47 protein-coding genes, 1 tRNA gene and 1 pseudogene are annotated in these 55,881 nt (G+C 66.4%); 31 read left to right on the forward strand and 18 right to left on the reverse strand.

What is annotated here, in order from left to right:
- Positions 1-236: 236 nt before the first annotated feature.
- From LQD00_RS10840 to LQD00_RS10855, 4 genes are all read right to left on the reverse strand, one after another.
- A complete protein-coding gene (locus tag LQD00_RS10840) occupies positions 237-839 on the reverse strand; it encodes a TetR/AcrR family transcriptional regulator (RefSeq protein WP_232717145.1) in 603 nt (200 codons plus the stop codon).
- Entirely contained in the window at positions 836-1,156 is a 321-nt protein-coding gene (locus LQD00_RS10845) for a rubredoxin reductase (protein ID WP_232717148.1), read from the reverse strand. Before LQD00_RS10845 ends, LQD00_RS10840 begins: the two co-directional genes overlap by 4 nt.
- Before the next feature lie 167 nt (positions 1,157-1,323).
- The gene (locus LQD00_RS10850) at positions 1,324-1,923 is read right to left on the reverse strand and encodes a hypothetical protein (RefSeq protein ID WP_232717150.1); all 600 of its coding nucleotides are present in this window, start codon (positions 1,921-1,923) and stop codon (positions 1,324-1,326) included.
- A 232-nt stretch (positions 1,924-2,155) separates the two neighbouring features.
- On the reverse strand, positions 2,156-2,710 hold the full coding sequence (locus LQD00_RS10855) for a TetR/AcrR family transcriptional regulator (RefSeq protein ID WP_232717151.1): 555 nt from the start codon (positions 2,708-2,710) through the stop codon (positions 2,156-2,158).
- Positions 2,711-2,835: 125 nt separating this feature from the next.
- On the opposite strand from LQD00_RS10855, the gene LQD00_RS10860 reads away from it, so the two are divergent.
- Together LQD00_RS10860 and LQD00_RS10865 are read left to right on the forward strand one after the other, a co-directional pair.
- Positions 2,836-3,888 (forward strand): ABC transporter permease, encoded by a 1,053-nt coding sequence (locus LQD00_RS10860; protein ID WP_232717153.1) that lies wholly within the window; start codon positions 2,836-2,838, stop codon positions 3,886-3,888.
- A gap of 61 nt (positions 3,889-3,949) precedes the next feature.
- A complete protein-coding gene (locus LQD00_RS10865; RefSeq protein WP_232717155.1) occupies positions 3,950-4,906 on the forward strand; it encodes a DUF1214 domain-containing protein in 957 nt (318 codons plus the stop codon).
- Positions 4,907-5,165: 259 nt separating this feature from the next.
- Here the strand turns inward: LQD00_RS10865 and LQD00_RS10870 are convergent, their stop codons facing one another.
- The gene (locus tag LQD00_RS10870) at positions 5,166-6,758 is read right to left on the reverse strand and encodes an HNH endonuclease signature motif containing protein (RefSeq protein ID WP_232717157.1); all 1,593 of its coding nucleotides are present in this window, start codon (positions 6,756-6,758) and stop codon (positions 5,166-5,168) included.
- Between the two features lie 225 nt (positions 6,759-6,983).
- Between LQD00_RS10870 and LQD00_RS10875 the strand changes: the two genes are divergently transcribed.
- Positions 6,984-7,961, forward strand: coding sequence for a glycoside hydrolase family 43 protein (locus LQD00_RS10875; protein ID WP_232717158.1), 978 nt, complete (start codon positions 6,984-6,986; stop codon positions 7,959-7,961).
- A gap of 32 nt (positions 7,962-7,993) precedes the next feature.
- Here the strand turns inward: LQD00_RS10875 and LQD00_RS10880 are convergent, their stop codons facing one another.
- Genes LQD00_RS10880 through LQD00_RS10890 form a run of 3 tightly spaced genes read right to left on the reverse strand, consistent with a single transcriptional unit; the run spans position 7,994 to position 11,526 of the window.
- Positions 7,994-9,547 (reverse strand): AMP-binding protein, encoded by a 1,554-nt coding sequence (locus LQD00_RS10880; protein WP_232717160.1) that lies wholly within the window; start codon positions 9,545-9,547, stop codon positions 7,994-7,996.
- A 15-nt stretch (positions 9,548-9,562) separates the two neighbouring features.
- Positions 9,563-10,690: a DUF5938 domain-containing protein gene (locus LQD00_RS10885; protein ID WP_232717162.1), complete on the reverse strand. Its 1,128-nt coding sequence runs from the start codon at positions 10,688-10,690 to the stop codon at positions 9,563-9,565.
- Positions 10,691-10,734: 44 nt separating this feature from the next.
- A complete protein-coding gene (locus LQD00_RS10890; protein WP_232717164.1) occupies positions 10,735-11,526 on the reverse strand; it encodes an SDR family NAD(P)-dependent oxidoreductase in 792 nt (263 codons plus the stop codon).
- Positions 11,527-11,700: 174 nt separating this feature from the next.
- Here LQD00_RS10890 and LQD00_RS10895 point away from each other — a divergent pair, with 174 nt between their 5' ends.
- The 8 genes from LQD00_RS10895 (at position 11,701) to LQD00_RS10930 (ending at position 19,902) form a co-directional block, all read left to right on the forward strand.
- Entirely contained in the window at positions 11,701-12,354 is a 654-nt protein-coding gene (locus LQD00_RS10895; RefSeq protein ID WP_232717166.1) for a TetR/AcrR family transcriptional regulator, read from the forward strand.
- Positions 12,355-12,467: 113 nt separating this feature from the next.
- Positions 12,468-12,761, forward strand: a complete 294-nt coding sequence (locus LQD00_RS10900; RefSeq protein WP_232717168.1) for a hypothetical protein — start codon at positions 12,468-12,470, stop codon at positions 12,759-12,761.
- A complete protein-coding gene (locus LQD00_RS10905; protein ID WP_232717170.1) occupies positions 12,758-13,582 on the forward strand; it encodes a hypothetical protein in 825 nt (274 codons plus the stop codon). The genes LQD00_RS10900 and LQD00_RS10905 overlap by 4 nt, the downstream gene beginning before the upstream one ends.
- 58 nt (positions 13,583-13,640) lie before the next feature.
- Entirely contained in the window at positions 13,641-15,584 is a 1,944-nt protein-coding gene (locus LQD00_RS10910; protein WP_232717171.1) for a fumarate reductase/succinate dehydrogenase flavoprotein subunit, read from the forward strand.
- A 1-nt stretch (position 15,585) separates the two neighbouring features.
- Complete coding sequence (locus LQD00_RS10915) at positions 15,586-16,332, forward strand: succinate dehydrogenase/fumarate reductase iron-sulfur subunit (protein WP_232717173.1); 747 nt, start codon at positions 15,586-15,588, stop codon at positions 16,330-16,332.
- Positions 16,333-16,577: 245 nt separating this feature from the next.
- Complete coding sequence (locus LQD00_RS10920) at positions 16,578-17,522, forward strand: WcbI family polysaccharide biosynthesis putative acetyltransferase (protein ID WP_232717175.1); 945 nt, start codon at positions 16,578-16,580, stop codon at positions 17,520-17,522.
- Positions 17,519-18,529, forward strand: coding sequence for a glycosyltransferase family protein (locus LQD00_RS10925; protein WP_308195957.1), 1,011 nt, complete (start codon positions 17,519-17,521; stop codon positions 18,527-18,529). The genes LQD00_RS10920 and LQD00_RS10925 overlap by 4 nt, the downstream gene beginning before the upstream one ends.
- Positions 18,526-19,902, forward strand: coding sequence for a glycosyltransferase (locus LQD00_RS10930; RefSeq protein WP_232717178.1), 1,377 nt, complete (start codon positions 18,526-18,528; stop codon positions 19,900-19,902). Before LQD00_RS10925 ends, LQD00_RS10930 begins: the two co-directional genes overlap by 4 nt.
- Before the next feature lie 123 nt (positions 19,903-20,025).
- On the opposite strand, the gene LQD00_RS10935 is transcribed toward LQD00_RS10930, so the two are convergent.
- A tRNA-Leu gene (locus tag LQD00_RS10935) sits at positions 20,026-20,102 on the reverse strand.
- 100 nt (positions 20,103-20,202) lie between these two features.
- On the opposite strand from LQD00_RS10935, the gene LQD00_RS10940 reads away from it, so the two are divergent.
- Positions 20,203-20,826: an ANTAR domain-containing response regulator gene (locus LQD00_RS10940; protein ID WP_232717180.1), complete on the forward strand. Its 624-nt coding sequence runs from the start codon at positions 20,203-20,205 to the stop codon at positions 20,824-20,826.
- Positions 20,827-20,993: 167 nt separating this feature from the next.
- Positions 20,994-22,358: an ABC transporter substrate-binding protein gene (locus LQD00_RS10945; protein ID WP_232717182.1), complete on the forward strand. Its 1,365-nt coding sequence runs from the start codon at positions 20,994-20,996 to the stop codon at positions 22,356-22,358.
- 120 nt (positions 22,359-22,478) lie between these two features.
- On the opposite strand, the gene LQD00_RS10950 is transcribed toward LQD00_RS10945, so the two are convergent.
- From LQD00_RS10950 to LQD00_RS10965, 4 genes are read right to left on the reverse strand one after another with little or no spacing between them, the layout of a single operon-like run.
- Positions 22,479-23,294, reverse strand: a complete 816-nt coding sequence (locus LQD00_RS10950; RefSeq protein WP_232717183.1) for an ABC transporter ATP-binding protein — start codon at positions 23,292-23,294, stop codon at positions 22,479-22,481.
- The gene (locus LQD00_RS10955) at positions 23,294-24,454 is read right to left on the reverse strand and encodes an ABC transporter ATP-binding protein (RefSeq protein ID WP_232717184.1); all 1,161 of its coding nucleotides are present in this window, start codon (positions 24,452-24,454) and stop codon (positions 23,294-23,296) included. Before LQD00_RS10955 ends, LQD00_RS10950 begins: the two co-directional genes overlap by 1 nt.
- On the reverse strand, positions 24,447-25,436 hold the full coding sequence (locus tag LQD00_RS10960) for a branched-chain amino acid ABC transporter permease (RefSeq protein WP_154884419.1): 990 nt from the start codon (positions 25,434-25,436) through the stop codon (positions 24,447-24,449). Before LQD00_RS10960 ends, LQD00_RS10955 begins: the two co-directional genes overlap by 8 nt.
- Before the next feature lie 3 nt (positions 25,437-25,439).
- A complete protein-coding gene (locus LQD00_RS10965) occupies positions 25,440-26,855 on the reverse strand; it encodes an ABC transporter permease subunit (RefSeq protein ID WP_232717185.1) in 1,416 nt (471 codons plus the stop codon).
- A 222-nt stretch (positions 26,856-27,077) separates the two neighbouring features.
- Between LQD00_RS10965 and LQD00_RS10970 the strand changes: the two genes are divergently transcribed.
- From LQD00_RS10970 to LQD00_RS10995, 6 genes are all read left to right on the forward strand, one after another.
- Complete coding sequence (locus LQD00_RS10970; RefSeq protein ID WP_232717186.1) at positions 27,078-27,647, forward strand: GNAT family N-acetyltransferase; 570 nt, start codon at positions 27,078-27,080, stop codon at positions 27,645-27,647.
- Positions 27,648-27,737: 90 nt separating this feature from the next.
- Positions 27,738-30,485 carry a DNA polymerase I gene (polA, locus tag LQD00_RS10975; RefSeq protein ID WP_232717187.1) on the forward strand — a complete coding sequence of 916 codons (2,748 nt, stop codon included), beginning with the start codon at positions 27,738-27,740 and terminating at the stop codon, positions 30,483-30,485.
- A complete protein-coding gene (locus LQD00_RS10980; protein ID WP_232717188.1) occupies positions 30,485-31,573 on the forward strand; it encodes an isocitrate/isopropylmalate dehydrogenase family protein in 1,089 nt (362 codons plus the stop codon). The genes polA and LQD00_RS10980 overlap by 1 nt, the downstream gene beginning before the upstream one ends.
- A 108-nt stretch (positions 31,574-31,681) precedes the next feature.
- A complete protein-coding gene (locus tag LQD00_RS10985) occupies positions 31,682-32,620 on the forward strand; it encodes an ABC transporter substrate-binding protein (RefSeq protein ID WP_232717189.1) in 939 nt (312 codons plus the stop codon).
- Between the two features lies 1 nt (position 32,621).
- Positions 32,622-33,599 (forward strand): amino acid ABC transporter permease, encoded by a 978-nt coding sequence (locus LQD00_RS10990; RefSeq protein WP_232717191.1) that lies wholly within the window; start codon positions 32,622-32,624, stop codon positions 33,597-33,599.
- Positions 33,596-34,369 carry an amino acid ABC transporter ATP-binding protein gene (locus tag LQD00_RS10995; RefSeq protein ID WP_269784897.1) on the forward strand — a complete coding sequence of 258 codons (774 nt, stop codon included), beginning with the start codon at positions 33,596-33,598 and terminating at the stop codon, positions 34,367-34,369. The genes LQD00_RS10990 and LQD00_RS10995 overlap by 4 nt, the downstream gene beginning before the upstream one ends.
- A 14-nt stretch (positions 34,370-34,383) precedes the next feature.
- Here LQD00_RS10995 and LQD00_RS11000 read toward each other — a convergent pair whose 3' ends face one another.
- The 3 genes from LQD00_RS11000 to LQD00_RS11010 all read right to left on the reverse strand — a co-directional run bounded on the left by LQD00_RS11000 (position 34,384) and on the right by LQD00_RS11010 (position 37,244).
- Complete coding sequence (locus LQD00_RS11000) at positions 34,384-35,265, reverse strand: class I SAM-dependent methyltransferase (protein WP_232717192.1); 882 nt, start codon at positions 35,263-35,265, stop codon at positions 34,384-34,386.
- A 182-nt stretch (positions 35,266-35,447) separates the two neighbouring features.
- Positions 35,448-36,596 (reverse strand): class I SAM-dependent methyltransferase, encoded by a 1,149-nt coding sequence (locus tag LQD00_RS11005; RefSeq protein WP_232717194.1) that lies wholly within the window; start codon positions 36,594-36,596, stop codon positions 35,448-35,450.
- Positions 36,597-36,668: 72 nt separating this feature from the next.
- Positions 36,669-37,244: a 2'-5' RNA ligase family protein gene (locus tag LQD00_RS11010; RefSeq protein ID WP_232717196.1), complete on the reverse strand. Its 576-nt coding sequence runs from the start codon at positions 37,242-37,244 to the stop codon at positions 36,669-36,671.
- A 251-nt stretch (positions 37,245-37,495) separates the two neighbouring features.
- On the opposite strand from LQD00_RS11010, the gene LQD00_RS11015 reads away from it, so the two are divergent.
- From LQD00_RS11015 to LQD00_RS11050, 8 genes are all read left to right on the forward strand, one after another.
- Positions 37,496-38,398, forward strand: a complete 903-nt coding sequence (locus tag LQD00_RS11015; RefSeq protein ID WP_406567002.1) for a polyphosphate polymerase domain-containing protein — start codon at positions 37,496-37,498, stop codon at positions 38,396-38,398.
- Between the two features lie 19 nt (positions 38,399-38,417).
- Positions 38,418-39,095, forward strand: a complete 678-nt coding sequence (locus tag LQD00_RS11020; protein WP_006867711.1) for a DUF4956 domain-containing protein — start codon at positions 38,418-38,420, stop codon at positions 39,093-39,095.
- A 5-nt stretch (positions 39,096-39,100) separates the two neighbouring features.
- The gene (locus LQD00_RS11025; protein WP_232717197.1) at positions 39,101-40,759 is read left to right on the forward strand and encodes a CotH kinase family protein; all 1,659 of its coding nucleotides are present in this window, start codon (positions 39,101-39,103) and stop codon (positions 40,757-40,759) included.
- Positions 40,760-41,069: 310 nt separating this feature from the next.
- Positions 41,070-42,536: a 30S ribosomal protein S1 gene (gene rpsA / locus LQD00_RS11030; protein WP_005201078.1), complete on the forward strand. Its 1,467-nt coding sequence runs from the start codon at positions 41,070-41,072 to the stop codon at positions 42,534-42,536.
- A gap of 145 nt (positions 42,537-42,681) precedes the next feature.
- Positions 42,682-43,431, forward strand: coding sequence for a TetR/AcrR family transcriptional regulator (locus LQD00_RS11035; RefSeq protein WP_232717198.1), 750 nt, complete (start codon positions 42,682-42,684; stop codon positions 43,429-43,431).
- A 67-nt stretch (positions 43,432-43,498) separates the two neighbouring features.
- Entirely contained in the window at positions 43,499-44,728 is a 1,230-nt protein-coding gene (aztD, locus tag LQD00_RS11040) for a zinc metallochaperone AztD (protein ID WP_232717199.1), read from the forward strand.
- 63 nt (positions 44,729-44,791) lie between these two features.
- On the forward strand, positions 44,792-45,688 hold the full coding sequence (gene coaE, locus LQD00_RS11045) for a dephospho-CoA kinase (protein ID WP_232717200.1): 897 nt from the start codon (positions 44,792-44,794) through the stop codon (positions 45,686-45,688).
- Positions 45,689-45,815: 127 nt separating this feature from the next.
- The gene (locus tag LQD00_RS11050; RefSeq protein ID WP_232717201.1) at positions 45,816-46,286 is read left to right on the forward strand and encodes a hypothetical protein; all 471 of its coding nucleotides are present in this window, start codon (positions 45,816-45,818) and stop codon (positions 46,284-46,286) included.
- 47 nt (positions 46,287-46,333) lie between these two features.
- On the opposite strand, the gene LQD00_RS11055 is transcribed toward LQD00_RS11050, so the two are convergent.
- On the reverse strand, positions 46,334-46,918 hold the full coding sequence (locus LQD00_RS11055; protein WP_232717202.1) for a DUF402 domain-containing protein: 585 nt from the start codon (positions 46,916-46,918) through the stop codon (positions 46,334-46,336).
- A gap of 94 nt (positions 46,919-47,012) precedes the next feature.
- On the opposite strand from LQD00_RS11055, the gene LQD00_RS11060 reads away from it, so the two are divergent.
- From LQD00_RS11060 to LQD00_RS11070, 3 genes are all read left to right on the forward strand, one after another.
- Entirely contained in the window at positions 47,013-47,708 is a 696-nt protein-coding gene (locus LQD00_RS11060) for a hypothetical protein (protein WP_232717203.1), read from the forward strand.
- Positions 47,709-47,728: 20 nt separating this feature from the next.
- On the forward strand, positions 47,729-49,885 hold the full coding sequence (gene uvrB / locus LQD00_RS11065) for an excinuclease ABC subunit UvrB (protein WP_040536675.1): 2,157 nt from the start codon (positions 47,729-47,731) through the stop codon (positions 49,883-49,885).
- Positions 49,886-50,062: 177 nt separating this feature from the next.
- Positions 50,063-50,509 (forward strand): universal stress protein, encoded by a 447-nt coding sequence (locus LQD00_RS11070; RefSeq protein ID WP_006358695.1) that lies wholly within the window; start codon positions 50,063-50,065, stop codon positions 50,507-50,509.
- A 34-nt stretch (positions 50,510-50,543) separates the two neighbouring features.
- Here the strand turns inward: LQD00_RS11070 and LQD00_RS11075 are convergent, their stop codons facing one another.
- Positions 50,544-51,446 carry a hydroxymethylglutaryl-CoA lyase gene (locus tag LQD00_RS11075; protein ID WP_232717204.1) on the reverse strand — a complete coding sequence of 301 codons (903 nt, stop codon included), beginning with the start codon at positions 51,444-51,446 and terminating at the stop codon, positions 50,544-50,546.
- A gap of 333 nt (positions 51,447-51,779) precedes the next feature.
- Between LQD00_RS11075 and LQD00_RS11080 the strand changes: the two are divergent.
- A pseudogene (locus LQD00_RS11080) lies at positions 51,780-55,691 on the forward strand (amino acid adenylation domain-containing protein); the annotation flags it as partial.
- Positions 55,692-55,881: the final 190 nt, after the last annotated feature.

Below are 55,881 nucleotides of genomic sequence, written 5' to 3' on the forward strand. Positions count from 1 at the left end.
CGATGACGAGGCCTCGATCATCGCCGAGAACGAGCTCGTCGACCCGGAGGACGCGAGCACCCCGCKGGTCGAACGGGTCTACCGCAGTGTGCTCCGGCGGGGATCCGGAAAACGTCTGGCGCGCTTGACTTCCACGCGCTGAAATCCGCGCCAGCGACCGGTCACCACCGCTCCCTGAGGTGTGAGGAGCGCCAGCGACGAGCCACGAAGGGCTGGTGACGCGTTGCAGGCCCAGCTCAGTCCCGGATTCGCGCAGCTTCGATGGCCGGGGCGATGATCTCGGCGAGGTCGGCCGCGACGTCGCGATCGCCCTCCGGAGGCATCGCGACGAAGCTCAGCGCCATGCGGGTGATCGCGTGCGAGATGCGCTCGATGTCGGATTCCGGCATCGACAACCAGGTCGCCTCGCGGAACGCCTGCGACAAGCGGTCGCTCGCGGTGGCGATGATCGGCGCCACGTCGGTCGTGATGAGCTTCAACAGATCCGGTTTGGCCTCGCCGGACAGCAGCGAAGCAATCAGGGGATCAGTGGCCACGCCGGTGAAGTACTCGGTGAAAGCGGTGCGCAGCGCGCCGGTGACATCGCCGGCGTGGTCGGCGAGAGACTCGGCGACATGACCCGCGAAGCGGTTCGCCAACCGGACCGCATATCCCTGTGCCAGGCCATATCTCGACCCGAACTCGTTGTAGACGGTCTGCCGACTGACGCCGGTGGCGGCGGCGACGTCCGACATGCGGATCGCCGACCAGTCTCGCTCGGTCAGGAGGTCGTGCAACCCGTCGAGCAACGAGTTGCGCAGCAGCGACTCGCTGTCCTGCGCGTGATTGCGTGTCGTCATCCTGCCGCGCCGACCGGCTCCAGCGCGTTCGAGATCTCGGCGCGCAGCGGACGTCCGGTACCGCCGCCCACGTCGCTCCTGGTGTCGACGTCCACGTCGAAGTGCGCGGCCATCGCCGGCTGCCCGTCCATCCGGGTGTTGCGGTTGTACTGCATCGACCACGCGAGCGAGACGCGCGGGAGTGGGGTCGCGGGAGCGAGTCCGAGGTCGGTGGCGATGGTCATGGCCACCAGTTTGCCGTGCTCGATGGAGGTGAGCCACCGCCCGGCACCTATCGGCTCACCGGGACTTTCGTCGCCGCGCCGGACCCCGATCACGACAATGGACGTTGTCTATACAAAAGTTCCTGTTTGTAAAGTACTCTTCTGCAAAGAAGATCCCTCGCGCGTTTCTGTCGGGGGAGGGCGCGAGGGATCTTCCTGGGGGAACTCCGGGGCGGCGGGGGAAAGGGCCGCGTCCGGAATCGAGGGGAGCTACCCCTCTGTCATGGGGTGTTGATCCAGTTCAGGATCGACTGTGCGGTGGCGGGATCGCCGTTGCTGATGCCGATCGCCGCGCCGATGGCGGCGCCGACTCCGGCGCCCCAGATGCAACCGACGATGACAAGGCAGCCGATGATCAGGCCGGCGAGCGCACCGATCGCGGTGGTCACGTTGCCGCCGCGATTCCAACCGTTGTTGATGTGCCAGATCATCTGCTGATACGCGCGATCCTTTTTCGCCGACGCGGGACGGACGCCCGCCGCGATCGCGGCGCGGGCCTCCGGCGTGAGGATCGGGGTGAAGGTCGCCTGGGTGCGATCGGCGCTGACCTGCGTGCGCAGCGGCACCGTCGCCCCGTTGAGGGGCAGGGTCAGGGCGACGCGCTCGAGAGTCCGGCCGTTCAGGTCGACGACCTGCAGCTCGCTCCCGGCGGATACGAAGGTCGCGTTCCGCAGGGTCGACGTAATGGAGGTGCCGTCCGCGGAGGCGATCGACAGGTGTGAGGGCGCAGCTGGTGCCGGCGCTCCATGGGCAGTGCCGAACGAGATCGTGAGCACGGCAATGGCCAGCGCGGTGATGCCGAGCAGGCGGAAACGCTTCATCGGTCGCTCTCCACTTCGTCGTCTGCGTGTGGTCGGTGCCGTCGCCGCGATGACCACACCCGGCCGCCTGGCGACGTCCGAGCGCTATGTCGGGTTCGAGCGGTGTGATTCTCGCACCGTCGCGAGCGACCGTGGGTCGTGTCCGGATTCATTGGTATGAACGGATGACGCCAGGCTGTGGGCAGTGTCTGTGCGTGAGAAGCGTCGCGGGACGGCCTCAGCGCAAGGCGGGTCAGTCGTCGGCCGACGGACGCATACCCGCCAACATGATGGACACGAGGCGCGGTACGAGGTTCGGGGTCGCTGCCGCGACGGCGTCGGGCTGAGGGCGCGTGATGAGGCCGATGCCGACGATCAGCTCGAGTGCGTCGAGGTCGTCGCGGACCAATCCTGCGTTCTTGGCCGAACTGAGCAGTTCGTCGACGCGGGCCAAGGTCTGGGCCTGGGTGGTGCGAACCGCAGCGGTCACGTACTCGGCCAGCGCCGCCGACAGGGCGCCGAGATCCAGATCGACGAGCCGGTTCACGAACGTCGTCCACGCTGTGTCGGGTGTGGTGGTGATGTCGGTGAGACCCTCGTCGGCGGCGCGCCCGATGTCGTTCAGGATTGCGAGCGCCACTTCGTCTGCGAGCGCATGCCGGGACTCGAAGTTCCGGTAGAGGGTGGCGATTCCCACCCCGGCACCCTCCGCGACGGTCTCGAGTGCGACACCGCCGCCCAGTGCCGCGAACAGTCGACGGGCCTCTTTGACGATCGCCTGACGACGCCGTGCTGCATCCGCTCGCATGCCCACGTCCTCTCGAGCCGTTGACTCGTCCATCACATCGGTGTTGACAGCCCCAGTTTAACCGGAGGATTATCATCCACTATAAACGGAGGAAAAGCATCCGGTTTAGATCTGGAGGACGTGCGATGACATCCACGGAGTTGGGAACCACGGCGAATGAGGAGAAGGCGGCGTCGGGAAAGAAGACGCCGCCGCCCGTGGTGATGCTGGCGGGTCTGACCGCCGGCTTGGGCGCCATCCTCATCCTGCTGCTGATGGTGTTCATCCTGCCGTCACTGAAGAGTGGTGCCCACGATCTGCGGGTCGGCGTGGTCGGTTCGCCGGCTGCGGTCGGTTCGTTCGAGCGGAGCCTGGCCACGGCTGCTCCCGATGCGTACGAGCCCCAGCGCTACGACTCGGAGGCCGCGCTGCGGGACGCGATCGAACACCGTGAGGTGGTCGGCGGCTTCGTGATCGACGAGGCGGGTGTCCACACCCTGGTTGCCGGCGCAGGCTCGGCGTCGATCAGTGGGAGCCTCACCGGTACCGCGCAGGCGGTCGGGCAGGCGACAGGGGAGAAGGTGACGGTCGAAGACGTGGTCCCGCTGCCCGAGGCCGACCCGACCGGCATCGGCATCGGTGGTCTCGCGTTCCCGCTCGTCTTCGGCGGCATCGTGCCGGTCGTCGCGTTCCGGAAGATCTTCCCGCGTGGCAACGGCTGGTACCTGACCGGTCTGATCACCTTCTCGGTCGTCGGTGGCGTCATCGTCGCGTCCATGCTCACCTTCGGGTTCGGCAGCATCGACACGGGACTGTGGTCGACGGAGTTCTGGGCGGTCGCCGGTTCCATCGCGCTCGGTGTCGCCGCCCTGGCCATCCCGCTGGCGGGCCTGCAGAACGCGTTCGGCGCCAAGGGTTTCACCATCGGTGCGATGGTCATGATGTTCCTCGGCAATCCGCTGGCCGGTATCGCCGGCTCGGCCGCGTGGCTGCCGTCCGGGCTGGGCACCGTCGGACAGATCCTGCCCCCGGGTGCTGCCGGAACCCTGGTCCGTTCGGCCGCCTACTTCGGCGGTGCAGGCGGTCTCACCGCGGGACTGACACTGGCCACGTGGATCGTCGTCGGTCTGGTGCTGTTCGTCACGGGTGCGCGACGTGCCGCCGTGTCGGCAGCCGAGGCCGTCGAGATCGGCAGCTAGGCTTCGAATCCATATCGGGGCGTCGAGTATCGAGCGCCCAACTGATCGAGGGAGACAGAGCATGTCGGGCCATGTCAACGTGGACAATTTCGTTCGGGCGGAGACGCACCGGATGTTTGCCGACATCCAACTGGCCGCCGGCGGGGTGGGGAAGTTCCGCCACAACCGGGAACCCGCCTCGATCGACGAGCAGACGGTGATCCGGCTCAACCGCGACACCCTCTACAGCTTCGCCGTCGTCGACCTCGCCGAACCGGCCGCCCTCACACTGCCCGACGCAGGCGAACGATATGTGTCCGCGATGGTCGTGAACGAGGACCACTACGTCGGCGGCGTTCTGCACGCCGTGGGTGAGCACACGCTGACGCAGGAACAGTACGGATCGAGGTATGTCCTCGTCGCGGTGCGGATTCTGGTCGATCCGACGAATGCTGCCGACGTCGCCGCGGTCGGTGAGTTGCAGGATCGGACGACGATCGCCTCGGCGTCGTCGGAACCGTTCGTTTCTCCCGACTACGACACCGCGAGCCTCGACGCGACCCGCAACGCGCTGTTGGAGTTGGCCAAGGGACTCGACTCGTTCGACCGAACCTTCGGCGCCCGCGATGACGTCGACCCGGTCCGACACCTGATCGGGTGCGCCGCGGGTTGGGGTGGTCTCCCTACCTCGGAGGCGACCTATGTCGGCGTCGACCCGGCCACCGGCCCAGGACATTACGAACTGGTCTTCGCCGACGTCCCGGTCGATGCCTTCTGGTCGGTGTCGGTCTACAACGCGGCCGGGTTCTTCGAGCCCAACGAGGAGAATCTGTACACGGTCAACAGCGTCACCGGCGTTCGCAACGACGATGGTTCGATCACCGTCCGGTTCATCCCGGACACCTCGGGCGACGTCCCGCCGAACGCGATCGTGACTCCGGAGGGCTGGAACTACCTCATCCGCTTCTATCGCCCCCGCCCCGAGATCCTCGACGGCACGTGGACTCCGCCGGTGTTGAAGGCGGTTGCTCAGTCCTGAGGTCGACTGCAGATTCGTATGACGTTGTGCCCGGATTCCGGGCACAACGTCATACGATCCTAAGAGTGGTTGCGCGCGTAGCCCTCTCGCCCGCTGAGGTGCAAGGAGTGATAGCGACGGGCCGTCCTCGCTACCTGAGGTGCAGGGAGTGATAGCGACGGGCCGTCCTCGCTACCTGAGGTGCAGGGAGTGATAGCGACGGGCCGTCCTCGCTCCCTGAGGTGCGAGCGCAGCGAGCCTCGAAGGGCCGGCGACGCTCCTATCCTGAGTGCCCGTACGCGTGGTCGAGAAGTGCTGAGGCGACTACGAGTTCGACGGGTGTGGCGTCACGGAGGTCGATGACTTCACGCAGGTGGAGGCGTGGGGTATCGCCGGACTCTTCTGGTCCGTGAATTTCGGTGCGCACTTGTTGGAGGTGTTCGGTGAATCGGCGGGGTATGTCGGGTCGCCGGTTGATGCGTTCGGGGTTGGGTGGTGCGCCGGGTTCGGCGTTGAGTCGCCATGCGCAGCGGCCTTCGTCGGGTCCTTCGCGCACCATGCGGGTGGTGTAGTCGCCGGGTTGGTTACTGACCATGCGGTTGTGTTTTGGGCAAGCGGGTGCGAGGTCGGTGATGTCGGTGAGTCCACCTGCTGCCCAATCGAGTTGGGCGTGATGCATCTCGACGTGTGCGGCGGCAAGGCCGCAGCCGGGGGTGGAGCAGTTCTCGCCGTCGGGTCGGGCGAAGGAGGCGAGGCGTTGTTCGCGGGTGGCGAGGCGTTTGCCGCGGCCGAAGTAGAGCGGGACGGCGGTGGCGTCTTTGAACACCGCCAACCAAGGCTGAGCATTGGCGGCCATGTTGATGAGCTCGGGGATGGGGATCAGGGTGCCGGTGGCGGTGGTGGCGAGCCCGGCTTCGCGTTGGAGGTCGGTGAGGTCGGCTTTGATGATCAGCTGGGTCGGCAACCCGCGGTGACTCTTACCCAGGAGGCCGTCGTCGAAGACGGCTTTGAGGAGTGCGTTGACGGCGTCGTGGTTGAGCTGGGCGGGGGTGCGGTCGTCGCGTTCGGCCGCAGCAGCCACCGCGTCGGGGTCGGCGTCTTCGATCGATCCGTGTGGGGAGTCGGGGTCGTCGGGGTTGTTCATGCCGGGTTTGGCCCAGACGGCGAGCAGCATCGTGACCCGGGCAAGGAGTTCGGGGGTGAGGTTGGCGGTCATTCTGGCGGTGCCGTCGACACGTTGGCGGTGAACCGACAGATTCCGTCGGCGTGTGCGGTCGGTGTCGTCGGCGAGTGTGCCGTCGGGATCGAGGTGAGCCAGCAGGCGTGCACCGAGGGCGGTGATGTCGGCGGGGGTGTGGTCGATGGCGATTTCGGCCATTTGTCGTTCGGCGGCGACTTTGATGTCGTGGTCGACGGCGTGGGGGATCTGGTCGAGGACGTCGAGAACGGCGTGCACGTGGGCGGTTCCGACGCGACCGTCGGCGAACGCCTCGGCCAGGGCCGGATGTGTGGGTTCGAGAGCTTGGCCGGTGGTGAAGTCGGGGTAGGTCGCGGTGGCCCGGGTTTGTTTGAGCCGCTTACCCGGGTAGGCCATGCGCAGTCGGAACTTCATGTAGTCGATCACGCTGCGGTAGCCGAACTTACGCGGCAGGTCGCGTTGGTCGGCTTCCACGATCTGTTGGTTGCCGGTGTAGGTGAGTCGGGCGACGGCTCGTTCGATATGAACACCGGCATCGTCGACCTCGGCATCGGACAGTCCGGTGAAACCTGCATTCTGCAGCTTGTCCACGATCGTGTCGAGTTCGTCGAGTAGTGCGGGCATCCGGGCAGGGGAGGTCTCGTCGACATCGCCGCTCGATTCGATATTGGTCATGACGGTCACCCCCCCCGGATCTCGCTGTACGAATATACGTTCGAATGTACACCCAATACTGCTGCCACGCAGAAGTTTTCGGCACCGCTGTGGAGGCCGAGGATTGTCGGTGGCGTCGTGTAATGGGCCGCTTTCGACGATGGGTGCCCGGTGGGAAAAGAGCATCGGCGTCGGTTATCGGGCATTTGCATGCGTGCAGCAGTGTCTTTCGCGGATACTGCTCCAATGTTGTTGCCCCGGCGAATCCTCGCTACCCGGACCAGGATAGGCACCCTCGCTGTCGCGGTTCTCGCGTTGTCGGCGTTACTGGTCGCGACTCCGGGTACTGCCGACGCGGCGAGCTGGCGTTACACGATGGTCGGGTTCTCCAACACCAGCGCCCGCCATATGGACGTGTACCAGTCCTCGGACGCGACCCGGTTCAAAGCCCTCCGATTCGGGGCGTATCGACCACCGTCCGGCCTGGTGCGTGATCCGAGCATCTACCGCAGCGCCGACGGCTGGTACTACGTCACCTACACCACCGGTTCGACGACGATCGGCTTTGCGCGGAGTCGCGACCGCGTCAACTGGAACTTCATGCACAACTACCCGGTGCCGCTGTGCTGCGCTTTCCTGCCCGGCACCGGCGACGGTTCGGGCTCGTCGGCCGGTTCACTGAGCTTCGGATCGGCCGGTTCCAGTGACGGGCCGTCGTTGTCGCCGTTCACCACCAAGGCCTGGGCCCCGGAATGGTTCGTCGAGGGCGGTCGGGTGCACGTGATCCTGTCGATGTCGACCGGTGGCGGGTTCGTGCCGTACCTGATGACCGCGCTCGAGCCGGGGCTCCGGCTGTGGAGTCCGCCCGTGCCGATTCTCGGTCTCCGTGCCGACCGCATCGACACCACGATCGTCAAGGTGGGCGGGACCTACCACGCCTTCACCAAGAACGAGACCAAGAAGGTCATCGAGCATGCGGTATCCGGGTCGCTGCTGGGGCCGTACCGATTCGTCCGGCCGGGGCCGTGGGGCCGCCTGGTCGAGGGCTCGGCCGTGGTGAAACTGCCGAATGGGAACTGGCGTCTCTACCTCGACGCCTACCGGGACCGGCGGTACTTCTACTCCGACAGCCGGGACGGCCTCTGGTCGTGGACGCCGTTGAAGGAGCTACCCGGACTGTCCGGGTCCGTGCGGCACTTCGGCGTTATCCGTGAGCCGGTCTAGGGCTGTCGAGCAGCTCTCGGTCCGGCCGGTGGTCAGGCGCCTTCCGACAACTGCGACTTCACCTCGGGTTTGAGCACCTTCCCGACCTTCGACCGCGGGAGATCCGGCCAGACGTGCACCACCTTGGGTGTCTTGACGCTGCCGATGCGGGCCTTGACGAAGGCGATCACTTCCTGAGGGTCGACGGCCTGCCCGGCGCGAGCTTGGACGACTGCCTCGACCCGCTCTCCCCACTTCTCGTCCGGGCGGCCGATGACCGCGCAGTCCTGGATGTCGGGGTGCGCCAGCAGCGCCTGTTCGACCTCTACCGAATACACGTTGAAGCCGCCGGTGATGATCATGTCCTTGGCGCGGTCGACGATGAACAGGAAGCCGTCGTCGTCGAGGTAGCCGATGTCGCCGGTGTGGTGCCAGCCGAACTTCGACGCCTCGGCTGTGGCCTCCGCGTTCTGGTAGTAGCCAGGCGTGACCAGCGACGACCGGATGACGATCTCGCCTCGTTCGCCGCGGGGCAGGTGGTTGCCGTTGGTGTCCATGATGGCGAGGGTGACCAGGGGTGTCGGTCGTCCCGCCGACGAGAGTCGTTCGGTCGCAACCGAACCGTCCTGGCGGAAGTGATCGGCCGGGGACATCGTGGACACCATCATCGGTGCCTCGGTCTGCCCGAAGAGTTGCGCCATCACCGGTCCGATGCGGGTCAGGGCCTCCTCCAGCCGTGCCGGTGACATCGGCGCGGCGCCGTACCAGAAACATTGCAGCGCAGAGCAGTCCGTGTGCTCGAGCGACGGGGAGGCGAGCACCATGTACAGCAGGGTGGGTGGCAGGAAGGTGTGTGTCACCCGGTGTCGCTCCAGAAGTGACAAGAAATCCTCGACATCGGGCTTTCGCATGATGACGATCTCGCCGCCCAGGCACAGGATCGGGAAACACAGGACGCCGGCCGCGTGGGTGAGGGGAGCCAACGCCAGATAGACGGGACGACCGTCGAACGGATAGCTCATCAACGTCAGCGACGTCATCGTCTCCAGGTTGACCCCGGTGAGCATCACGCCTTTCGGAGTGCCGGTGGTGCCTCCGGTGCCCGCGATCATCGCCAGGTCGTCGACCGCGGCCACCGGGACACCGCCCCCGGAAACGGGTTCGCCTGCGGTGTCGATGAATTCCGTCCACGACAACGTGTCCGACGCCGGAGCGTCGTCGTCGAAGCACACCCACGTGTGGATTCGAGGCAGCGTGTCGCGGATGGACTCCACGAGCGGCTCGAACGACTTCTGATAAAGCAGGGCCACGCAGTCGAATCTGTCGAGCAGCGTGCGGTTCTCGGCCGCCTCGTTGCGCGGGTTGATCGGACACCAGACCGCACCCGCACGGCTGATGCCGAACACCGAACCGAACGCCGTCGGATCGTTCGCGGACAGGACGGCGACCTTGTCGCCGGGGCCGACGCCGCGTCGTGCCAGGGCGGACGCGACCAGCCGCGACAGATCGACCACCTCCGCGTATGTCAACGACACCCCGTCGGTGGTGAAGCAGGGCGCCGACGGGTCGAGCGACGCGCCCTTGTCGAGGAAGTCTGCGATCTGCATGCCGACCCCGCGTGCCTACGCGTTGATGGTGGTGATCGGATCCTGCACGAAGCCGAAAGCCTTGAGTACGCCGAACAGTTCGCGGTGACCGAAGGCCTGGCATCCGGAAGCCAATCCGGTGGCCAGCGGAGCCTTCTGGATCAGCGAATACGCCGCATACGCCTGCAGGAGTCCCGTCTGCTTGTAGTTGCAGTTGCCGTAGATGACCGTGTGCGCCCGCCCGAGCGGACCGGTCGCGTGCACCGAATCCACCGACCGGTTGATGCGCGTGTACTCGCGGGGCGGCATCTCGCTCATGACCGATGCCGCGACCTCCTGCAGTGCGACCAGGCGTTCGTCGGGCGCCATGTCCTTGGTGGCTTCCAGGGCGCCCGCGACGATCTGCGGGACGCCCTCCATCAACGGCTTGTTGAAGACGCCGCCGAGTGCGCGGACATTGGCCACGCGCGGATCGCGTCTGAACCACACCGGGTGCGACGTTCCGCCCCACGGAAGGGCAAGTGCGAGTTCGTGTTGCCCCGGGATCGCGAGGGTGTAGAGGCCCGCTTCCGGATCCCATTCGACGTAGTTGTTCTGTTCGAGGTAGTACGCCTTCGCCATCGCCGCGTTGACGAGGATGGTCTGCGTCGACGCGATCGTCGGGCTTCCACCCCAGAACACCGCGATGTCGAGGGTGTCCAGACCCGGTGTCTCCAAGCAGATCTGAGCGGCAATCTCGCCGGTCGTGTACATCTGGGCCAACCCGGGACACAGAAGCAGGCCGGCCGCGGCGAAGTCCGCGCCGTACTTCTCGTCCAGACTGATGAGCCAGTCCTGCTCGCCGGTTGTGTCCAGGTAGTGGACGCCGGCGGCAAGACAAGCCTGCACGACCACATGGCCGTAGGTCGAGAACGGTCCGACGGTGTTGCAGACCACCGAGGCGCCCCGGAACAGCTCGGTGAGAGCCTCCACGGTGTGCTCCACCTCGGCGATCTCGAAATCGGCGGTCTCGATACCCGGCACGTGCGCGGCCATCGCGTCGTCGAGTTTGGTCTTGCTACGCCCGGCGGCGAGGAACGGGACGTTGTATTCGCGCAGGTACTCACAGATGAGGCGGCCGGTGTATCCGGAGGCGCCGTAGACGATGGCGGGCTTGGCGGGCATGGGCGAGACCTTTCTGGGGGAGTGGATGGTTGGCCGGAAACGGACTACATGCCCATCCCGCCGTCCACCGGGAGTCCGGCTCCGGTGATGAACTTCGCGGCGTCGGAGGCGAGGAAGACGACCGCATCGGCCATGTCGTCGACCTGTCCGAGGCGTCCGCCCGGGGTGAGTTCGACGACCCCTGCCACTGCGGCCTCGGGGGATTCGAACAGACCGAGCTCGGCGACATCGTTGGCCAACCCTGCGCCCATCGCGGTCGGGACGAGTCCCGGGTAGATGCAGTTCACGCGCACGCCGTAGCCGAGCTTGCCCGACTCCATCGCGGCGACGCGGGTGAGTCGGTCGACGGCGGACTTGGTCGCCGAATAGACCGCAATGCCCGGGAAGGCGATGGTCGCGGCGACCGATGCGACGTTGATGATGGCGCCACCCTGACCGGCCGAACCGTCGGGGCGCATCGCCCGCAGCCCGTGTTTGATCCCGAGGGTGGTGCCGAGAATGTTGACGTCGAGCATCTTCCTGATCGCGTCGGGCTCGACGTCGACGAGCAGGCTGGTGATCTCGATGCCGGCGTTGTTCACGAGGATGTCCAGGCCGCCGATGGATGAGACGGTCGCGTCGATCGCCGACGCCCAGTTGGCGTCGTCGGTGACATCGAGTCGGGTGAACCCATGGTCTGCACCGAGTGATGCAGCGACGTCTTTCCCGGCGTCGGAGACGTCGGCGATCATCACCGTCGCACCCGCCGCCGCCAGCGCGCGTGCCATTCCTTCGCCGAGTCCTTGGGCACCGCCGGTGACGAGTGCCTTCCGGCCGGACAGGTCGATCGAGGTCATTCGGGCTCCTTCGCGATGGGTCTCACTACGGATGTGATGGGTATCACTCGACGGACTCAGCGTGCCGCTGCCCTTGACAGTTGTCAAGAGAAATTTGGACACTTGTCAAAACTGCGTTGGTTAAGGTCAACGGCGTGGCGTTTGCTGTGAGGCCGAGTGGAGGGGGTGTTGGGGATGACTGATCCCGCCGTCCCGGGACCGGGCGTGGTTTCGCCCAAGCGCATCAGTCATGTCGACAAGTTCGAGAAGCGTCGCGGTGAACTCGCCGACGCGACCCTCGTGACCCTCGGTGAGCTGGGGTACGCCCGCACGAGCCTGCGTGAGATAGCCCAGAAGACCGAGTTCACCCACGGTCTGCTGCACTACTACTTCGCGGACAAGGTCGAGCTCATCACCTTCGGGGTGCGTCGATACAAGGAGAAGTGCGTCCGTCGATACGACGATGCGATCGCGCCGGCGACCACGCCCGAAGAACTCGCGGAGGCATTCGCCGGGGCGATGGCGGCGACCCTCGTCGGCGAAGCCCCGATGCATCGGCTCTGGTATGACCTGCGCACACAATCGATGTTCGAGGAAGCCTTGCGCGACACCGTGATCGACCTCGACCGCCAGCTCGAGGCGATGATCTGGCGGGTTGTCCTCGCCTACTCGGAACTCGTGGGTCGCGCTCCGGTGGTCACCGAATTCGGTGCGTACACACGATTCGACGGGCTCTTCGAGAACTGTCTGGTGAGGTACTGCGCCGGCGGCGAGGCGATACCGGAGACCCTCCGGGCTCAGGCGAAGGAACTGCTGGCCACGACGGTCGCGCGGGCCGACGACAGCTGATCGGTGTCCACGGCCTCGGTTTCTCGTCGCGCGACACGTTCGACGAAAAGCGTTGACGATCCATACTCGGGCGGTACTGTGTGGAACATCACATAGTGGCCGGAGGGATCGCCATGATAAACGCAGAGATCAACGCAATCCATCACAGCATCCAGGCGCTGCGCCATCAGTTGGTGACCCTGAAGGCTCGCTACGGTGACGCCGACAGTGTCCGCCGAATGGTCAACGACCTCGATCGACTCGACATCGATCTGCACGACTTCGAGCAGAATCCGCCGAAGTTGAAGCCGCAGCAGAAGCCGGGGCAGGACCGGGTCTATGTGCCGGACAGCAAGTCCGACGAGTCGGCGTGGCTCGGTGCCCAGGACGAAGGGCTCGGGTTCCACTCGCGTGAGCGGACGAAGTGAGCGCGCCCGCGGCTGAGCGGGATTCACTCGGGGTCTTCTCCCCGAGACGGGCGCGCCTGACGGCGCGCACTCTCCGGACGGACCGATGGTGGCTGTCGCCGTTGCTGACGGTGATCGGTCTCGCGGCGTTCGTCATCTATGCGACCGTGCGGTCGTTCATCCGGAGCGCCTACTACGTTGCGGACTATCACTACCTGACGCCGTTCTACTCGCCGTGTCTGAGCGAGTCGTGCGTCCCCGGGTCGAGCCATTTCGGCACGCCGTTCCCGGAACTCCCGATGTGGATTCCGTTGGCGTTTCTCACATTGCCCTTTCTGCTCGGGTTCCGGTTGACCTGCTACTACTACCGCAAGGCCTACTACCGGTCGGTCTGGCTTTCGCCGCCGGCATGTGCGGTCGCCGAGCCCCACACGAAATACACGGGTGAGACTCGCCTGCCGCTGATCATCCAGAACTCGCACCGGTACTTCTTCTATGCGGCCGTGATCATCTCGGTGATCAACACCTACGACGTCATCGTCTCGTTCCACGCCAAGGACGGCGGTTTCGGCCTGGGACTGGGCAACGTGATCCTCGTGGTCAACGTGGTCCTGCTCTGGATCTACACCGTGTCCTGCCATTCGTGTCGGCACGTGACCGGCGGCCGGCTCAAGCATTTCTCGAAACATCCCGTGCGGTACTGGATCTGGACCCAGGTCTCCAAGCTGAACACCCGGCACATGCAATTCGCCTGGATCACGCTCGGCACACTCGTGCTCACCGATTTCTACATCATGCTGGTGGCCAGTAGCACGATCTCGGATCTGAGGTTCGTGGGTTGATCGATTGAGGGCGCAACGCCTGTTGTGCAACCGTTTTCAACGTTGGGAGTCGCGCTAGATGACCGAGCCGGAACGCTACAAGTACGACGTCGTGGTGATCGGTGCGGGTGGTGCCGGCCTGCGGGCGGTCATCGAGGCCCGCGAGAAGGGTTACTCGGTCGCGGTCGTGTGCAAGTCGCTGTTCGGCAAGGCGCACACTGTGATGGCCGAGGGCGGATGTGCGGCGTCGATGGGCAACGCGAACGCGAAGGACAACTGGGCGACCCACTTCCAGGACACGATGCGTGGCGGTAAGTTCCTGAACAACTGGCGCATGGCCGAACTGCATGCCAAGGAAGCACCCGACCGGGTGTGGGAACTGGAAACCTACGGGGCGCTGTTCGACCGGACAGCCGATGGTCGGATCGCCCAGCGCAACTTCGGCGGCCACACCTATCCGCGCCTCGCCCACGTCGGCGACCGGACCGGGCTCGAACTCATCCGGACCATGCAGCAGAAGATCGTGTCGCTCCAGCAGGAGGATTTTGCGGCCACCGGCGACTACGAGTCCCGGATCAAGGTGTTCGCCGAATGCACCATCACCGAGTTGCTCAAGGACGGCGACGCCATCGCGGGTGCGTTCGGGTACTGGCGTGAGTCGGGCCGGTTCATCGTGTTCGAGGCACCTGCGGTCGTTGTCGCCACCGGCGGTATCGGTAAGTCGTTCAAGGTCACATCGAATTCCTGGGAGTACACCGGTGACGGGCACGCGCTCGCACTACGCGCCGGCGCGAGCCTGATCAACATGGAGTTCGTCCAGTTCCACCCGACCGGGATGGTGTGGCCGCCCAGCGTGAAGGGCATTCTCGTCACCGAGGGCGTCCGCGGTGACGGCGGCGTCCTCAAGAACACCGACGGCAAGCGGTTCATGTTCGACTACATCCCGCCGGTGTTCAAAGGCCAGTACGCGGAGACGGAGAAGGAAGCCGACGAGTGGCTCGCCGACAACGACTCTGCCCGCCGCACACCGGATCTGCTCCCTCGCGACGAGGTCGCCCGCGCGATCAACGAGGAGGTCAAGGCCGGCCGCGGCACCGAGCACGGTGGCGTCTACCTCGACATCGCGTCCCGTATGCCGGCCGAGGAGATCATCCGGCGCCTGCCGTCGATGCATCACCAGTTCAAAGAGCTCGCCGACGTGGACATCACGAAGGAACCGATGGAGGTCGGTCCGACCTGCCATTACGTGATGGGTGGGATCGAAGTCGACCCCGACACCGCGGCGTCGCGGGTGCCCGGCCTGTTCGCCGCGGGCGAGTGTTCCGGCGGTATGCACGGGTCGAACCGGCTCGGCGGCAACTCGTTGTCCGACCTGCTGGTGTTCGGTCGACGAGCCGGGCTCGGCGCGGCGTCGTATGTCGAGTCGCTGGGCAATCGGCCCGAGATCGCGCAGGACGACATCGACCGGGCGGCGAAATATGCACTCTCGCCGTTCGATCCGCCTGCCGACGGCAAGCCGGAGAACCCCTACACGCTGCACATGGACCTGCAGCAGGCGATGAACGACCTGGTCGGCATCATCCGCAAGGAAGCGGAGATGCAGGAGGCACTCCGCGTGCTCTCCGACCTCCGCAACCGCCTCGGCGGCATGCAGGTCGAGGGTCACCGGCAGTTCAACCCGGGGTGGCACCTGGCGATCGATCTCCGGAACATGCTGCTGGTCAGCGAATGTGTCGCGAAGGCGGCACTGATGCGCACCGAGAGTCGCGGCGGGCACACCCGAGACGATCATCCGTCGATGGATTCGGCCTGGCGCAACACCCTGCTGGTCTGTACCGCCGACACGAGTACCGACTCCCCGGTACCGGAGGTCGAGGTGGTCAAGGAAGAGCAGGAGCCGATGCGTCCGGAACTGTTGGAGCTCTTCGAGTTCGAGGAGATCGAAAAGTACTACACCGCAGCCGAGATCGCCGGTCATCCCGGCGCCGGAGGCGAGCGAGCCGAGGGACAGTCGGAGGACTGACATGGGGTACGACGCGAAGTTCCGAGTGTGGCGCGGCGACACCGAGAACGGTGGGCTCGAGGACTACACGGTGCAGGCCAACGACGGTGAGGTGGTGCTCGACATCATCCACCGTCTCCAGGCGACCCAGGCGCCCGACCTCGCCGTCCGCTGGAACTGCAAAGCCGGCAAGTGCGGGTCCTGTTCGGCTGAGGTGAACGGTCGTCCGAAGCTGCTCTGTATGACCCGGATGTCGACGTTCACCGAGGACGAGGTCATCACGGTGACCCCGATGCGCACGTTTCCGGTGATCCGCGATCTGGTCACCGACGTCTCGTTCAACTACCAGAAAGCCCGTGAGATCCCGGCCTTCGCCCCGCCACCCGATCTGGGGCCGGGGGAGTACCGGATGAAGCAGGTCGATGTGCAGCGCTCGCAGGAGTTCCGCAAGTGCATCGAGTGCTTCCTCTGCCAGAACACCTGCCATGTCGTCCGTGACCACGAGGAGAACAAGGAAGCTTTCGCAGGCCCCCGCTATCTGATGCGGATCGCCGAGCTCGACATGCACCCCCTCGACACCGCCGAGCGTCGGGATACCGCTCAGAACGAACACGGGCTGGGGTTCTGCAACATCACCAAGTGCTGCTCCGACGTCTGCCCGGAGGACATCAAGATCACCGACAACGCGCTCATCCCCATGAAGGAACGGGTCGTCGACCGTAAGTACGACCCGCTGGTCTGGCTGGGGAACAAACTCTTCCGACGGTAGCGCCCTCCTTCGCGCACCCGGCGATCCTGGGGTCCACTCCCCGACACCGATCGATCGACACTGCCGACGGCTCTCGACGAGCCGTCGCTACCGTCGTGCCTCCGGTGTGACCTGGTCGATGATTCGTCAACGGGTGAAACGGATATACGAGGTGTGTAGGGGTACCGACCAGGGGCCCATCAGGAGGGAGTCGGTACTTCGATGACAGTGAACCACCGCGTTGCCACACGTACTCCAGAGCTCGTATGAGGACGAGTGACGACGTTCCGGTTGACGGTCGGACCCTGCACTACGGCGAGTTCTACGGCGTCACCGATGCTCCGGTGGACGATGACCGAAAGCTTCTCGTCGTCTGGGGAAACTGCCAGGCCGAGGCCTTGCGGATCGTCCTGTCCAGCTCTCCGGATCTTCCGTTCCGTACCGTTCGCGTCCCGCCGGTCCACGAACTCGAGCGTGCTGACGTGGCGCAGGTCGAGGACCTCGTCCGCCGAGCCGCGGTCATCGTCTCCCAGCCGGTGCGTGCCGGGTACCGGGGATTTCCGATCGGTACCTCGGACCTGGCCGAGAGGGCGCCGTCGGCGTCTGTCATCGTCTGGCCGGTCATCCGCTACGGCGGGCTGTTCCCGTTCCAGGTGATCGCCCGACATCCCGCGCAGCCGTCCGCAGTGCCCGCTGCAGTTCCGTACCACGATCTGCGGACGGTCCTCGCGGTGAGAGCCGGTCGCGGCGGCCTCGACGAGTGGGACGTCGACGTGACCGCCGAACGCATCCGGGATGCAGCGCGATGGAGTGTGGACCAGCTCGAAATCCGTGAGCGTCGGCACTGTGACGTCGGGATCTCCGACGTACTGCTCGACCTCGGGGCCGACGCCGCCCACACGATCAATCACCCCGGGAACCGGGTGCTGCTCACCCTTGGCGGCCGAATCCTCGACTCGCTCGGGGCGTCCGCGCCGGTCCCACCCTCACGAGACCTCCTCGGCAACATCCGGGCGCCCCTGGAACAACGCGTGATCGACGCGCTGGGTTTCGACGCGAGTCCGCGGACGTCGTGGGAGGTCGACGGTACGGTGCTGACCGAGGATGACGTCCGCCGTCGCCAGATGCACTGGTACGCCGACCATCCCGAGTTCATCGAAGCAGTACTGGGCCGATACGCCGACCTCATCGAAATCCTGGGCCTGTCATGACGGGACCCATCGGACATCTTCTGGTCGGACCCCGGTCACACGGTGTGGTGCGATATGCGCAATCGGTCTTCGATGCGGTGAAGGCGGAGAACGCGGATCATCGGCTATCGCACACTCACAGAGTCGGTGCCGGTGGCGCAGCGGGACTGGACGAGTGCGCCCTCGTGCACGTGCACGTGACCGATCGCCTTTTCGGGCGCACGCCACGGCGAGCCCGGGAGAACGTGCTCGCCATGATCGCGGCACTGGATCGGCCTGTCTCGGTGACCCTGCATGACCTGCCACAACCCTCGGACGGTCCCGGGATGCAGGCGCGTGCCGACTTCTTCCGCGCGGTGGCGCGGGCCGCGACAGGTGTGATCGTGTCGAGTCACCACGAGGCGTCGCTCTTCGCCGAATACGTCGACGGGACGATCGGCGTCGAGGTCATACCACTGATGTTCGATACTGTCCGCGTGGACAAACCCTCGGACTCAGCGGAATTGACGGTTGGCGTCCTCGGCTACCTGTACCCCGGGAAGGGGCACATGGAGACGCTGCAGGCGATGTCCGATCTCGATCCGTCGATCGGCTTCGTCGCCCTCGGCACCCCGTCACCCGGCCACGAGGACCTGGCCGACGATCTCGGCAAGGTCGCCGCCGACATGGGCAGGCGGTGCACGGTCACCGGGTTCCTGAGCGATGACGAACTGTTTCGGGCATCGACTGCCGTCACGATTCCGGTCGCCTATCACCGGCACATGTCGGCATCCGGTTCGATCAACTCCTGGATCTCCGCCGGACGCCGACCACTGGTTCCGCGCACCGCCTACACCGACGAACTCGCCGCGCGTTCACCGGGTGTGCTGACGATGCACGAGAACAACGACGCCGCTCTGCGGAGTGCCATCGAAAGTGCGTTCGCGAATACCGCGAGCACCTGGATCGATTCGGCGGTGACGCCGTCACCCACGGCCGCCGATGTCGGCCGGGCTCACCAGCGACTGTTCCGGCGGTGGACTGCGTGAAGGCCATCAGGCTCGGCGACGGCCGGACCGTGGTGCCTGACAACCGCTGGGATCTGGTCGGTGAGGCTCCGACGACACCGCTGGTGAGTGTCGTGATTCCGTACTACAACCAACCCCACCAACTCGCGTTGGTCCTCGAGGCATTGACGGCCCAGACCCACCCACCGGATCGTCTGGAGGTGATCGTCGCCGACGATGGCTCGGCGTGCTCGCCGGAGGTGAGTGCGTGGACATCGCGACTCGATCTCACTGTGGTGACGCAGGAGGACAGAGGCTTTCGAGCGGCAGCCGCCCGCAATCTGGGCGTCGCGGCGTCGAGCGGTTCGGTCCTGTGTTTCCTCGACGCGGACACGGTTCCGACACCCGATTACATCCAGCAGGCGATCAGGCTGCCCGCCGCGGCGCCCGATGTACTCGTGGTCGGGCGGCGTAAACACGCCGACCTGAGCCGCGTCGCCCCGGACTCGGTGGCCGAGTGGCTGTCCGATCGACGCCCATTCGAACCCTCGCACAACTGCGAACCCGAATGGCTGGTGGACGCCTACGATCGCACGTCCAATCTTCTGACCCCGGGTTGGGACGGGTACAAGTACCTCATCAGTGCCGTGATGACCTGCAGCCGTGAGTTGTTCGACGACGCCGGGGGATTCGACCCGTCGTTCGTCCATTACGGCGGCGAGGACTGGGAGTTCGCGAACCGGGCCTTCATGATGGGCGCCGTGTTCGCGCACGAACCCGACGCCCTCGCCTGGCACGATGGTCCCGATTGGGCCGAACGTTCGGTGCCCGAACGGATCTCGGAGAAGAACACCGAAGCCCTCGCGCTCGCCCCGCTCATCACCGATCCGGCGGCCCGGACCGACGGGCTGCTGTACTCGATCCCGGACATCGTGGTGCTCGTGTCGACCGCGGGACACACCGCGGCATCGCTGATGCGTACCGTCGCCGGCGCGTTGCGCGGGAGGGACGCTGCTGTCTGGCTTGTCGGCGCCCAGGCCGACTCTCTGCTCACCCGACTGGGCGTTCACGACTCGCGAATCCGGGTCGGTGATCCGGACGCATCGACGCTGACGCGGTGCAGGTTCGTCGTCGAGGTCGCCGGGACCGTGGTCTTCTCCGCCGACTCGCTCGCGCTGCTCACGGCTCAGGTCGGCCCGGGGGATTGCGGCCAGGTGACCGTGGACTTCGACGGATCACCGGCAGCCTCGGTGACGGTCGCGTCGTCGCGTGCGCGGCACCGGGTCCGACGATGGGCGCCGCACACCGATATCGGCGCCGACAAGCTGCTCGACCGGTTGTTCGGGGCCCGGACGGTGCATCACGGCGAGGTCGGGATCGTCGTCGGCGACGACGAACCGGCGTTGTCCTGGTGAGCGTGTTCCGCCGGTGACTGGCACCGGCGAGCCTCACTTCGACATGCAGACTTCGATCGGAGTCTGCATCTCGGGATCGACGTCGACCGGTTCGGAAGTGGGGTTCCGATGACCTGGGATTTTTGGTGCCCCCGGTGAGACTCGAACTCACACTGGACGGGTTTTGAATCCGTTGCCTCTGCCAATTGGGCTACGGGGGCCGGTGCGCGGGTTGCCCCGTGCAGGAGCCAACTCTAGATGATCGGCCGACCGGCCCGGTAACCGGTACTCTTCTGTTTCGACTATGGCGTGGAGGAGGGGATGGTGACAGTGACAGACAGTGCGACCACTACGGCCGGGGAGAACACGAAGACACATCGTGTTCTGGTGGCCGAGGACGACTCGCTGATCCGGATGGATCTGATCGAGATGCTCCGTGAAGAGGGTTATGACGTCGTGGGCGAGGCCCCGAACGGGCAGGTCGCCGTCGAACTCACGGAGTCCCTGAACCCCGACCTCGTCATCATGGACATCAAGATGCCCGTCCGCGACGGGATCGACGCCGCGACGGAGATCGCGGAGAAGAGGCTCGCGCCGGTCGTCATGCTCACCGCGTTCAGTCAGCGGGACTTCATCGAGAAGGCCCGCGACGCCGGGGCGATGGCCTATCTGGTCAAGCCGTTCACCAAGGCCGACTTGGTGCCGGCCATCGAGGTGGCCGTCAGCCGGTACCACGAGCTCAAGCTGCTCGAGCGTGAGGTCGCGACGATGAACGAGCGGCTGGAGACCCGCAAGCTCGTCGAACGCGCCAAGGGCTTGCTCATGCAGAAACAGGGCCTCTCCGAACCCGAGGCGTTCAAGTGGGTTCAGCGTGCCGCGATGGACCGTCGGACCACGATGAAAGCCGTGGCCCAGGTGGTCGTGGAGACACTGGGAACAAACTGACAAAGAACAAGTTGATTTGACGCAATGCGTCTGCGCGCAAGCCAGTTTCACTGTCTTTACGCAGGGGCAACAAGATCGCGCTAGCTTTCTTCCAGCGAGGCGCGGTTCGATGCGTCGATCTCGATGCGCCGCTCTCGTCCGACAAGAGAATCGCAAGGAGAGCATTGATGTCCTTTCGCTTTTTGACGAGCGGGGCAGTGGTCATGACGGCGGCGGCAGCGCTCCTCGTCGCCGGCTGCAGCAGCTCTGACTCTGGTTCCGACGAAGGGTCCGGAGGGTCGGCCAGCGCGGCCGTAGAGTCCACTCCCGCACCTCCCGGTCAGGGCCTCGCACAGAAATTGGCCTGTAACCCGCCGAAGGCCACGCCGGGCCCCGAGAGCACCGCTCCGCTGAAGATCGGCACCCTGCTCCCCGAGACCGGCTCCCTCGCCTTCCTGGGGCCGCCCGAGGTCGCGGCCGTCAAACTGGCGGTCAAGGACATCAACGCTGCCGGCGGCGTGCTCGACCAGCCGGTCGAACTGGTCACCGGTGACTCCGGTGACACCACCACCGACACGGCGAACGCCACCGTCGACCGCGAGCTCAGCGCGGGCACCCAGGTGATCATCGGTGCGGCGTCGTCGTCGGTGTCGCTCAAGGTCATCGACAAGATCGCCAACGCGGGTGCGGTCATGTTCTCGCCGGCGAACACCTCCGACGAGTTCACCTGTTACCAGGACAAGGGTCAGTACTTCCGTACCGCTCCCGCCGATGTCCTGCAGGCACAGGCACTCTCGCAGATCATGGCCGAGGACGGCGTCCAGCGTGTGTCCATTCTCGCCCTCAACGACCCGTACGGAACCGGCCTGGCCGACAACACCGTTCGCGACCTCGAGGCCGCCGGTGTGCCCGCCGACCAGATCCAGAAGATCATCTACGACCCGAACGCCCAGTCGTTCAACGCCGAGGTCGACCAGGTGAAGAACTTCAACCCGGACGGTATCGCTCTCATCGGCTTCGAGGAGAGCGCCAAGATCCTCACCCGCATGCACGAGATCGGCATCGGCCCGAGCGACGGCAAGCTCGTCTACGGCGTCGACGGCAACATGGGTAACGCGCTGGGCGGGTCGGTGGGCTCGGGACTGCTCGAGGGCATGAAGGGCACGACGCCGCTGACACAGACCAGCGCCGACTTCCAGAAGGCGCTCAAGGAGGTCGACAGCAATCTCATCGACTTCAACTACGCCGGCGAGAGTTACGATGCGGCCGTCCTGAGTGCCCTTGCGGCCACTGCGGCCAAGTCCACAGACGGCCGGTCCATCGCCGCGAACATCATCGGCGTCACGAACGGCGACGAGGACTGCGACTCGTACCAGGCGTGCCTGGATGCGCTGAAGAGCGGCAAGACGATTGCCTACGTCGGCAAGACCGGCAACCTGGCGTTCAACGCCGCCGGTGAGCCCAGCGTCGGCTCGTACGGTGTTCTCGAGTTCGACGGGGACAACAAGCTGTTGACCCCGACCCGCAAGTACGTGTCGGTGGCCGCGCAGTAGTTCACCACCAAACCAGGGACCCTCGGCTCACGAGCCGAGGGTCCCTGCGTTTGCCTGCTCACGAAATCCTTTGCCGCACAGCGTCCCCGTGTGAGCGGGGACGGAAACCGTGGGCGAAGACTATGCCTTCTTCTCCGAGCTGCCGGCCAGCGTGCCCAGGTAGAGCTCGATGATCTTGGGGTCTTTCGCCAGGTTGTTGCCGGTGTCGGTGTAGGCGTTGCGACCCTGGTCGAGAACGTAACCGCGGTCGCAGATCTGGAGGCAGCGGCGTGCGTTCTGCTCGACCATGATGATCGAGACGCCGGTCGCGTTGATCGCCTTGCAGCGGATGAACACCTCGTCCTGGAACATGGGGGACAGGCCCGCAGACGGCTCGTCGAGCAGCAGCACCGCCGGGTCCATCATCAGTGCCCGGCCCATCGCGACCATCTGACGTTCACCGCCGGACAGCGCGCCCGCCTTGATCTTCCGGCGCTCCGACAGGAGCGGGAACAGCTCGGAGACGAACTCGAATCGTTTCGCGAACGTCTTCGGGCGCAGGTACACGCCCATCTCGAGGTTCTCCTCGATCGTCAGTGCGGGGAACACATTCTGTGTCTGCGGGACGTATCCGACGCCCTTGTCGACGAGTACATGTGCCTTGGCCGAGGTGATGTCGTCACCGCGCAGGGTGACCGAACCCTCGCGAACCGGGATCAGCCCGAACAGGGTCTTGAGCAGCGTCGACTTACCGGCGCCGTTCGGCCCGATGATGCCCACGATCTCCCCGTCGTTCAGGAAGAAGTTGCACTCCTCGAGGATGTTGATCCCGGGAAGGTAGCCGGCGGTGATGTCGTCGGCCCGCATCAACGCGTTCGCGGCGAGCTTTCGGTGCTCGTCCGGCGTGGCCGCGAGCTGAGCGGGGGTCAGCGACCCGCCGTTCGATGCCAAGCTCATCACTCGGCCTCCTTCTTGTCGGTGTCGACCTGTCCCGGGGTGGCCCTGCCCGGATCGACGGGCGGTAGCTCGACCGGCTCCGAGAGGTCGCCGCCTTCTTCCAGGGTGGCCTCGATGGCTGCCTCGACCTGTTCGGCGAGTATCGCCGTCGCACCGACGGGCTGACCCTGGTCGTCGAATTCGAGCGCCTGATCATGGTGTCCGCCGAGATAGGCGTCGACGACGGCCTCGTTGTCGCCCAGACGATCCGGCAGGGATTCCGCGATGATCTGGCCCTGGGCCATCACCACCACCCAGTCACTGATGTCGCGGATCACGTCCATGTCGTGTTCGACGAACACCACCGTCACACCCTCGTCGCGCAGGGACTTGATGTGTTCGAGCAGGCTCTGCGTGAGGGCCGGGTTCACACCTGCCATCGGCTCGTCGAGCATCACGATCTCGGGGTCGGTCATCAGCGCGCGTGCCATCTCGAGCAGCTTGCGCTGACCACCGGACAGCGAGCCGGCGAAGTCGTCCGCCTTCGCGTCGAGCTTGAAACGCCGCAGCAGTTCGTGTGCGCGCTCGGTGATCTCGGCTTCCTGTTTGCGCCAGGTCCACGGTGCGAGGGCGGAGAGGAAGTGTTCGCCGCGCTGGCCGGTGGCACCGAGCTTGACGTTGTCGAGCACGGACAGCTTCGACAGTGCCTTGGTCAGCTGGAAGGTGCGGACCATGCCGCGACGCGCGACCTGATGCGGGACCATCCGGCCGAGGGATTCGCCGTTGAGCGACCACGTTCCGGAATCGGGCTTGTCGAAACCGGTGATCAGGTTGAAGAACGTGGTCTTCCCGGCTCCGTTGGGACCGATGAGCCCGGTGATCGCGCCACGCTGCACCTCGAGGTGGTCCACCTGGACTGCCTTGATGCCGCCGAAGGTGCGGGAGATGTTGTCCACCACGATGATCGGATCGGGTTTCGGTGATCCGGGTTCGGGTGACACCTCCGCGAACAGTCGCGAGCGCTCGGGTGCCGACAGGGTGGTCAGATCGCGACGCGTGGCCCGCGTACCGGCGATGTCGGGGTCGGTGTCGGTGTCGGTGTCGTCGACGACGATCCCGGTGTCGTTCAACGGCGTCGAGGACTCGTCGCCGGGTGCTGAATGGCGTCCGTCATCAGGCATCGAGCTGCACCTCCCTCTTGTTGCCGAGGAGCCCCTGTGGTCGGAACACCATCATCAGGATGATCGCCAGACCCAGCAGCACGTAGCGGATCGCGCCGACCTGCTGTGCCGAGAGGTCCAGGATGGGGTTGTCGCCGGCCGTGGCCTGGCGCAACAACGCGTCGGGGATGGCCAGCAGGAACCAGAACAGCATCGCGCCCACGACCGGTCCGAAGACCGTCGCCGCGCCACCGAGGATCAGTGCGCCGTAGGCGAAGAAGGTCTGGGCGGTGGAGTAGAAGTCCGGGTTGATCGACTGCGTCGCGAGTGCGTTGAACACGCCCGCGAGGCCACCGATACAACCGCCCAGGATGAGCGCCTGCATCTTGAAGAAATAGGCGTTCTTGCCGAGCGATCGGGCCGCGTCCTCGTCCTCGCGGACCGCCTTGAGCACGCGACCCCACGGGCTGTGCACGAGCAGATAGACCATGAGGCACAGGAGCAGGACGACGGACCAGCCCACCACCATCGACCACAGGTCGCCGCCGAGGAATTTGACCCCGAAGAACGAGTACTGCTTGCCGTTGTCGAACGGGCTGATCGAGAAGAAGCCGCTGGCGTAGCCGTAGATCCCGTTGGTGGAGTGGGTGAAATCGTCCGACGACGTCGACCGGAACACCAGTCGCAGGATCTCCGACGCGGCGATGGTGACGATCGCCAGATAGTCCGCGCGGAGACGAAGTGTCGGAATTCCGAGGACCACCGCGAGCATGCCCGCGGCGGCGATACCCACGATGGCGCCGAGCCAGAGGGGCTGGTCGTAGTTGACGGCCATGATGCCCACGCCGTATCCGCCGAGGAGGGCGAAGGCGATCTGCCCGAAGTTGAGCAGTCCGGCATAGCCGAAGTGCAGGTTGAGTCCGATGGCCAGTAGGGCGTAGAAGATCGCCGACGGGCCGATGAGCTGTGCGAACGCAATCTGTAGCGCTGAGATGATGTCCATGGGTCAGCCGATCCTCGCTCGCGATCCGAGAATGCCCTGGGGCCGGATGGTCAGGATGATGATCAGGATCAACAGGCCGCCGATGTACTTCAGGTCGGGGCTGAGGATGTAGGTCGACAACTGCACCAGCAATCCGACGATGAGGCAGCCGAGCAACGCGCCGTAGGCCGTGCCGAGTCCGCCGAGCGTGATGCCCGCGAACATCAGCAGCAGGAGCTTGAATCCCATCTCCCACTGGACGCGGCCGCCGAGCTCGGAGAGCGCGAACATCACGCCGCCGAGTGTCGCCAGGCCGCCGGCCAGCGCCCACACGAACAGGATGACCCGGTCGACGTCGATACCCGACGACTCGGCCAGGTCCTTGTTGTCGGCGACGGCGCGCATGGCCTTGCCGATCCTGGTGCGCTGCAACAACAGAGCGACGCCGAGGAGCACGACGATGCAGATGACGATGCAGGCGAGATTCACCGGCGTGATCGCGAACGGGCCCGAGCCGATCTGCGTCTGAGCCTGGTAGTCCTTGAACGGTTCGGACCGGTCCGAGAAGAAGATCAGGATCAGATACCGCATCACCAGGGCGAGGCCGATCGACACGACGAGCATGGCGATCAGCCCCGTTCGTCGTCGTCTCAGCGGTCTCCAGAGGCCGAGTTCGTTGAGGATGCCGATGCCGACGCCGACGATGACGGCGAGGATCGTCGCCGGGATCAGTTGCAGCCCGACCTTCACGTTGAACACCCACGCAACCACCGCGCCCAGGGTCACCAGCTCGCCGTGCGAGAAGTTGGTCAGGCCTGTTGTCCCGAAGATCAGGCTGAGGCCGACACCGGTGATGGCGATGATGAGACCGAAGCGGATGCCGTCGATGGCCAGACGGGTGAGTTCGGCGACCGCCGAGACCTCCGTTCCGGTCCGCACCTCACCGAACGAGAAGATGACCGGGCGTGCCGTCCCGCCGCTGACATCGACCGGCAGTTCGGACTTCTGGACCTCGACATCGTCTGGGAGAGAGTCGGTGTCGACGACGACGGTGTATTTCCCGGGCGGCACCATGATCGACCACGCGCCGGTCGCCGACGACGTTGCCGTCCCGACGACGCTGCCCGACGCGTCCTTGGCCTCGAGCTTCACCCCCTCGACCTTCTCGGTGCCGTTCCGCAGGACACCGAACACCCGGACCTCGTCGGGTGCGGCGTCGGCGGACGGGGTGCCGAAGAGTCCGCACAGCATCGACGCCGCGATGAAGAGCAGGACGGACAGGGCGGTGCGCCGCGTCGACGCCGGTGTGCGACGCCGGGATGGCGGGCGGCTGGACGGTGATCGGGTCTGGCGGGCGGGCTGACACTCGGGGCGATGCGCGTGAATCCGTTCGGAGTGGTCGTCGGACACGAGTGCGGCCTGCCGGTCAGGCTCTGTCATCGAGGGTGGTACCTCCTTGTGGAGCTGTTCGCCAGTGACATCCATCGGCACATGACCGGAGCCGACCAGTGCGCGGCCGGTCACCCTGCGGGACATTAGCCGCAGCGTCGTCGCAACGTGACGACAACGACGTTTCCCGGAAGTTACATCTGCTGCGGCGCAGAGAGAGTTCCGTGGACGGGTTTCGGTGGCGGCGTGCCCGTCGGGCCGTACGCTGGTCGGATGGTGCCGGTGACCGTCACGCAGACGAAAGATGTCGAACTCGCCAGTGCGTTGCTCGCGCAGGCGTTCGCCGACGACCCGGTGACGGTCTGGATGGACCCGGACACCTCTCGGCACCGCGCGGTGTTCCGGACGCTGCTCGTCCACACCCACGGGAAGGGGTCGACGATCGACCTCGCGATGCGCGACGGGCAACCGGTCGGTGTGGCCGCCTGGGATCCGCCCGGGCACAAGATCTCGACGCGGGCCCAGCTCGTGTCGTCCTGGGAGTTCCTGCGGACCCTCGGTCCGCGGATCGGCCGCGGGATCAAGCTCGAGACCGAGTTCGCCAAGCACCGGCCGAAGGAACCGCACTGGTACCTGGGCCAGATCGGCGCGCCGATCCAGGGGGCCGGCATCGGCACGGCGCTGCTGCAGCACCGGCTCGAGCAGATCGACGGCCCGGCCTACCTCGAGAGCTCCAACGCGCTCAACGTCCCGCTGTACGAGCGGTTCGGCTTCCAGGTCACCGAGGAGTTCGAACTTCCGCTCGACGGACCCAGGGTCTGGGCGATGTACCGGCCGATGTGACACCTGGCCGCCCCTCATCCGACCGGCCCTTCCGGTCGTCCCAGGCGGGGCGGGTCCGAGTGTCGGGACGGATCACTAGACTCAGCGACTGTGAGTCCAGCGCAGAGTTCCCCGGCAGCTACCCGTACCGGCAGCAAGGGCAAGACCAAGCAACCGGTCCTCATGCTCCTCGACGGGCATTCCCTGGCCTACCGGGCGTTCTTCGCGCTTCCCGCCGAGAACTTCAAGACGGCCACCGGGCAGACCACCAACGCGGTCTACGGCTTCACCTCGATGCTCATCAACCTGCTGCGCGACGAGGAACCCACGCACATCGCGGCCGCCTTCGACGTCTCGCGGAAGACGTTCCGCTCGGAGATGTTCCCGGAGTACAAGGCGCAGCGCTCCAAGTCGCCCGACGAGTTCAACGGACAGGTCGACCTCACCAAGGAGGTCCTCGACGCGCTGGGCGTCACGGTCATGGCGATCGAGGGCTTCGAGGCCGACGACATCATCGCGACCCTCGCGACCCAGGCTCGCGAACAGGGCTTCAAGGTCCTGATCGTCACCGGCGACCGCGACTCGCTGCAGTTGGTCGATCCGTCGACCACCGTGCTCTACCCGCGCAAGGGTGTCTCGGACCTCACCCGCTTCACCCCTGAAGAGGTGGAGAAGAAGTACGGCCTCACCCCCACCCAGTACCCCGACTACGCGGCCCTGCGCGGCGACCCCAGCGACAACCTGCCCGGCATCCCGGGTGTGGGGGAGAAGACCGCGTCGAAGTGGATTCGCGAGTACGGATCGCTGGCCTCGCTCGTCGATCACGTCGACGAGGTGAAGGGCAAGGTCGGAGATGCGCTGCGCGCGAATCTGGCCTCGGTGCAGACCAACCGTCAGCTCACCGAACTCATCCGCGACATGCAGCTTCCCGCAGGACCCGAAGACCTCGCGATGGTCGGCTGGGATCGCGACCGTATCCACCAGCTCTTCGACGACCTCGAGTTCCGTGTCCTGCGCGACCGCCTGTTCTCGACCCTGAGCTCGGTCGAGCCGGAGGCCGAGGCGGGGTTCGATCTCGACGGTTCGGTCCTCGGCGCCGGCGAGGTCGCGGGATGGCTCGACGAACACGCCCGGACCGGCCGGACCGGTCTCGCGGTGACCGCGCCGCACGTCGTCGTGGGGTCCGACCCGACCGGGCTGGCGATCGCGGCGGCCGACGCCTCGTCAGCGTATGTCGACGTGACCACCCTGACGCCGGAAGACGATGCGGCGCTGGCCAACTGGCTCGCCGACCCGCAGGCGCTCAAGGCTGTTCACGAGGCCAAGTGGGCGGTGCACGCGCTGCGTTCGCGCGGGTGGAAGCTCGACGGCGTCACCAGCGACACCTCGTTGGCGGCATACCTCGTCCGCCCCGGGCAGCGGACCTTCAACCTCGATGACCTCGCCCTGCGATACCTGCGCCGTGAGCTGCGCGCCGACACCGGTGCGGGCGACGGCCAGATGTCGCTGCTCGACGACGACACCGAGGGCAAGGTCGCCGAACAGCACATGCTCGAGGCGCGCGCGGTGCAGGAGCTCGCCGACACCCTCGACACCGAACTCGACCGCATCGACTCCAAGCCGTTGCTCACCGAGATGGAGTTGCCGCTGTCGTTCGTGCTCGCCGACCTCGAGGCCGCCGGCATCGCCGTCGACGTCGACCACTTCAACGCGCTGGCACAGATGTTCAACGACCGCATCCGTGCGGCCGCCGAGTCCGCCTACGAGGTCATCGGCGAACAGATCAACCTCGGTTCGCCGAAGCAGCTGCAGACCGTGCTCTTCGACAAGCTCGACATGCCGAAGACCAAGAAGACCAAGACCGGTTACACCACCGACGCCGACGCGCTGCAGTCGTTGTACGAGAAGACCCAACATCCTTTCCTCGCACACCTTCTCGAGCATCGCGACGCCACGCGGTTGAAGGTCACCGTCGACGGTCTGCTGAAGTCGGTGGCCGACGACGGTCGCATCCACACGACCTTCAACCAGACCATCGCCGCCACCGGGCGCCTGTCGTCGACGGAGCCGAACCTGCAGAACATCCCGGTCCGCACCGAGGCCGGACGAGAGATCCGCCGCGGCTTCGTCGTGGGGACGGACCAGGCGTCGGGCGTGAACTACGACTGCCTGATGACCGCCGACTACAGCCAGATCGAGATGCGGATCATGGCGCACCTGTCGGAGGACGAAGGTCTGATCGAGGCCTTCAACACCGGCGAGGACCTGCACAACTTCGTCGGATCGCGTGCCTTCGGTGTGCCGATCGACGAGGTGACCACCGAGATGCGTCACCGCGTGAAGGCGATGTCGTACGGACTCGCCTACGGCCTCAGTGCTTTCGGGCTCGCAGCCCAGCTGAAGATCAGCCGCGACGAGGCCAAGGACCAGATGGAGGCGTACTTCGCGCGCTTCGGTGGTGTGCGTGACTACCTGCACGACGTGGTCGCCGAAGCCCGGCGCAACGAGTACACCGCGACCCTGTTCGGCCGCCGGCGTTACCTGCCCGATCTGAACAGCGACAACTGGCAACGACGCCAGTCCGCGGAGCGGATGGCGCTCAACGCACCCATCCAGGGCACCGCTGCCGACATCATCAAGGTCGCGATGATCAACGTGCACAAGCGTTTCCTCGCCGAGAAGCTGACGTCGAGGGTGCTGCTGCAGGTCCACGACGAACTCGTGGTCGAGGTGGCGGCCGGAGAGCGCGACGCGGTCGAGGCCGCGGTGCGCGAGGAGATGGGCAACGCCATCACGCTGTCGGTTCCGCTCGAGGTGTCGGTCGGGTTCGGTCGGTCCTGGGACGACGCGGCCCACTGATGGTCTCCTCGCCCAGGCGGGTCGGCGTTCTCACCGGCGACGGCATCGGGCCGGAGATCGTGCCCGCCGCCATCTCGGTCGCCGACGCGGCTGCCGCGGCGGAGGATTTCCGGATCGACTGGGACGAACTCCCGTTCGGCGCCACCGCCATCGCCTCTCACGGTGACCCGGTTCCCGAGGCGACGCTGTCGGCACTCGACGATCTGGGACTCTGGATCGTCGGACCGCACGATTCGGCGTCGTATCCGCCCGAGCACAGCAGTCGCACGCCGGGTGCGGTCCTCCGTAACCGGTACGGGCTCTTCGCGAATCTCCGTCCTGCCAAGGCGTTTTCGGGGGTGCCGGCCACCGCGCCCGACATCGATGTGCTGATCGTCCGGGAGAATTCCGAGGGCCTGTACGCCGACCGCAACATGGCCGTAGGGAGCGGTGAGTTCATGCCGACCCCCGACGTCGCGTTGGCCGTGGGGCTCGTGACCCGCGCGGCGAGTGAGCGCATCGCGCGGGTCGCCTTCGAAGCCGCACGCGACCGCGCGGCGTCGGGGAGCCCGGCTCGGGTGACCATCGTGCACAAGGCGAACGTGCTGCGCCTGACGACCGGGCTGTTCCGCGACGCATGCCGGGAGATCGGCGAGGAGTTCCCCGACGTCGAGATCACCGAACAACACGTCGACGCCATGGCTGCGCTGCTCGTGCGCCGGCCCGCCGACTTCGACGTCGTCGTCACCGAGAACCTCTTCGGCGACATCCTGTCGGACCTGGCGGGCGAGCTCGCCGGCTCGCTCGGCATCGCCGGTTCGGTCAACTGCTCGACGACCCAGGTGATGGCACAGGCGACGCACGGTGCCGCTCCCGACATCGCGGGACGCGGTGTCGCGAACCCGGTCGCCATGATCGCGTCGGTGTCGATGGGGTTCCGGCGGTTCGGGCTGATGACCGACGACCCGGCCCTCGTCGCGGCGGCCGATCGGATCGATTCCGCTGTCGCCGACACCCTCGCGGCCTCGATTGCGACCGCTGACCTGGGCGGGACGGCATCGACCAGCGAGTTCGCCGACGAGGTGGCGCGGCGGACCCGTGTCGCCTGACGCGCGCGAAGACATGCGTGAACCCCCGGTAGCCAGCCGCCGAGGCCGGTGCAAACTACAGTGAGTTGGTCTGATCAGGTGATCTGTACGTCATCGAAGGGATGTGTTGTGGAACGGGCCTCGACGCGGGTCGACCAGCGCTGTGTCCGGTCGCGCGTGGCCCAACTGCTCGCCGTGTTCCTCACGTTCGCGGTCGTTCTCACCGGATGCGTGAACAACGAGGAGCGGGAACGCGCCAACCAGGTCACACCGATCAACGTCGACGTGGAGAAGGTGCCGGCGATCGCGGCGCTCGTCCCACCCGAGATCGCGCGCACCGGACGTCTGGTGGTCGGCGTCAACGTGCCCTACCAGCCCAATGAGTTCAAGGGGCCGGACGGCAAGATCATCGGCTATGACGTCGACCTCATGAACGCCGTCGGCAAGGTGCTCAACCTGCAACCGGTGTACAAGGAATCGCAGTTCGACACCATCATCCCGTCGGTCCAGGCCGGGACCTACCAGGTGGGGATGTCGTCGTTCACCGACACTCTCGAGCGGGAGAAGCAGGTCGACTTCGTGACCTACTACAGCGCAGGTGTGCAGTGGGCGCAGTCCGCGGACTCCGACGAGACCATCGACCCGGCGAATGCGTGCGGCCGGCGGGTCGCCGTGCAGACCACGACCTACGAGGACACCGACGAGATCCCGGCCAAGAGCGCGGAATGCGTAGCGAAGGGTCTCCGGCCGATCGACAAGGTGAAGTTCGACAGCCAGGACGAGGCGGTCAACGCCCTGATCCTCGGCCGGGTCGAGGCGATGTCGGCCGACTCGCCGGTCACCGCCTACGCCATCAAACGCACCAACGGAAAACTGAAGGCGGCCGGTGAACTGTTCGATTCGGCGCCGTACGGATGGGCGGTGCGCAAGGGCTCACCGCTGGGACCCGCGATGCAGAAGGCAGTCCAATACCTGATGGACAACGGACAGTACGAAGAGATCGCGGCCAACTGGGGCCTGCAGGAGGGCATGATCGATGCTTCCGTCATCAACGGGGCGGTGAGTTGAGATGACCTCACCGCAGACCGACACCACCACGGCCGGCGAGCCCGAACCGATCAAGGCGGTACCGCTCCGCAGACCGGGGCAGTGGATCGCCGCCGTCATCATCCTCGTGTTGGCAGGGCTCTTCGTCTACGGAGCCGCCACCAACAAGGCCTACGCGTGGGGCACCTACGCCCAGTACATGTTCGACCAGCGCGTGCTGTCCGGCGTCGGATACACCCTGGCCCTCACAGTGCTGGCGATGACCATCGCGATCGTCCTCGGCGTCGCGCTCGCGATCATGCGACTCTCGCCGAACCCGGTGCTGCGCGGCACCGCCTGGGTGTACCTGTGGATCTTCCGCGGGACCCCCGTCTACGTGCAGCTCGTCTTCTGGGGACTGTTCCCCGCGATCTACAAGCAGATCGACGTCGGCATCCCCTTCGTCCACCAGTTCGCGTCCTTCGACATCCAGACGCTCAACGCCGCTTTCCTGTTCGCGGTCATCGGCCTCGCCCTGAACGAGGCCGCCTACATGGCCGAGATCGTGCGCGCAGGCGTCTCATCGGTCGGTGAGGGACAGTCCGAGGCGTCGATCGCTCTGGGCATGTCGTGGGCGCAGACCATGCGTCGCACCGTGTTGCCGCAGGCGATGCGGGTGATCATCCCGCCCACCGGCAACGAGCTGATCTCGATGCTCAAGACGACCAGCCTCGTGGCGGCGGTTCCGCTGACCCTCGACCTCTACGGGCGCGTGCGTGACATCTCCGGCGTCAACTTCGAGCCGATCCCGCTGCTGCTCGTCGCCTCCACGTGGTACCTCGTCGTCACCAGCATCCTGATGGTCGGTCAGTACTACGTGGAGCGCTATTACTCGCGGGGCGCCACCCGCGCGCTCACCGCACGCCAGCTCAAGGCGATGGCCGATGGGCAGACCGCTGCCACCGGCGACATCGCGGACGGGCCGGGAGCCGGCCGCACGACCGGGGGAGAGAACGCATGAGTTCCGCCGAGACACCGATGGTCCTCGCCGACCGGGTGTGCAAGCGCTTCGGCTCGGTCCAGGTCCTCAAGGGGATCTCGCTGGAGGTCGCCCGAGGCGAGGTGACGTGTCTGATCGGGCCCTCCGGCTCGGGTAAGTCGACGTTCCTCCGGTGCGTCAACCATCTCGACGTCGTCAACGCCGGCCGCCTCTATGTCGACGGCGACCTCATCGGCTACCGCGAACGCAACGGCAAGCTCTACGAGCTGAGCGCCAAAGACGCTGCCGCGCAGCGTCGCGACATCGGGATGGTGTTCCAGCACTTCAATCTGTTTCCGCATCGGACGGCTCTCGAGAACGTGATCGAGGCACCGATCCAGGTGAAGAGGGAGCCGCGGTCCGCGGCGATCGAACGCGCCGAGTACCTGCTGGAGCGGGTCGGTCTGTCCGACCGTGCCGACGCCTACCCGGCGCAGCTGTCGGGCGGTCAGCAGCAGCGCGTCGCGATCGCCCGCGCTCTCGCGATGGAACCCAAGCTCATGCTCTTCGACGAGCCGACCTCGGCACTCGACCCCGAACTCGTCGGCGACGTCCTCAAGGTGATGCGTGAACTCGCCGCGTCGGGCATGACCATGATGGTGGTGACCCACGAGATGGGCTTTGCGCGAGAGGTCGCCGACCAGCTGGTCTTCATGGACGGCGGCGTCGTCGTGGAGAAGGGCGACCCGCGCGAACTCCTCGCCAACCCGCAGGAGGAGCGGACGCGGGAGTTCCTGTCGAAGTTGCTCTGAGACTCGAATTGCCCTCAAGACGCGGGGCGTACCCGCGGCTGTTCGGGCTTGTGGCTGCAGAAGATCGCGGTGCCGGGGAAGTAGCGTCCGCGGAACGGGCTCCACTGGCCCCATTCGCGGTCGTGATCGTCGGGCCACTCGGGTTCGATGATGTCGTCGAGGATGAACCCGGCGGCACGTAGTTCGCGGACGCGGTCGCCGATGGTCCGATGGTGTTCGACGTAGGTGATCTGCCCGTTCGGGTCGGTCTCGGTGTACGGCGTGCGGTTGAAGTAGGGGATTCGAACGGTCAGCCCTTCGGGGCCCGGGTCGTCGAGGAACATCCAGCGCATCGGATGGTTGACGGCGAAAACCCAACGGCCGCCGGGCTTCAGGACTCGTGCGACCTCGGCCATGACGCCGGCGGAGTCGGCGACGAACGGGATGGCGCCGAAGGCGGAGCAGACGGTGTCGAAGGACTCGTCGGCGAAGGGCAGGGTCTCGGCGGTCGCCTGGATCAGCGGCACGCGCACCTCGTCGGCGTCCATGGCATCGAGACCGATCCCGAGCATGCGCCGAGACAGGTCCACGCCCACGGCATGGGCGCCGTGAGCGGCGAGCCACCGGGCGCACGGCGCTGAGCCGCAACCGATCTCGAGGATCGTGCGGCCCTCGATCTCGCCGAGGAGTCCGGCCTCGGACTCGCGGACGCCCTCCGGGCACCAGACGAAGTCGCCGCCACCGGTGTACGTGCCGAGGAAGGCGCCGTGCTCGTCGTGGTAGTTCTCCGCGTCGTGGTCCCACCACCAACGGCTTGCTCGGTCACTCGTCGCGGAGTCGACGTCGCCCAGGACGCGCGGGGGCCGCACGGAGGTCTCCTGCTCGGTGGTGCTCTCGCGGTCGTCGTCGGTGGACATGCAGCGATGATATTGCTCGGGGTCGGTCGACGAGCCAACCGGTGCCGGGAGCGGAGTGAGCGGGCCGAGGTCTACCCGGTGCCGGGAGCGGAGCGAGCGGGCCGAGGACTACCCGGTGCCGGGAGCGGAGCGAGCGGGCCGAATCTCAACCGGCGCCGGGAGCGGAGCGAGCGGGCCGAGGACTACCCGGTGCGGAGTTCGTAGAACCGGAAGAAGGCGAAATCCTCGATCGGCAGTACCTCGACGCTCCGGAAACCGGCCTGTTCGGCGTAGGACCGCAGGGTAGCGGGTCGCATCACGGTGCCGGTGGCGACCGACGGTGGTGAACTCATCGAGTCGGGTAGGCAGACGAACAGCGAGAACCCGTACATGAGTTTGTCGAGTTCGTCTGCGGGACCGGAGAATTCGTCGGACACTGCTTCGTCCATGGCGATCATCGGTGCCCCGGATGCGAGAGCCTGCCGCGCCGCGGTGAGAACCTCGACGGGCCGGGGCATGTCGTGAAGGCATTCGAAGGCGAAGGCGGCGTGGAACGGGCCGTGCCGAGCGGCTTCCTCTCCGCCGGCGATCTCGAAGTGCACCCGCTCGGCGAGCCCGGCGGCCTCGGCGTTCCGCCGTGCCATCTGCACGGAATCGGCGTCGATGTCGAGTCCGAGGAGCCTGGCGTCGGGGTAGGCATGGGCGAGTGCGATCGTCGAGTATCCGGCGCCGAACCCGATGTCGAGGATCTGGGCACCCGGGCGGGACAGCAGTTCGTGAAGGTGGGGCACACCGGTGAGAGCGGGTGCGAGTCGGGACTCGAACCACGGCCTGTTGAGGGCGGCCTGCGATTCGCGTGCGTCGGTTCCGAACTGTTCCCAACTGACACCTCCGCCGGTGCGGTAGGCGTCGAGCAGTTCCGGCAATCGACCGAACGACGCGGCGAACATTCGCGGTAGTGCACCGAGATAGTTCAGGCTGGAGGTATCGGTGAGGACTTCGGCGACGCCGGGGGAGATGTCGAATGTCGTTGCGGTCCCGGACAGGTCGGCGTCGAGGATGCCGTAGGCGGCCTGCATCTCGAGCCATTCGCGGGCGAATCGTGCATCGGTGGCGGTCCGGGTGGCGAGGTCATCAGCGGTCAGCGGGCCGTGATCGGCGAGACACTGGTACCAGCCGAGGCGCTCCCCGAGGTAGACGCTCATCGTCTCCGCCGTTGCCAGGGTGGAGTGGAGGAATCGCTCGGCGAATTCGTCGGCGGTCGGTGCCGCGGAGACGACTCCGATGTGGTCTGCGCTCGTACTGTCCGCGCCCTGCCCGGAAGGTGTGGTGCTGTCAGGGGTGATCGTCATGGTGGAACGATGTCAGCGTCGGCTCACGGGCCGGTCACGGAGCGGTTTCGACTCGGGGCCCATCCCCGCAGGTCAGCAGGCTCGGCCGGCGACGACGTGCTCGGTTGCGGCGTCGGGATCCCAGCGGCGCAGCGCGGTGAAGGTGCAGACCCGGTCGGGTTCACCCAGTGGTTCGAGCGTGGCGAGTGCCTCGCCGACCTGGTGGTAGGTGAGGCGGCGGCCCAGGGTGATGTGCGGGGTCCATCCGCCCGGCTCGACATGCGCGAAGGTGCTCGGGTTCTCGATGCCGGCCGCGGCGTCGTCGGGGTGAATCGTGTGACCGCGAACCGTGCGTGCCACCTGGGCGTGGAGCGACAGCAGTTCGGTGCTGGGGACGACGAGCAGCGCCAGGGTGTGGCGGGAGCCGTGACCGAACACGACGGGTGCCCCGATGATGCACCGCAACGGTAGGCGCTGGGCGGCGGGACCGAGAGCGGCGTCGGCGGCGGAGGTGATGTGGCGTGCCGCCAGGAGGGTGACGTGCGGACGGTTGGTGTCCGATCGCACGCGCTGCGCACTGGGAAGGCCTCCGTCGGCGAGCGCTGACCAGCGGCGCCGCACCCAGGCGTCGGTGTCGTCGTCGGGTAACAACTCGATCGAATGTGCCACGGATGTAGTCAACCAGAGCACCCGTACAGCGCCCCGCGGTTCGGTTCACGATCACCGGCAGGTGAGCGACGTGTCTGCTTTCCGCATGTCCCAGGGCTCTCGGCACTCGCTGCGTTTACCCAGGTCAGAGCTGACAGCAACTTCCCAGTTTCACCGCACCGTTTCCGAAGGTTCATCTGATGAAGTGGACGAGTCCTCCGAACGGGGTGATCTGCGGCCGCTGAGCATGTGGCCGCCGAGGAAGGAGAAGTGTGGGAATCACGAGCTGGTTCAAGCGGACCGGCGGTGACGAATCATCGACCGACGAGGACCCGCCCACACCTGTACGCGCGTCCGGCTTCCAGGAGACCGCCAGCAGACTCCACGCCTTCAATCGCTACGAGATCAAGTACTTCGTCGACGAGATGCGCGTGCCCGAACTGCGTCGAGAGTTGGCTGCGCGCATGGACTCCGATCCGCACTCTCCGGTGGGCGGATATCCGGTCACGTCGCTGTACTACGACACTCCGGATCTGCGCTTCTACTGGGAGAAGATCGAAGGGCTCAAGTTCCGGCGGAAGTTGCGGATGCGGCTGTACGGCGATCCCGCGGCGTGCACCGAGGAGACCCCGGTGCAGATCGAGATCAAGCAGCGGGTCAATCGCGTCACACAGAAACGACGGACCGCCATGCCCTACGGCATCGCGCGGAGCTGGCTCGACGACCGGCAGACGATCGACTGCGACGACTCGCAGAGGCCGTTCGTCGAAGAGGTCACCACACTGATCGGAAACCTCGACCTCCGGCCGACCGTCACCACCGGCTATCTACGCGAGGCATTCGTGGGTCGCGACGCCGATCTCGGACTCCGGGTGACCATCGATCACAAGGTGCACGGCCGTGACCGCGACTTCTACTTCGGTTCGAAAGCCCGGAACCGCTTCACGATCCCGCCGCGCCTGGCGATCGTCGAACTCAAGGCCAACGAACGGGTGCCGTACTGGGCCACCGACCTGACCGCCCGGATGGACATGTCGGTGATCCGGGTCTCCAAGTACTGCCAGTCGATCCAGGCTTTCGGATTGGCGCCGAGGTCGATCGTCGGTGCACCGGAACTGATCATCCCGCCGGGCGAGCACGACCGGGTGCCCGACGACCTCTTCAGCACGCTCTAGATAAATCTGAAAGCAGACAATGAACTTCGAGATCCAAGACCTCAGTGGCACATTCACCACCTTCGACATCATCGTGTCCCTGTCGCTGTCCTTCGTGCTGTCGGCGATCATCGGCTGGGTCTACCGGCTGACCCACAAGAACGTCTCCTACAGCCAGTCCTATGTCCAGACCTTGGTGATCGTCGGCATGGTGGTGTCGCTGATCATGCTCGTGGTCGGATCGAACATCGCCCGGGCGTTCGCGCTCGTCGGCGCGTTGTCGGTGGTGCGATTCCGCAACGCCATCAAGGAGACACGCGACGTCGGCTTCATCTTCCTGGTCATGGCGATCGGTATGACCACCGGTACCCGCTTCTATGTCCTGGCGATCGCGGCCACCGTCGCGATCTGCCTGGTGATGGTGCTGATGAGCAAGTTCAACTGGTTCAAGCTCGACGTCCAGCGTCAGGTCGTCAAGGTCCAGGTTCCGCCGGAGCCCGAGTACACCGCCCGCGTCGAGGACGTGTTGATCGACAAGTGCAAGGAATTCGAGCTCGTGTCCACCGAATCCGTTCGCTCCGGGGCCTTGTCGGAGCTGTACTACACGGCCCAGCTGAAGAAGGGCACCAAGCCGGGTGAGCTGATCTCCGCGCTGAGCGCGGTCAACACCGGACAGCGCGTCACCGTGCTGACCGGCTACGACCAGACGGACATCTAGAACCGATGTCCGACAGTCCCGACGGCCGTACTCCCGCGGCTCCCGCGGAAACCGCTCGTCTGACACCCCCGCGTGCGCGCTTACGGCACCGCATCCCACGGTCGCTCCGCCAGCACTGGAAGTGGCCGGTGGCGTTCGTCGTCTTCGTCCTCGTGATGGCAACGGTGTTCGGCGGGTGGAAGATCCGGCCGTTCATCACCGGGGACGCGGATGTCATCGCCTCGGAGATCACGACGAACGTCGCCGGGACCGTCGACCTGTTCGATCCGTCGGTCTCCCACGAGCTGACCATCGACATGACCGATGCGGAGTACCGGTCGATGCTGTCGTCGTTCGAGAAGGACGGCAGCAAGGACTGGGTCACCGCCGACGTCGTGATCGACGGCACCCGTCTCGACGACGTGGCCGTCCGGCTCAAGGGCAATTCGACCCTGATGGGCCTGCGCGGCAAAGGGTTCGGTCCGGGTGGGGATCGGAAGGGCGGTGGTCCGCCGCAGCCGGCCGGCGGCGCAGAAGGGGCACCGGGACAGATGCCGCCCGGGTTCGATCCCGCCGCATTCGATCCAGGTGCCCTGGACCGGATGCGCAAGACGATGACGCAGGTGTCGAAGGACGACCCGACGTCGTTGCCGTTGCTGTTGAGCTTCGACGAGTATTTCGACGGTCGCGCATACCAGGGCATGACCGAACTGTCGGTGCGGCCGGGTAGCCCGGTGCTGAACGAGGCGACCGCACTGTCGTTGACGGCGCAGACCGGCCAGAGCTCGCAGCGCTACGGCTACGTGACCTACTCGATCAACGGCAGCGCCACCGCCACCAAGCTGGTCCTCGAGCATCCTGAAGCGAGTTATGCGGTGAGCCTCTTCGACTCGAAGGGCTACCTCTACAAGGCGGACGCGAACTCGAGACTGAAGTATGTCGGGGACGACCAATCCGACTACGCCGAGCAGTTCGTACAGATCAACTCGGTCGGCAGCGGCAACCTCCAGCCGATCATCAACCTCGCCCGCTGGCTCGACTCAGCCGACGACCGGGAGTTCGCCGAGGAACTCGACCAGTGGGTCGACGTGAAGTCCTTCGCAAGGTACGTGGCCACGCAGAATCTGCTGGGCAACGGCGACGACATGAGCGGACCGGGTCAGAACTACTACCTCTGGTACGACCTCGGGTCGAAGAAGTTCACCGTCGTCTCCTGGGATCTCAACCTCGCCATGAACGGGGACCCCGGTGCCGGGCCTGATGACGAGGTCTCCATCGGACCCATGGGCGGCCGCCGCGGACAGCAGCCGCCCGGTGCGGCCGGCCCGCAGCCTGCGGCGGGCGGCGAGCAGCCCACGGCAGACGCCGTGCCGCCGCCCGAGGGAGCAGGACCCGGCGGAGCGCGACCGCCAGGTCTGCGTGACGTCAAGAACCCCTTGAAAACCCGTTTCCTCGCCGCGGCGACCGAACCCGGGGGAGCATTCGTCGATCTGTACCGCTCCACCTACTGGGAGCTGTACGACCGGATCTACGCCGACGGGCTCGCCGACTCCGTACTCGACGGTGTCGCGGCAGCCGTGCCGGTCACCGACAAACTGTCCGCGGGCGACCGAGAGGAAGCCGTCGAATCGCTGCGGTCGTGGATCACCAAACGCACCGCGGCACTCGCGTCACAGCGCGATTAGCCACCGATCGGTGCAGAATGTGACCACAGACCCTTGTCGACCCTTGTCCGCGCGCTCGAGGGGAACGGAACACGACTACCCGGCGTGTCGGCCGTCACTCACCGAGTTCGTCACAGGCTGCGCGAGAGGGGCCGTCTCAAGGGCATTTGCCCAGCACAATCCCGCTGGAGTAGGCTTGGAGAACGCGCGTGCGCTCGATGACGCGCGACAGGCACGCGCCCCGATCGAAATGCTTCTGATCAGGGGTTTTGTGCCGATCAATACGTCAAGCACTGTACCTACTACACACCTGTCCGGAGCAACTCAACATATGTCGTCCCCCACGATCACCTCGCCGCAAGTAGCCATCAATGACATTGGCACTGCCGAGGACTTTCTCGCCGCCATCGACTCCACGATCAAGTACTTCAACGATGGCGACATCGTCGAGGGCACCATCGTCAAGGTCGATCGGGACGAGGTTCTGCTCGACATCGGTTACAAGACCGAAGGCGTCATTCCTTCCCGCGAACTGTCGATCAAGCACGATGTTGACCCCAACGAGGTCGTCAACGTCGGTGACGAGGTCGAGGCCCTGGTCCTCACCAAGGAGGACAAAGAAGGCCGTCTGATCCTCTCCAAGAAGCGTGCGCAGTACGAGCGGGCTTGGGGCACCATCGAGGAGCTCAAGGAGAAGGACGAGGCCGTCAAGGGCACCGTCATCGAGGTCGTCAAGGGCGGCCTGATCCTGGACATCGGCCTGCGCGGCTTCCTCCCGGCATCGCTCGTGGAGATGCGTCGCGTCCGCGATCTGCAGCCGTACATCGGCAAGGAGATCGAGGCCAAGATCATCGAGCTCGACAAGAACCGCAACAACGTGGTCCTGTCGCGTCGTGCATGGCTCGAGCAGACCCAGTCCGAGGTCCGCAGCGAGTTCCTGCACCAGCTGCAGAAGGGCCAGGTCCGCAAGGGCGTCGTGTCCTCGATCGTCAACTTCGGTGCGTTCGTCGATCTCGGCGGCGTCGACGGTCTGGTCCACGTCTCCGAGCTGTCCTGGAAGCACATCGATCACCCGTCCGAGGTTGTCGCCGTGGGCGACGAGGTCACCGTCGAGGTCCTCGACGTGGATCTGGACCGCGAGCGTGTTTCGCTGTCGCTCAAGGCCACTCAGGAAGACCCGTGGCGTCAGTTCGCCCGCACCCACGCGATCGGTCAGATCGTCCCGGGCAAGGTCACCAAGCTGGTGCCGTTCGGTGCGTTCGTCCGCGTCGACGAGGGCATCGAGGGTCTGGTCCACATCTCCGAGCTGGCCGAGCGCCACGTCGAGGTCCCGGACCAGGTTGTCGCCGTCAACGACGATGCGATGGTCAAGGTCATCGACATCGACCTCGAGCGTCGTCGTATCTCGCTGAGCCTCAAGCAGGCCAACGAGGACTACACCGAGGAGTTCGACCCCTCGAAGTACGGCATGGCCGACAGCTACGACGAGCAGGGCAACTACATCTTCCCCGAGGGCTTCGACGCCGAGACCAACGAATGGCTCGAAGGCTTCGAGAAGCAGCGTGAGGCATGGGAGGCCCGGTACGCCGAGGCCGAGCGTCGCCACAAGATGCACACCGCCCAGATGGAGAAGTTCGCCGCTGCCGCAGCCGAGGCTGCCAACGCCCCGACCGACTACTCGTCGGCTTCGGAGAGCCGCGGTGGCTCGTCGAACACCGGTGGCGCTTCCACCGGCGGTTCGCTGGCCAGCGACGAGCAGCTCGCCGCTCTGCGCGAGAAGCTGTCGGGCAACGCCTGATAGCTCCGCTCCCGCAGGAGATCTGCACTGAGCACACGAAAGCCCTCCCGGGATTCCCGGGAGGGCTTTTCGTTTCCCCGCCGGACAATCCGCCGCCCACTGGGTACGGTGAGGATCTCGTACGCTGTACGGAAAGAGGTGCCCCATGTCGGCAGCCGACGATGCCCGGACACTGGTTCGGTTGCTGTGGCGTGGACGCGGGGAACCGCAGGCGCCCAGGCGTGGTCCGCGCCAACGGGTCACCGTCGACGAGCTCGTCGGCAAGGCGATCGCGCTCGCCGACGAGCGCGGACTGCCGGCGGTGTCGATGCGGACACTCGCCGCCGAGCTCGGCGTCGGCCCGATGACCCTCTACACCTACGTGCCCACGCGAGACGTGCTGGTCGCGCTCATGGTGGACCATGTCGCCGGCGACCCGATGCCCGGCCCGGCGTCGACCGTCCGGGAATCCCTCGCCGAGGTCGCACGCCATCTGCGCGCCGAATACCTGGCGCATCCCTGGTTGATCGACGCCAACCCGTGGCGACAGGTCCTCGGTCCCCATCGCCTCGCCCGCTACGAACGCCAACTCGAACTGCTCGAACCGCTGGACATCTCGGACCTCGACCGCGACCACATCCTCGGTCTCCTGTCCGCCTTCGTGACCGGCAACGCCCGGGAGGCGCTGGCAGCCGATGCGGCGGTGGCCGACAGCGGCATGACCGACGTGGAGTGGTGGGAGGTTGTCGCACCCGAACTCGACGCGGTGATCCCCGACGGGGAGTTCCCGCTCGCCGATCGCGTGGGAACCGTTGCAGGTGAACATCATCAGGCGCCGGGAGCTCCCGACGAAGTGTTCGATTTCGGCCTCGCGCGACTACTCGACGGGTTGGCGCCGCTGATCGGGGACGGCTGACTCCGATCCCATCGTAGGCAACCATGCGTTGTTGACAATCATTTTCATTAGACGGTTGACTGTCCGAGTGCTATCACCACGAACAACTCTGACCCGTTCCCTCGCGCTGCTCGCGGCGTCCTCCATCGCGCTCGTCGCCTGTGGCGACACCGAGCAGGCGGCCCCGCCCGCCGAATCCTCGAGCGGACCGGCGGAACAGCAAAGCGCCACACCGCGACTCGCCCTCAGCTACGACGGCGGGATCCTCGTGCTCGACGCCTCCTCGCTCGAGCAGATCGCCGACCTTCCCGTCGACGGATTCGTCCGGTTGAACAGCGCGGGCAACGGGCGGCACGTCTTCGTCTCCGAGGCCGACGGGTTCCGTGTCCTCGACACCGGCACCTGGACGAAGGCGCACGGCGACCACGGTCACCACTACACGACCCAACCCTCGCTCACCGGGATGCGTTTCGGCGGAGCCGAACCCGGACACGTCGTGGTCCACGACTCGCGTATCACTCTGTTCAGTGACGGCACCGGACAGGTCGACATCGTCGAACCCGCGGAACTGCTGCGCGGCAATCCGGTGGCCACCACGTTCACGGTCCCGCAAGCCCATCACGGTGTGGCCGTCTTCCGCGGCGACGGATCGGTCGTGGTCACGCGCGGCGACGAGGAATCGCGCAGTGGTATCGCGATCCTGGACAAGCAGCGGAACGAGATCGCCCGGAACGACGAATGCCCCGGCGTCCACGGCGAGGCCGCCGCAGCCGACGGCCGCCTGACCTTCGGCTGCGAAGACGGCATCCTGATCGTCGACGGCAACGACATCCGCAAGGTGGCCGGCCCGGACTCCTACGGCCGCATCGGGAACCAGGCCGGTGACCACGGTTCCCCGGTCGTGCTGGGTGATTACAAGAGCGACGAGGGTGCCGAACTCGAACGGCCGACACGCTTCTCGCTGACCGACACCCGAACGGGCGACCTCCGGCTGGTCGACCTCGGCACCTCCTACAGCTTCCGGTCGCTCGAACGTGGCCCCGGCGGGTCCGCGGTGATCCTCGGGACCGACGGCGCGCTACACGTGTTCGACGCGCAATCCGGGAACCGCACCGCCCGCATCCCGGCGATCGGGGAATGGGCCGAACCCGACGAATGGCAGTCGCCGATGCCCAATGTCGTGGTGCAGGACCGCATCGCGTACGTCGCCGACCCGGCGTCGAAGAAGATCGTCGCAATCGACCTGAACACGGGGGAGAAGGTCGGCGAGGCCACCCTGCCGCACGAGACCATCGAACTCGTCGCGGTCACCGGCTGAGGCGACACGACACACGGGGCGCCGGTGCGCACCGGTCAGGAACCTGTTTGCCAGACTGGTGGCGTGATCAGGCTAGGACTGACCGGTGGCATCGGCGCCGGCAAATCGACCGTGGCGAAGACCTTCGTCGAACGAGGCGCGTACATCATCGACGCGGACAAGATCGCCCGCGAGGTGGTCGAACCCGGTTCGGAGGGTCTCGCCGGGCTCGTCGAGGCCTTCGGTCCGGACATCCTGGCCGCGGACGGCAGCCTCAACCGTCCGGCGCTCGCGGCGAAGGCATTCGTCGACGAGGAGTCGCGCAAGACGCTGAACGGGATCACCCACCCGCTGATCGGTGCGCGCACGCAGGAACTGCTCGCGGCGGCACCCGACGACGCCATCGTCGTCCAGGACATCCCCCTGCTGGTCGAGAACCACACCGCGCCGTTCTTCCATCTCGTGGTGATCGTGTTCGCCGACGCCGACGTCCGACTGCATCGCCTCACGACGATGCGCGGCGTCGACGAGGCCGACGCGCGTGCTCGGATCGCCGCGCAGGCCACCGACGAGCAGCGTCGTGCGGTCGCCGACGTCTGGCTGGACAACTCCGGAACTGCCGATGATCTCGCTGCTGCCGCGGCGCGGGTCTGGGACGATCGGCTGGTGCCGTTCGAGGCCAACGTCCGCGCGCGCCGGGTCGCCGATCCGGTCCCCGAACTCGTTGCCGCAGAACCGAATCCGGATGGTCCGGCGGGGCGTCTGGTCAATCGGCTGTGGGCGATCGCCGGGGAGCGGGCAACCGCCGTCGAGATCGCCGACGCGGCGAAGGTCGAGCTCCGGATCACCGCGCGCGACGACGCCGCATCCGCAGATCTCGTCGACCTCCTCGCGGACGGCGGGTTCGCGCCCGCCGGTCCCGGTGTTCACGGGTCCTGCGATCCGGGGCGGCCCGCGACAGTTCGGGTCGCAACCGCCTGAGGGGCCAAACTGACTACGAATGTTGCCTGAATTGGCCACATGGCGCGTTCCGCGCTGTTAGCTTTGCTTTCGACGCGCCGATCCCGGTGCGGACGGCCGAGTCGGTACAGCGCTGTGAGGAGCACATATGTGGGGTTCGGGGAGTTCGAAACACGTGCGTAGGGTCGTCGGCGGCATCGTTGTCGGAGCGGCGCTCACGGCCGCCGCGATCAGTGCTGCGCCGGCGAACGCAGCCCTGCAGGGAATCGCCGTCGACACGCTGCCCGGCTACGGCTCCTCGGCGAACGGGTCGTCGAACTACAACCTCTACGGTGCGGGGTGCGCCTACACGTTGTCGGTGATCGTCGGCGATCCGAAGTCGGCGAAGTCGACGCTCAGGGTGACGTCCACCCGGGCGGGCCGCACCGTGACGATCTACAACGCCAAGCCCGCCACCGTCGAGGTCACCCCGATCTGGCGGCCCTCGGCGCCCGGACGGTACGTGCTCACCGCGAACCTCGACGGGGTGGTCAAGACGCGGACCGTCGACGTGGGGACGGGAGTGCAACTGCCGCAATTCATCCGGAACGGCGCGTGCTTCGTGTTGCCCATCTACTGAGTCCGTCGTAGGCCATCCGGTCGCTCATCGGCGCGCGGCCCTGCGGATCACCCTGCGTGATCGGGGCGGTGGTCCCGGAAGAACACGACGCCGCCGACCGCGTCGTCGAGCCAGGCCTGAACGTCGTTGCCGTGAGCGGCCGCCCCGACGAGCGCGCGGGTCGCGATCTCGACGGCCTCCACGCACTGGTCGTTGTCGAGCAGTCCGCAGCGGTGCGCCTCGAAGACCTCGTCGACGTCGATGAGTTCCAGCGGTGATCCCGGAACGTCGACCAGGTCGAGGTACCAGTCCTCGGCGTACCAGCGGCCGTGCTGGTCGGGACCGGAGAACCGGCCGATGTCGAGGTAGAGACGCTGATCCGCCCGATACCCGCCCTGATAGTGGAAGATGTTGGCGCGCAATCCCAATGAGGGGAGAAGCCACGACTCGAGATGGTCGAACTTCGGGTGGCCCGGTGCAGTGCGCGACATGTAGAGGCCGTAGTCGGTGACGCGGTACTCCTCGACCTCCCGGACGAACCCCTTGTTGTCGGTGTTCGTCATCGCGGGCACGTCGAAGACCTCCCGCTTGGGCGGGTGCATCGAGTGGGGTCCGGCCGGCGCGGCCGTCATGGGACCGCTGTTGCTCGTCATTCTCCGAATGTAGTTCGGCCGGCAGTCGATCTCAGGGTGAACATGGGAGATGTTCCGGATGTGCGGACCGACGTGGCCCGCGCAAGGTCGAACGGTGAACCCTTCTCTCGTGGAACGACGCCCCGGATCGGGGCGGGGCCGGGCGACCGCCGGGCGCATCCGGATCTCGCCGCCGTCCGGGAAACGGTGCCGACAGTTGCTGGTCTGGCTGCACATCCTGTCGTCGGTGAGCTGGATGAGTCAGGCCCTGGCGCTGCTGGTCCTGACGGTGGACGTCGACGGTGGCGGGCTGGTCGCAGCCCACATTCTCGACACGACGGTGCTGGTGATCTCGGCGAACGTCTCGGCGATGTCGGGATTCCTGCTCTCGGCGACCACCCCGTGGGGCTTCTTCATCCACCGCTGGGTCCTGGTTAAGTTCCTCATCACGATCGGACAGCTGGTGGTCGGCATCGCGGTCCTGTCGCCGACGCTGAACGACGCGGCGAGCGCGGACGTCCCGGCCGCCCCGGTGGGGCTGGTGGTCGCCACCGCGGTGATGGCGTCGCTGATCGCGTTCCAGGGGTGGCTGTCGGTGGCCAAGCCGTGGTCCCGCGTGCCCGGCAGGTCGCGGGTGAAGGCGCCGGTACCGGGTGCGAGGGTCGCCCGGCTCGCCCCGTTCGCGCTGATCGGGGACATCGCGTTGTTCGCGGTGACCGGCCAGCCGATTCCGGTGTGTTCGTTCATCGTGCTGCTCTGGGCGCTCGTCGGGCGGCGGGCCACTGAACGCGCGGGAACACTCGTGTCGTAGCGCGCGTTTACCCTGGCACTATGGCTTTTGCAGCAGAACGTCCGGTGCTCGCGCACTCCGAGTTCCGTCCGATCGGCGAGATCGAGCGCACCGAAGCCCGCTTCGAGGTGGTCAGCGAGTACGAGCCCGCCGGTGACCAGCCCGCCGCGATCAAGGATCTGACCGCACGGATCCAGGCGGGGGAGAAGGACATCGTGCTCCTCGGTGCCACCGGTACCGGTAAGTCGGCGACGACGGCGTGGCTCATCGAGCAGGTGCAGCGCCCCACGCTGGTGATGGCACCCAACAAGACGCTCGCCGCGCAGCTGGCGAACGAGCTACGCGAGATGTTGCCCAACAATGCCGTCGAGTACTTCGTGTCGTACTACGACTACTACCAACCCGAGGCGTACATCGCGCAGACCGACACCTACATCGAGAAGGACTCGTCGATCAACGACGACGTCGAACGACTCCGCCACTCGGCGACCTCGAGTCTGCTGTCCCGCCGAGACGTCGTGGTGGTGGCGTCGGTGTCCTGCATCTACGGCCTCGGTACGCCGCAGTCGTACCTCGATCGTTCGGTCGAGCTCGAGGTGGGACAGGAGATCGACCGCGACGCCCTGCTGAGACTGCTCGTCGACGTGCAGTACACCCGCAACGACACGGCGTTCACCCGCGGCAGCTTCCGCGTCCGCGGCGACACCGTCGAGATCATCCCGTCCTACGAGGAGCTCGCGGTACGCATCGAGTTCTTCGGCGACGAGGTCGAATCGCTCTACTACCTGCATCCGCTCACCGGCGACGTCGTGCGTCAGGTCGACTCGCTGCGGATCTTCCCGGCCACCCACTACGTGGCGGGGCCGGAGCGGATGGAACGCGCGATGGCGTCGATCGAGCAGGAACTCGAGGAACGGCTTGCCGAGCTCGAGGGCAAGGGCAAGCTCCTCGAGGCCCAGCGCCTGCGGATGCGGACCACCTACGACCTCGAGATGATGCGCCAGGTCGGATTCTGCTCGGGCATCGAGAACTATTCGCGCCACATCGACGGTCGTTCGGCCGGGAGTGCACCGGCGACGCTGATCGACTATTTCCCGGAGGACTTCCTCCTGGTCATCGACGAGTCGCACGTGACCGTCCCGCAGATCGGCGGCATGTACGAGGGCGACATGTCCCGCAAGCGCAACCTCGTCGAGTTCGGCTTCCGGCTCCCCTCGGCGGTGGACAACCGCCCGCTGACCTGGGACGAGTTCGTCGACCGCATCGGTCAGACCGTGTACCTGTCGGCGACGCCCGGGCCGTACGAACTCGGTCAGTCGAACGGCGAGTTCGTCGAGCAGGTGATCCGCCCGACCGGTCTGGTCGATCCGCAGGTCGTGGTGAAACCGACCAAGGGGCAGATCGACGACCTGGTCCACGAGATCCGGCAGCGCACCGAACGCGACGAACGCGTCCTCGTCACGACGCTCACCAAGAAGATGGCCGAGGACCTCACCGACTACCTGCTCGAGCTCGGCATCCGGGTGCGGTACCTGCATTCCGAGGTCGACACCCTCCGTCGTGTCGAGTTGCTGCGGCAGCTCCGGTCGGGTGACTACGACGTCCTCGTCGGCATCAACCTCCTCCGCGAGGGTCTCGACCTCCCGGAGGTCTCGCTGGTCGCGATCCTCGATGCGGACAAGGAAGGGTTCCTGCGCAGCACCACGTCGCTGATCCAGACTATCGGCCGTGCGGCCCGCAACGTGTCAGGTGAGGTGCACATGTACGCGGACAAGATCACCGACTCGATGGCCAACGCCATCGAGGAGACGGAACGCCGCCGCGAGAAGCAGATCGCCTACAACAAGGAACGCGGCATCGACCCGAAGCCGTTGCGCAAGAAGATCGCCGACATCCTCGACCAGGTCTATCGAGAAGCCGAGGACGAGGCCGTCGCGGTCGGCGGTTCGGGCCGCAACGCCAGCCGCGGCCGCCGGGCGCAGGGCGAGGTGTCCAAGGCCGGCAGTGCGGGCGTAATCGAGAAGCGCGATGTCTCGGCCATGCCGCGCGCCGAGCTCGCTGATCTCGTGTCGCAGCTGACCGATCAGATGATGAGCGCGGCCCGCGACCTGCAGTTCGAGCTGGCGGGCCGCCTGCGAGACGAGATCGCCGATTTGAAGAAGGAGCTTCGAGGAATGGACGCAGCGGGCATCAAGTAGGGCCGTGACCTGCGATCCCGTCGAAGACACAAGATCGCGAACATGTGCCGATCGCCACGATCGGCGGACAGACACGCCGCGGCAAACTAATGTCCCGGTGATAGAACCCTGCAGTATGGGGGATGTAGGTGACGCCTCGCTGATGGGCAGCGAGGCGAATTCATGTCGGAGGTTGGGATGAGCGCATACGAGACCATCGTCGTCGGGACCGACGGCTCGGAGTCGTCGATGAAGGCGGTGGAACGTGCGGGGGCACTCGCGGGCGAAGGCGCGCAGTTGGTGATCGCGTGCGCATACTTCCCCAACGAGCGTGGCGCAGGGGAGGCCGCCGACATCCTCAAGGACGAGGCCTACCAGGTCACCGGCTCGACGCCGACCGAGGAGATCCTGCGGACCGCGAAGGAACGCGCGTCCAAGGCCGGAGCCGCCACCGTCGTCCAGCGCCCGGTCAAGGGCGCGCCGGTCGACGCGCTGCTCCAGCTGGTGAGTGACGTCAAGGCCGACCTCCTCGTCGTCGGCAACCGCGGCCTGAACTCGATCGCCGGGCGCCTGCTCGGATCGGTTCCGGCCGACGTGGCACGCAAGTCCGCATGTGACGTGCTGATCGTGCACACCACGGGTTAGTCACCCGCGCAAGAACGCAACGAGCATCCCCGCCTCAGCGGGCGTCCGGAAAACCTCCGGCGCGTCCGAGGAGTGCGGGGACGCTCTTTTCCAGGGACCTGCCCAGCCATTCCGCGGCCTCCATCAGGCCGTACATGTCGACGCCGGTCGTGACGTTCGACCGGTCCAGCGCATAAAGCAGGTCCTCCGAGGCGATGTTGCCCGTCGCGGCAGGGGCGAACGGGCAGCCGCCGAAACCGCCGATGGATGCGTCCAGAGCACTGGCGCCGGACTCCAGGGCGGTCAATGCGTTGGCGTAGCCGGTGTTGCGGGTGTTGTGGAAATGCCAGCGCTGAGGGATGCCCGGCGCGTGTGCGGCCGCGAGATCGGCGAGTGTGCGCACCTGTGCCGGGACGCCTACGCCGATGGTGTCGGCCAGGGCGATCTCGTCCGGTGCCGCAGCGTCGGTCAGGCGCGCGATGATCTCGCCGACCCACTCGGGGGCGACCTCCCCGGAGAACGGGCAGCCGAACGACACCGCGATGGTCACCGTCGTCCGTAGTCCGGCCTCGCGAGCGTCACGTACGACGTCGATCGCCGCGGCGATGCCCTCGTCGACGCTGCAGCCCTGATTCCGCCGGCTGAACTCCTCGGTCGCGACAACCACCGCGTTGACCTCGTCGACGGCGGCGGTGAGGGCACGGTCGAGACCCCGGCGGTTGAGGACCAGACCGATGTAGGAGACGCCCGCGGCGCGCGGAACCTGCGCCATGACCTCCTCGGCACCCGCCATCTGCGGGACACGCTTCGGATTGACGAAACTGACCGCTTCGACGCGTCGGACGCCGGCCTCGACACTGCGCGAGATCAACTCGACCTTGTCGTCGATCGACAGGAGGGTCTGCTCGTTCTGGAGCCCGTCGCGGGGGCCGACCTCGACCAGTTGCACGCTCGTCATGCCCCCAATCTTGCCCCGCCGCGGACCGCCCGTGTGACGGGATTCCTTCCATCGGGCAGATGTCGGTCGAACGACCGAATCCAAACCGCAACCCAACGCCTTCGGTGTGACGTGAGTTGTTCGTGTTGCTCTAAGGGGCTGATGAGGTCCCATCAGCCACACCTGTGCGGTGCCGGATGTGATGAGGCTCTCAGACGTGAGATGCGCTGTATCACTTTCGATCTCAAAAGAGATGTAAAGCGTATGATTCGTGGCTGTTCGGCGAACGCCTCGGGGGACGGGTCAGCGGCGCCGTCGAACGACCAAATCGCCGACGACTGGTTCGGACGTGGAATGGAAGAAGAATCACCCCTCGGTGAGGGGATCCCACAAGTTGGGTTCGGGGAGGGGCGCCGGGGAGGGCGCGGCGGAGCTAGGGGGGTCGACCTGCTGGATCTCACCGCGGCTCAACGTGCCATGTGGTTCGCCGAGAACCTCGACGACGACCACTCGATCACCATCGCGCATTACCTGGACATCATCGACGACGGACGTCCATTCGACCGAGGGCTGTTCCGCCGCGGCGTCATCGAGGGTTCGCGGGAACTCCAGACCGCCTACACCCGGATCGCCGAGGTCGACGGCACGCCGATGCAGTACATCGACGAGTCGCTGCCGTTCGACGTGGTGGAGCTGGACCTGCGCGACCGGCCCGACCCGCTCGGCGCGGCCGAGGAGTGGATGCGTGCGGACCATGAGCGTCCGGTCGACCTGCTGAACGACCCGGTCGGCTTCGCGGCCTTCATCCGCGTGGCGAACAACCGTACCTACTGGTACATGCGCGGTCACCACATCGCCTTCGACGGCTACGGCGCGCTCGTCTGTCTGCACGAAGCGGTGGCCCGCTACAACGCCGCCGTCGCGGCCGAGGCCCGCGTCCCACCGCGGCGCGCGACCCTCGCCGAGGTGATCGCCGACGATGCCGCCTACCGCCAGAGCACGCGTCACGAGAAGGACCGTGCGTTCTGGGCGGAACGCGCCGCCGGACTGCCCGAACGTGTGTCACTGGCCACCCATCCGGCGACCACCGGCATACGCAACGAGACCGTGGTGGCGGCGGGGATGCTCGACGCCGACCTCGACAGCCGGCTGCGACGCCGTGCCCGAGAGCTGGACGCCTCCGTCGCCGCGGTTCTCACCGCGGCCTTCGCCGCCTTCCTCGCCCGGATGTCCGGTGCCGACGACATCGTGCTGAGCCTGCCCGTCACGGCTCGCACCACCGCCCGGATCAAGCAGTCGATGGGCATGGTCTCCAACATGTTGCCGCTGCGCGTCGACGGTGTGGGCGCGGCGACCTGTGCCGATGTCGTCGCCGCGGTCACCTCGGAGATCACCGCGGTTCTCCGCCACCAGCGGTACCGCTCCGAGGACATCCGTGCCGCAGCCGGATTCGGCGATGCGACCGGTACGTCCTTCGGTCCGCTGGTGAACCTTCTGCTCTTCGACAAGCCGATCGAGATCGACGGGGCCCACGTCAGCTATCACATGCTGTCCGCGGGCATGGTCGAGGACCTCGTGATGAACGTCTTCGCCGCAGGGCCCGAGGCGCCGCTCGAGGTGGGTCTCCACGCAAACCCGGCCCTGTACGACCCCGAGGAGTTGCGCACCCACCGGGCGCGGCTACTTCACGTCCTCGAGCAGTTCGTCGACGCCCCGGATCGGCCGGTGGCGGCGCTGGACCTGCTCATCCCAGGTGAACCGGCGGCGGTCGAGCGGCTCGGTGACGGCGGCCCGGCGGTTGGCGTCGACGCCGAGCACATCCTGGCCCCCTTCGCGCGACAGGTCGCCGTGGCGCCGGATTCGACCGCGCTCGTCTTCGGGGACTCGCGCCTGACCTACCGGGAGATGTCGCTGGCGGTCGACGAATTCGCGCGCATCCTCGCGGACGAGGGAGTCGTCGCGGGGGAGCGGGTGATCGTCGCCCTCGATCGCTCCCCGGAACAAGTGTGCGCGATCTACGCGATCATCGGCCTCGGGGCGGTGTACGTACCCGTCGATCCGGCCGAGCCGGAGGAACGACGCCACGCCATCGCCACGATCGTCCGGCCTGCCCTCACCGTGGACGCACAGTTCCTCGCCGACCGTGGGATCGACGCGATCGACGCGATCGACGCCGGGACAGGTCCGGAGGACGAGGTACCACCGCTTGGCTCCCGTCCGTTGCCGCATCAGCCCGCTTACGTGATCTTCACGTCCGGCTCGACCGGTGTACCGAAGGGTGTCGAGGTCGACCATGCGGCGATCGAGCACCGCCTCGCATGGATGCAACGAGATCATCCGATCGGCCCCGACGACGCGGTGCTCTACAAGACCCCGGCGACCTTCGACGTGTCGGTGTGGGAGCTGTTGTGGCCCCTGCAGACCGGCGCGCGGATGGTCATCGCCGAACCGGACGGCCACCGGGACCCCGCCTACCTGCGGAACCTCATCGACGAGGCCGCGGTCACCGTGCTCCACTTCGTCCCGTCCATGCTCGACGCCTATCTCGACGTGGTGGGTCCGACCGAGAACGGGTCGGGTACGCCGACGTCGCTGCCCGACCGAGTTCGCTGGGTCTTCACCTCCGGGGAGGCGCTGTCGGCGCAGCTTGCTCGCCGCCTCCGCCGGACCTCGTCGGCCGGCCTGGTCAACCTCTACGGCCCCACCGAGGCGGCCATCGACGTCACGTCCCATCGGGTGACCTCCGACGACACCGTCGTGCCGATCGGGCGACCGGTGGCGGGCACCGTCGTGCGCGTTCTGGATCGCCGCCTGCGGCCGGTCCCGGTCGGCGTCGCCGGTGAGCTGTGCCTCGTGGGCCCACAGCTGGCCAACGGCTACCTCGGCGCGATGGCGCAGACCGCATCACGTTTCGTGGCCGATCCGCTGGGTGGGCCGGGTGCCCGGATGTACCGGACCGGCGACCTGGTGCGGTGGACGCAGAACGGCGAACTCGAGTACCTGGGTCGCAGCGACCATCAGGTGAAGATTCGCGGGCAACGGGTGGAGCTCGGCGAGGTCGAATCGGTGGTCGCCTCGATGCCGGGTGTCGACGCGGTGGTCGTCGTGGCCCGGCGAGATCTCGGACCGGCGCCGGTACTCGTGGCGTACGTCCGCGGAACCTCCGGGGTCCCCGACTCGGACGCCGTCCGCGCCTTCTGCCGCCGGCGGTTGCCCGGCCACATGGTGCCGCTCGCCGTGGTGTTCCTCGACGCCTTCCCGACGAACCGCTCGGGCAAGCTCGACCAGTCGGCGTTGCCCGCCCCGGACCTCACGGACAAGACCACGGAGTTCCGCGAGGCCCGGACACCGGCGGAGAAGGCGATCGTCTCGATGGTCGCCGAGGCCTTGGGTCGGGAACGGGTCAGCCTGTCGGACAATCTCTTCGCCCTCGGCGCCGACTCGCTCCTCGCAGCCCGCATGGTGTCCCGGGCCCGGATCGGACACGGTCTGACGATCGCCCTGACCGACGTCTTCGACAGCGACGACCTCGCCGACCTCGCTTCCCGTGCCGTCGTGGCGGACACCGTGCCGGAACCGCCGGAGCGTCGCCTCTTGCCGCGCCCGGCGCGTATCCCGTTGTCCCAGGCGCAGACCCGGCTGTGGTTCATCAACCGCATGTCCCCGACCGAGTCGACCTACAACATGTCCGGTGCGCTCCGGCTCACCCATGCGGTGGAACCCGAGGTGCTCCATCGCGCAGCGCTCGACGTCCTCGACCGGCACGAGATCCTGCGTACCGTGTTCCCGGCGGTCGACGGCGAACCGGAACAGCGCATCCTCGACACCGCGACCGCGGGCGCCGTGTGCGACTCCGAACCGATCGATGTCGGTGAGCGGGGGCTCGATGCGGCGATCTCCGCGATCACCGAGGTGGGATTCGATCTCGCCGAGGAGATCCCGTTCCGCTTCCGCCTGCTCACCGGGGACCCTCGCGGCGACGTCGTCGTGCTCGTCCTCCACCACATCGCGGCCGACGGGCATTCGTTGCGGCCGCTGCTCCGGGACCTGATGACCGCCTACGAGAGCAGGCGCGCCGGGGAACAGCCCGAGTTCACCCCGCTCCCGATGCAGTACGCCGATGTCGCCGTCGAACGCGCCGAGGTCCTCGGAACCCCGGAACGGCCGTCGCCCGCGCTGGTCGAGGGACTGGAGTTCTGGCGCACCGAACTCCACGGCGCACCCGACCTTCTGCAACTGCCCACCGATCGTCCGCGACCGCGGGTGCCGATGCTGACGTCGTCCACCGCGGCGAGCTTGCCGAGGGTGAGGGCCAGGGCCGACTGGAAGACGGCGAACGGCGTGACGGCGAGAGTCGTCGCGAGGCGGCGGAGCCCGGCCGACAGCTCGGCGTCCAGCGTGACGTCGAGATGATCTCCCGCGCTGGACATCACCCGCGGTCGCGGACGATCGGATG

Source organism: Gordonia metallireducens, from assembly GCF_021245825.1.
Classification (GTDB): domain Bacteria; phylum Actinomycetota; class Actinomycetes; order Mycobacteriales; family Mycobacteriaceae; genus Gordonia; species Gordonia namibiensis.

Coding starts and splice junctions, on each gene's coding strand:
- LQD00_RS10840 (WP_232717145.1), bottom strand. CDS start 839: ATGACGACACGCAATCACGCGCAGGACAGCGAGTCGCTGCTGCGCAAC.
- LQD00_RS10850 (WP_232717150.1), bottom strand. CDS start 1,923: ATGAAGCGTTTCCGCCTGCTCGGCATCACCGCGCTGGCCATTGCCGTG.
- LQD00_RS10855 (WP_232717151.1), bottom strand. CDS start 2,710: ATGCGAGCGGATGCAGCACGGCGTCGTCAGGCGATCGTCAAAGAGGCC.
- LQD00_RS10860 (WP_232717153.1), top strand. CDS start 2,836: ATGACATCCACGGAGTTGGGAACCACGGCGAATGAGGAGAAGGCGGCG.
- LQD00_RS10865 (WP_232717155.1), top strand. CDS start 3,950: ATGTCGGGCCATGTCAACGTGGACAATTTCGTTCGGGCGGAGACGCAC.
- LQD00_RS10870 (WP_232717157.1), bottom strand. CDS start 6,758: ATGACCAATATCGAATCGAGCGGCGATGTCGACGAGACCTCCCCTGCC.
- LQD00_RS10875 (WP_232717158.1), top strand. CDS start 6,984: ATGTTGTTGCCCCGGCGAATCCTCGCTACCCGGACCAGGATAGGCACC.
- LQD00_RS10880 (WP_232717160.1), bottom strand. CDS start 9,547: ATGCAGATCGCAGACTTCCTCGACAAGGGCGCGTCGCTCGACCCGTCG.
- LQD00_RS10885 (WP_232717162.1), bottom strand. CDS start 10,690: ATGCCCGCCAAGCCCGCCATCGTCTACGGCGCCTCCGGATACACCGGC.
- LQD00_RS10890 (WP_232717164.1), bottom strand. CDS start 11,526: ATGACCTCGATCGACCTGTCCGGCCGGAAGGCACTCGTCACCGGCGGT.
- LQD00_RS10895 (WP_232717166.1), top strand. CDS start 11,701: ATGACTGATCCCGCCGTCCCGGGACCGGGCGTGGTTTCGCCCAAGCGC.
- LQD00_RS10900 (WP_232717168.1), top strand. CDS start 12,468: ATGATAAACGCAGAGATCAACGCAATCCATCACAGCATCCAGGCGCTG.
- LQD00_RS10910 (WP_232717171.1), top strand. CDS start 13,641: ATGACCGAGCCGGAACGCTACAAGTACGACGTCGTGGTGATCGGTGCG.
- LQD00_RS10915 (WP_232717173.1), top strand. CDS start 15,586: ATGGGGTACGACGCGAAGTTCCGAGTGTGGCGCGGCGACACCGAGAAC.
- LQD00_RS10920 (WP_232717175.1), top strand. CDS start 16,578: ATGAGGACGAGTGACGACGTTCCGGTTGACGGTCGGACCCTGCACTAC.
- LQD00_RS10925 (WP_308195957.1), top strand. CDS start 17,519: ATGACGGGACCCATCGGACATCTTCTGGTCGGACCCCGGTCACACGGT.
- LQD00_RS10940 (WP_232717180.1), top strand. CDS start 20,203: ATGGTGACAGTGACAGACAGTGCGACCACTACGGCCGGGGAGAACACG.
- LQD00_RS10945 (WP_232717182.1), top strand. CDS start 20,994: ATGTCCTTTCGCTTTTTGACGAGCGGGGCAGTGGTCATGACGGCGGCG.
- LQD00_RS10950 (WP_232717183.1), bottom strand. CDS start 23,294: ATGAGCTTGGCATCGAACGGCGGGTCGCTGACCCCCGCTCAGCTCGCG.
- LQD00_RS10955 (WP_232717184.1), bottom strand. CDS start 24,454: ATGCCTGATGACGGACGCCATTCAGCACCCGGCGACGAGTCCTCGACG.
- LQD00_RS10960 (WP_154884419.1), bottom strand. CDS start 25,436: ATGGACATCATCTCAGCGCTACAGATTGCGTTCGCACAGCTCATCGGC.
- LQD00_RS10965 (WP_232717185.1), bottom strand. CDS start 26,855: ATGACAGAGCCTGACCGGCAGGCCGCACTCGTGTCCGACGACCACTCC.
- LQD00_RS10970 (WP_232717186.1), top strand. CDS start 27,078: ATGGTGCCGGTGACCGTCACGCAGACGAAAGATGTCGAACTCGCCAGT.
- LQD00_RS10980 (WP_232717188.1), top strand. CDS start 30,485: ATGGTCTCCTCGCCCAGGCGGGTCGGCGTTCTCACCGGCGACGGCATC.
- LQD00_RS10990 (WP_232717191.1), top strand. CDS start 32,622: ATGACCTCACCGCAGACCGACACCACCACGGCCGGCGAGCCCGAACCG.
- LQD00_RS10995 (WP_269784897.1), top strand. CDS start 33,596: ATGAGTTCCGCCGAGACACCGATGGTCCTCGCCGACCGGGTGTGCAAG.
- LQD00_RS11000 (WP_232717192.1), bottom strand. CDS start 35,265: ATGTCCACCGACGACGACCGCGAGAGCACCACCGAGCAGGAGACCTCC.
- LQD00_RS11005 (WP_232717194.1), bottom strand. CDS start 36,596: ATGACGATCACCCCTGACAGCACCACACCTTCCGGGCAGGGCGCGGAC.
- LQD00_RS11020 (WP_006867711.1), top strand. CDS start 38,418: ATGAACTTCGAGATCCAAGACCTCAGTGGCACATTCACCACCTTCGAC.
- LQD00_RS11025 (WP_232717197.1), top strand. CDS start 39,101: ATGTCCGACAGTCCCGACGGCCGTACTCCCGCGGCTCCCGCGGAAACC.
- rpsA (WP_005201078.1), top strand. CDS start 41,070: ATGTCGTCCCCCACGATCACCTCGCCGCAAGTAGCCATCAATGACATT.
- LQD00_RS11035 (WP_232717198.1), top strand. CDS start 42,682: ATGTCGGCAGCCGACGATGCCCGGACACTGGTTCGGTTGCTGTGGCGT.
- LQD00_RS11050 (WP_232717201.1), top strand. CDS start 45,816: ATGTGGGGTTCGGGGAGTTCGAAACACGTGCGTAGGGTCGTCGGCGGC.
- LQD00_RS11055 (WP_232717202.1), bottom strand. CDS start 46,918: ATGACGAGCAACAGCGGTCCCATGACGGCCGCGCCGGCCGGACCCCAC.
- uvrB (WP_040536675.1), top strand. CDS start 47,729: ATGGCTTTTGCAGCAGAACGTCCGGTGCTCGCGCACTCCGAGTTCCGT.
- LQD00_RS11070 (WP_006358695.1), top strand. CDS start 50,063: ATGAGCGCATACGAGACCATCGTCGTCGGGACCGACGGCTCGGAGTCG.
- LQD00_RS11075 (WP_232717204.1), bottom strand. CDS start 51,446: ATGACGAGCGTGCAACTGGTCGAGGTCGGCCCCCGCGACGGGCTCCAG.